Source organism: Halomonas marinisediminis, assembly GCF_004347715.1.
In the GTDB taxonomy this organism is placed as follows: domain Bacteria; phylum Pseudomonadota; class Gammaproteobacteria; order Pseudomonadales; family Halomonadaceae; genus Halomonas; species Halomonas icarae.
In genome coordinates, this window is sequence record NZ_SLTR01000001.1 from 224,575 (window position 1) to 282,245 (window position 57,671).

At 66.2% G+C, this 57,671-nt stretch carries 49 protein-coding genes and 1 tRNA gene (2 of these 50 only partly in view); 22 read left to right on the forward strand and 28 right to left on the reverse strand.

From position 1 onward, the window contains the following. Window positions 1-469 carry the 5' portion of an SURF1 family protein gene (locus E0702_RS01100; protein ID WP_132041119.1) on the reverse strand. 260 nt of this gene lie to the left of the window's left edge, so the window shows 469 of its 729 coding nt (coding positions 1-469); its start codon is at window positions 467-469; the stop codon falls past the left edge of the window. On the opposite strand from E0702_RS01100, the gene E0702_RS01105 reads away from it, so the two are divergent. Next, complete coding sequence (locus tag E0702_RS01105) at window positions 468-659, forward strand: DUF2909 family protein (RefSeq protein ID WP_132041120.1); 192 nt, start codon at window positions 468-470, stop codon at window positions 657-659. The genes E0702_RS01100 and E0702_RS01105 overlap by 2 nt on opposite strands. A 127-nt stretch (window positions 660-786) precedes the next feature. Here the strand turns inward: E0702_RS01105 and E0702_RS01110 are convergent, their stop codons facing one another. From E0702_RS01110 to E0702_RS01130, 5 genes are all read right to left on the reverse strand, one after another. Beyond that, window positions 787-1,644, reverse strand: coding sequence for a cytochrome c oxidase subunit 3 (locus E0702_RS01110; RefSeq protein WP_132041121.1), 858 nt, complete (start codon window positions 1,642-1,644; stop codon window positions 787-789). Further along, entirely contained in the window at window positions 1,641-2,240 is a 600-nt protein-coding gene (locus E0702_RS01115; protein WP_132041122.1) for a cytochrome c oxidase assembly protein, read from the reverse strand. Before E0702_RS01115 ends, E0702_RS01110 begins: the two co-directional genes overlap by 4 nt. Before the next feature lie 35 nt (window positions 2,241-2,275). Beyond that, window positions 2,276-3,907 (reverse strand): cytochrome c oxidase subunit I, encoded by a 1,632-nt coding sequence (gene ctaD, locus E0702_RS01120; protein WP_132041123.1) that lies wholly within the window; start codon window positions 3,905-3,907, stop codon window positions 2,276-2,278. A 59-nt stretch (window positions 3,908-3,966) separates the two neighbouring features. Then, on the reverse strand, window positions 3,967-5,085 hold the full coding sequence (gene coxB / locus E0702_RS01125; RefSeq protein WP_132041124.1) for a cytochrome c oxidase subunit II: 1,119 nt from the start codon (window positions 5,083-5,085) through the stop codon (window positions 3,967-3,969). 156 nt (window positions 5,086-5,241) lie between these two features. Further along, window positions 5,242-5,415, reverse strand: coding sequence for a DUF2970 domain-containing protein (locus tag E0702_RS01130; RefSeq protein ID WP_132041125.1), 174 nt, complete (start codon window positions 5,413-5,415; stop codon window positions 5,242-5,244). A gap of 151 nt (window positions 5,416-5,566) precedes the next feature. On the opposite strand from E0702_RS01130, the gene E0702_RS01135 reads away from it, so the two are divergent. Beyond that, window positions 5,567-5,896, forward strand: a complete 330-nt coding sequence (locus E0702_RS01135) for a hypothetical protein (RefSeq protein WP_132041126.1) — start codon at window positions 5,567-5,569, stop codon at window positions 5,894-5,896. A 54-nt stretch (window positions 5,897-5,950) separates the two neighbouring features. Here the strand turns inward: E0702_RS01135 and E0702_RS01140 are convergent, their stop codons facing one another. Both E0702_RS01140 and E0702_RS01145 read right to left on the reverse strand, forming a co-directional pair. Then, window positions 5,951-6,685, reverse strand: a complete 735-nt coding sequence (locus E0702_RS01140; protein ID WP_132041127.1) for an LrgB family protein — start codon at window positions 6,683-6,685, stop codon at window positions 5,951-5,953. Further along, a complete protein-coding gene (locus tag E0702_RS01145) occupies window positions 6,682-7,041 on the reverse strand; it encodes a CidA/LrgA family protein (protein WP_132041128.1) in 360 nt (119 codons plus the stop codon). Before E0702_RS01145 ends, E0702_RS01140 begins: the two co-directional genes overlap by 4 nt. 210 nt (window positions 7,042-7,251) lie before the next feature. Here E0702_RS01145 and E0702_RS01150 point away from each other — a divergent pair. From E0702_RS01150 to E0702_RS01160, 3 genes are all read left to right on the forward strand, one after another. Next, window positions 7,252-7,328 (forward strand) — tRNA-Pro (locus E0702_RS01150). A gap of 282 nt (window positions 7,329-7,610) precedes the next feature. After that, a complete protein-coding gene (locus tag E0702_RS01155) occupies window positions 7,611-7,805 on the forward strand; it encodes a hypothetical protein (protein ID WP_132041129.1) in 195 nt (64 codons plus the stop codon). 303 nt (window positions 7,806-8,108) lie between these two features. Further along, entirely contained in the window at window positions 8,109-8,396 is a 288-nt protein-coding gene (locus tag E0702_RS01160) for a hypothetical protein (RefSeq protein WP_240721632.1), read from the forward strand. A gap of 60 nt (window positions 8,397-8,456) precedes the next feature. Here E0702_RS01160 and E0702_RS01165 read toward each other — a convergent pair whose 3' ends face one another. After that, on the reverse strand, window positions 8,457-8,783 hold the full coding sequence (locus E0702_RS01165) for a 3'-5' exonuclease (protein ID WP_132041130.1): 327 nt from the start codon (window positions 8,781-8,783) through the stop codon (window positions 8,457-8,459). 29 nt (window positions 8,784-8,812) lie between these two features. Between E0702_RS01165 and E0702_RS01170 the strand changes: the two genes are divergently transcribed. The 3 genes from E0702_RS01170 (at window position 8,813) to E0702_RS01180 (ending at window position 11,353) form a co-directional block, all read left to right on the forward strand. Then, window positions 8,813-9,325 (forward strand): CIA30 family protein, encoded by a 513-nt coding sequence (locus tag E0702_RS01170; RefSeq protein ID WP_132041131.1) that lies wholly within the window; start codon window positions 8,813-8,815, stop codon window positions 9,323-9,325. Window positions 9,326-9,491: 166 nt separating this feature from the next. Next, the gene (locus tag E0702_RS01175) at window positions 9,492-9,749 is read left to right on the forward strand and encodes a hypothetical protein (protein ID WP_132041132.1); all 258 of its coding nucleotides are present in this window, start codon (window positions 9,492-9,494) and stop codon (window positions 9,747-9,749) included. A gap of 203 nt (window positions 9,750-9,952) precedes the next feature. Then, a complete protein-coding gene (locus E0702_RS01180) occupies window positions 9,953-11,353 on the forward strand; it encodes an amidase (RefSeq protein WP_132041133.1) in 1,401 nt (466 codons plus the stop codon). Between the two features lie 31 nt (window positions 11,354-11,384). On the opposite strand, the gene E0702_RS01185 is transcribed toward E0702_RS01180, so the two are convergent. The 7 genes from E0702_RS01185 to E0702_RS01215 form a co-directional block, all read right to left on the reverse strand. Further along, on the reverse strand, window positions 11,385-11,846 hold the full coding sequence (locus E0702_RS01185) for a hypothetical protein (RefSeq protein WP_132041134.1): 462 nt from the start codon (window positions 11,844-11,846) through the stop codon (window positions 11,385-11,387). A gap of 125 nt (window positions 11,847-11,971) precedes the next feature. Continuing rightward, on the reverse strand, window positions 11,972-13,213 hold the full coding sequence (locus E0702_RS01190) for a DUF4236 domain-containing protein (protein ID WP_132041135.1): 1,242 nt from the start codon (window positions 13,211-13,213) through the stop codon (window positions 11,972-11,974). Between the two features lie 72 nt (window positions 13,214-13,285). Beyond that, window positions 13,286-14,719: a DNA recombination protein RmuC gene (rmuC, locus tag E0702_RS01195; RefSeq protein WP_240721633.1), complete on the reverse strand. Its 1,434-nt coding sequence runs from the start codon at window positions 14,717-14,719 to the stop codon at window positions 13,286-13,288. Between the two features lie 86 nt (window positions 14,720-14,805). Then, window positions 14,806-15,705: a DUF7281 domain-containing protein gene (locus E0702_RS01200; protein WP_132041136.1), complete on the reverse strand. Its 900-nt coding sequence runs from the start codon at window positions 15,703-15,705 to the stop codon at window positions 14,806-14,808. Between the two features lie 5 nt (window positions 15,706-15,710). Further along, window positions 15,711-16,949, reverse strand: coding sequence for a hypothetical protein (locus tag E0702_RS01205; RefSeq protein WP_132041137.1), 1,239 nt, complete (start codon window positions 16,947-16,949; stop codon window positions 15,711-15,713). Continuing rightward, window positions 16,946-17,572 (reverse strand): condensin complex protein MksE, encoded by a 627-nt coding sequence (locus E0702_RS01210; protein ID WP_132041258.1) that lies wholly within the window; start codon window positions 17,570-17,572, stop codon window positions 16,946-16,948. The genes E0702_RS01205 and E0702_RS01210 overlap by 4 nt, the downstream gene beginning before the upstream one ends. A 71-nt stretch (window positions 17,573-17,643) precedes the next feature. Next, on the reverse strand, window positions 17,644-21,321 hold the full coding sequence (locus tag E0702_RS01215; RefSeq protein WP_132041138.1) for an ATP-binding protein: 3,678 nt from the start codon (window positions 21,319-21,321) through the stop codon (window positions 17,644-17,646). Between the two features lie 496 nt (window positions 21,322-21,817). On the opposite strand from E0702_RS01215, the gene E0702_RS01220 reads away from it, so the two are divergent. The 5 genes from E0702_RS01220 to E0702_RS01240 all read left to right on the forward strand — a co-directional run bounded on the left by E0702_RS01220 (window position 21,818) and on the right by E0702_RS01240 (window position 26,581). Continuing rightward, window positions 21,818-22,771, forward strand: coding sequence for a zinc metalloprotease HtpX (locus tag E0702_RS01220; RefSeq protein WP_132041139.1), 954 nt, complete (start codon window positions 21,818-21,820; stop codon window positions 22,769-22,771). Window positions 22,772-22,835: 64 nt separating this feature from the next. Continuing rightward, window positions 22,836-23,687 carry a deoxyribonuclease IV gene (gene nfo, locus E0702_RS01225; protein WP_132041140.1) on the forward strand — a complete coding sequence of 284 codons (852 nt, stop codon included), beginning with the start codon at window positions 22,836-22,838 and terminating at the stop codon, window positions 23,685-23,687. A gap of 108 nt (window positions 23,688-23,795) precedes the next feature. Then, a complete protein-coding gene (locus E0702_RS01230; RefSeq protein WP_132041141.1) occupies window positions 23,796-24,791 on the forward strand; it encodes a TRAP transporter substrate-binding protein in 996 nt (331 codons plus the stop codon). Beyond that, window positions 24,792-25,322, forward strand: a complete 531-nt coding sequence (locus E0702_RS01235; RefSeq protein ID WP_132041142.1) for a TRAP transporter small permease — start codon at window positions 24,792-24,794, stop codon at window positions 25,320-25,322. Then, window positions 25,319-26,581 (forward strand): TRAP transporter large permease, encoded by a 1,263-nt coding sequence (locus E0702_RS01240; RefSeq protein ID WP_132041143.1) that lies wholly within the window; start codon window positions 25,319-25,321, stop codon window positions 26,579-26,581. Before E0702_RS01235 ends, E0702_RS01240 begins: the two co-directional genes overlap by 4 nt. A 120-nt stretch (window positions 26,582-26,701) precedes the next feature. Here the strand turns inward: E0702_RS01240 and E0702_RS01245 are convergent, their stop codons facing one another. After that, the gene (locus tag E0702_RS01245) at window positions 26,702-28,081 is read right to left on the reverse strand and encodes an FAD-binding oxidoreductase (protein WP_132041144.1); all 1,380 of its coding nucleotides are present in this window, start codon (window positions 28,079-28,081) and stop codon (window positions 26,702-26,704) included. Between the two features lie 259 nt (window positions 28,082-28,340). Between E0702_RS01245 and E0702_RS01250 the strand changes: the two genes are divergently transcribed. Further along, window positions 28,341-28,541, forward strand: coding sequence for a hypothetical protein (locus E0702_RS01250; protein WP_132041145.1), 201 nt, complete (start codon window positions 28,341-28,343; stop codon window positions 28,539-28,541). Here E0702_RS01250 and E0702_RS01255 read toward each other — a convergent pair. The 3 genes from E0702_RS01255 to E0702_RS01265 form a co-directional block, all read right to left on the reverse strand. Continuing rightward, window positions 28,538-29,143 (reverse strand): DUF938 domain-containing protein, encoded by a 606-nt coding sequence (locus E0702_RS01255; protein WP_132041146.1) that lies wholly within the window; start codon window positions 29,141-29,143, stop codon window positions 28,538-28,540. The genes E0702_RS01250 and E0702_RS01255 overlap by 4 nt on opposite strands. A gap of 29 nt (window positions 29,144-29,172) precedes the next feature. Next, the gene (gene rluF, locus E0702_RS01260; RefSeq protein ID WP_132041147.1) at window positions 29,173-30,288 is read right to left on the reverse strand and encodes a 23S rRNA pseudouridine(2604) synthase RluF; all 1,116 of its coding nucleotides are present in this window, start codon (window positions 30,286-30,288) and stop codon (window positions 29,173-29,175) included. A 91-nt stretch (window positions 30,289-30,379) separates the two neighbouring features. Beyond that, window positions 30,380-31,012, reverse strand: coding sequence for a YchJ family protein (locus E0702_RS01265; RefSeq protein ID WP_439952318.1), 633 nt, complete (start codon window positions 31,010-31,012; stop codon window positions 30,380-30,382). A 49-nt stretch (window positions 31,013-31,061) separates the two neighbouring features. Here E0702_RS01265 and E0702_RS01270 point away from each other — a divergent pair, with 49 nt between their 5' ends. The 3 genes from E0702_RS01270 (at window position 31,062) to E0702_RS01280 (ending at window position 37,848) form a co-directional block, all read left to right on the forward strand. Further along, window positions 31,062-33,779: a cation-translocating P-type ATPase gene (locus tag E0702_RS01270; RefSeq protein ID WP_132041149.1), complete on the forward strand. Its 2,718-nt coding sequence runs from the start codon at window positions 31,062-31,064 to the stop codon at window positions 33,777-33,779. Window positions 33,780-33,844: 65 nt separating this feature from the next. Next, window positions 33,845-36,508, forward strand: a complete 2,664-nt coding sequence (locus E0702_RS01275; protein ID WP_132041150.1) for a DUF2339 domain-containing protein — start codon at window positions 33,845-33,847, stop codon at window positions 36,506-36,508. Next, on the forward strand, window positions 36,505-37,848 hold the full coding sequence (locus E0702_RS01280; protein ID WP_132041151.1) for a DUF3999 family protein: 1,344 nt from the start codon (window positions 36,505-36,507) through the stop codon (window positions 37,846-37,848). Before E0702_RS01275 ends, E0702_RS01280 begins: the two co-directional genes overlap by 4 nt. On the opposite strand, the gene hrpB is transcribed toward E0702_RS01280, so the two are convergent. Both hrpB and E0702_RS01290 read right to left on the reverse strand, forming a co-directional pair. Then, on the reverse strand, window positions 37,845-40,280 hold the full coding sequence (gene hrpB, locus E0702_RS01285; RefSeq protein ID WP_132041152.1) for an ATP-dependent helicase HrpB: 2,436 nt from the start codon (window positions 40,278-40,280) through the stop codon (window positions 37,845-37,847). The two genes, E0702_RS01280 and hrpB, sit on opposite strands and share 4 nt — an antisense overlap. Window positions 40,281-40,286: 6 nt before the next feature. Further along, window positions 40,287-40,958, reverse strand: a complete 672-nt coding sequence (locus E0702_RS01290) for a TetR/AcrR family transcriptional regulator (RefSeq protein ID WP_132041153.1) — start codon at window positions 40,956-40,958, stop codon at window positions 40,287-40,289. Between the two features lie 404 nt (window positions 40,959-41,362). Here E0702_RS01290 and xdhA point away from each other — a divergent pair, with 404 nt between their 5' ends. From xdhA to E0702_RS01315, 5 genes are all read left to right on the forward strand, one after another. Beyond that, window positions 41,363-42,898, forward strand: coding sequence for a xanthine dehydrogenase small subunit (gene xdhA / locus E0702_RS01295; protein ID WP_132041154.1), 1,536 nt, complete (start codon window positions 41,363-41,365; stop codon window positions 42,896-42,898). Beyond that, complete coding sequence (xdhB, locus tag E0702_RS01300; protein ID WP_132041155.1) at window positions 42,882-45,299, forward strand: xanthine dehydrogenase molybdopterin binding subunit; 2,418 nt, start codon at window positions 42,882-42,884, stop codon at window positions 45,297-45,299. Before xdhA ends, xdhB begins: the two co-directional genes overlap by 17 nt. Then, the gene (gene xdhC / locus E0702_RS01305; protein WP_132041156.1) at window positions 45,296-46,171 is read left to right on the forward strand and encodes a xanthine dehydrogenase accessory protein XdhC; all 876 of its coding nucleotides are present in this window, start codon (window positions 45,296-45,298) and stop codon (window positions 46,169-46,171) included. The genes xdhB and xdhC overlap by 4 nt, the downstream gene beginning before the upstream one ends. A gap of 38 nt (window positions 46,172-46,209) precedes the next feature. Continuing rightward, the gene (guaD, locus tag E0702_RS01310; protein WP_132041157.1) at window positions 46,210-47,550 is read left to right on the forward strand and encodes a guanine deaminase; all 1,341 of its coding nucleotides are present in this window, start codon (window positions 46,210-46,212) and stop codon (window positions 47,548-47,550) included. 160 nt (window positions 47,551-47,710) lie between these two features. Continuing rightward, entirely contained in the window at window positions 47,711-49,078 is a 1,368-nt protein-coding gene (locus tag E0702_RS01315) for an NCS2 family permease (protein ID WP_132041158.1), read from the forward strand. A gap of 101 nt (window positions 49,079-49,179) precedes the next feature. Here the strand turns inward: E0702_RS01315 and E0702_RS01320 are convergent, their stop codons facing one another. The 6 genes from E0702_RS01320 to E0702_RS01345 form a co-directional block, all read right to left on the reverse strand. Beyond that, a complete protein-coding gene (locus E0702_RS01320; protein WP_132041159.1) occupies window positions 49,180-50,172 on the reverse strand; it encodes an adenosine deaminase in 993 nt (330 codons plus the stop codon). An 82-nt stretch (window positions 50,173-50,254) separates the two neighbouring features. Further along, on the reverse strand, window positions 50,255-52,234 hold the full coding sequence (locus E0702_RS01325) for a DUF4139 domain-containing protein (protein WP_132041160.1): 1,980 nt from the start codon (window positions 52,232-52,234) through the stop codon (window positions 50,255-50,257). A 31-nt stretch (window positions 52,235-52,265) separates the two neighbouring features. Then, window positions 52,266-53,993 carry a thiol reductant ABC exporter subunit CydC gene (cydC, locus tag E0702_RS01330; protein ID WP_132041161.1) on the reverse strand — a complete coding sequence of 576 codons (1,728 nt, stop codon included), beginning with the start codon at window positions 53,991-53,993 and terminating at the stop codon, window positions 52,266-52,268. Then, on the reverse strand, window positions 53,990-55,669 hold the full coding sequence (cydD, locus tag E0702_RS01335) for a thiol reductant ABC exporter subunit CydD (protein ID WP_132041162.1): 1,680 nt from the start codon (window positions 55,667-55,669) through the stop codon (window positions 53,990-53,992). The genes cydC and cydD overlap by 4 nt, the downstream gene beginning before the upstream one ends. Before the next feature lie 3 nt (window positions 55,670-55,672). Next, window positions 55,673-56,674, reverse strand: a complete 1,002-nt coding sequence (cydB, locus tag E0702_RS01340; RefSeq protein WP_132041163.1) for a cytochrome d ubiquinol oxidase subunit II — start codon at window positions 56,672-56,674, stop codon at window positions 55,673-55,675. Window position 56,675: 1 nt separating this feature from the next. Then, window positions 56,676-57,671: the 3' portion of a cytochrome ubiquinol oxidase subunit I gene (locus E0702_RS01345; RefSeq protein WP_132041164.1), read on the reverse strand. Its footprint extends 417 nt past the window's final position; only the last 996 of its 1,413 coding nucleotides appear in the window; the start codon falls outside the window, past its right edge; the stop codon is at window positions 56,676-56,678.

Here is a 57,671-nt window from a genome sequence, read left to right on the forward strand (position 1 = left end):
TGCGCCCGAACAGCGGAGCGCCAGCCCCAGCCACCTGCCAACGGCCACGCAGGGTGACCCGCCCTTTGGGTGTCGCCACTTCGGGGTCGGCACGGCTGGTGCCGGTCTCCAGGAAGCCACGTTGCACCAGCCAGACGCGACCATCATCGCCACGCAGTGGCGTCAGGGGTGCCACCCCCAGGCGCCCCCCGTGGGTACGGTTATCCAGAAACAGGGTCTTGTCGGCCAGGTATTCGCCGGACAGCGTCAGCCGGCTACCCTCGGGGGGTACCTGCCGGGGGTCGACAAGTGCTGGTGCCGCCTCCAACTGCGCCAGATAGGCACGCTTCTGCTCGCCACGCTCCCACTGCCACGCCCCCAGCGCCACCCCCAGCACGACCAGCAGGGACCAGAGCGTCCACCACAGGCGTTGCCGCCACCGTCCTGGGCGGGCATGCTGGGAAACTTTCATATCCAAGGAGTGCGCCATGCTGCTCAAGATCCTGATTGCCCTGGTATTCCTGGCCATGGTGACCAGCCTCGCCGCCGGCGCCGGCTTTCTGCTGCGCGACGATGCCACCTCGCGACGGCTGCTGGTCTCCCTCAAGCTGCGGGTGGCCCTCGCCGCCATCCTGCTGTCCCTGCTCTTCTATGGTTTCTACGCCGGCAATCTGGGCTGAACCCCGACCATCGCGATCGTCTTGAAGACAAAGCCTCAGAGGCTCGGAAGACGGCTTTCAGAAAGCTGATGTCAGAAAGCTGGCGTCAGAAAGCTGGCGTCAGAAAGCTGGCGTCAGAAAACGAGCTTCAGAAAACATAGACGAACAGAAAGAGACCTACCCACACCACATCCACGAAGTGCCAGTACCAGCAGGCCGCCTCGAAGCCGAAGTGATTCTCCGCGGCGAAGTGACCGCGCAGGATCCGCAACAGCATCACCGCCAGGATGGTGGCGCCAATGATCACGTGGGCCCCATGGAAGCCGGTCAGCAGGAAGAAGGTCGAACCATAGATGCCCGCCTCCAGGGTAATCCCGTAGTGGTAATAGGCCTCGTAGTACTCGACCCCCTGAATGACGATGAAGCTCAGACCCAGCAGCACGGTCACCAGCAGCCAGTTACGCGTGGTCTCGCGCATGCCCTCCTTCAACCCCTCGTGGGCCACGGTCAGCGTGATGCTGGACCCCACCAGGATCAGGGTATTCACCAGCGGCAACTGCCAGGGGCTCAACACCTCCCGCGGCCCCGCCACATCGCCGGGCGGCTCCAGCAGCGGCCAGCTGGCGGTAAACTCCGGCCACAGCAGGGCCGCCACCCCCTTGGCGCCCTCCCCATCCAGCCATGGCAGCGCGAAGGTACGCACATAGAAGAGCGCGCCGAAGAAGGCGGCGAAGAACATCACCTCGGAGAAGATGAACCAGGCCATGCCCTGACGGAAGGAGCGATCCATCTGGGCATCGTAGAGCCCCCCGCGTGACTCCCTGATCACGTCGCGAAACCACAACCCCATCACGGCCAGGAGCGCCACGAAACCGGCCGCCATCATGACGCCGTTCAGCCCATACACCAGGATCATCCCGAAACCGATCAACATCAGACCCAGCGCCAGCGAGCCGAGCACCGGCCACTTGCTGGTTGGGGGTACGTAGTAGCTGCCACCACTCATGCCTCACCTCCTTTGTCGCCGTCGGCGCGTGCCTGAAGCGCCGCCTCGTCACGGTCAACCGGATACAGGGTATAGACCAGGGTTACGGTATTGACGTCGGCAGGCAGGTCCCGGGTCAGCTGGAAGATCAGCGGTAGCTCGATCCGCTCCCCCGCCTGCAGGCGTTGCTCCTCGAAACAGAAGCACGCCAGCTTGCGCAGATGCAGGTTGGCGCGGGCCGGCGTCACGCTGGGCACGGCCCGCCCCCAGACGGCGCTATCTGCCGTGTTGTGGAAGGCGAAGCCGACCTCGGCACTCTGCCCGGGGTGCACGCGAATCTGACGTGTCTCCACCTCGAGGTTCCATGGCAGGCCGGCACTGGTGCGCGTCACGAACTGCACGGTCACAGCGCGGGTCTGATCGACCTCCTCCGCGACCAGTGCCTGGCCCTGGGTGTCCACCTTGCCATTGAGCCCGGTCACTTCGCAGAAGACGTCGTAGAGAGGTACCAGGGCGAAGGCGAAGACGAACATGCCGGCCAGGGCGAAGAGGGTTCGGGCCACGGTTCGCCTGACCCCTCGGGCTCTCTGACTGCCGCACTGCTGACGCTCCTCCATATCCCTCTCCCCGCTAGTCGCTAGAGACGCCGCCGCTACTTCTCGTCATGCCGAAAGGTGGGCGGATGCTCGAAGGTGTGCAGCGGTGCCGGGCTCGGCACGCTCCACTCGAGGTCCTCGGCGCCCTCCCAGGCCTTGGCCGGGGCCTTCTCGCCACCGCGCACGCACTTGATGATGAGCCATACGAAGAGCAGCTGGGAGGCGCCGAACAGGAAGGCGCCCAGGCTGGATGCCAGGTTGAAGTCCGCGAACTGCAAGGCGTAATCGGGAATCCTCCGTGGCATGCCGGCAAGTCCCGAGAAGTGCATGGGGAAGAAGGTCAGGTTGACGCCGATCACCGAGAGCCAGAAGTGCCACTGGGCCAGCTTCAGATTGGGATAGTGGCCAGTCCACTTGGGTAGCCAGTAGTAGGCCGCGGCCAGGATCGCGAACAGCGCTCCCGGCACCAGCACATAGTGGAAGTGCGCCACCACGAAGTAGGTGTCGTGATACTGGAAGTCCGCCGGCGAGATGGCCAGCATCAGCCCCGAGAACCCGCCGATGGTGAACTGCACCACGAAGGCCAGGGCGAACAGCATCGGCGGTTCGAAGCTGATCGAGCCGCGGAACATGGTCGCCACCCAGTTGAACACCTTCACCCCGGTGGGCACCGCGATCAGCATGGTGGTGTACATGAAGAACAGCTCGGCGGTCAGCGGCAGGCCCACGGTAAACATATGGTGCGCCCAGACCATGAACGACAGGATGGCGATGGCCCCGGTGGCATAGACCATGGAGGCGTAACCGAACAGCCGCTTGCGCGAGAAGGTGGGGATGATCGCCGAAACGATCCCGAAGGCGGGCAGGATCATGATGTAGACCTCGGGATGCCCGAAGAACCAGAACAGATGCTGAAAGAGCACCGGATCCCCGCCACCGGCGGCATTGAAGAAGCTGGTGCCGAAGTTGATATCCATCAACATCATGGTCACCGCCCCGGCCAGCACCGGCATCACCGCGATCAACAGGAAGGCGGTGATCAACCAGGTCCAGCAGAACAGCGGCATATCCATCATCCGCATGCCCGGCGCGCGCAGGTTAAGCACCGTGGCGATGATGTTGATGGCGCCGAGGATCGAGCTGATACCGGCGATATGCAGCGAGAGGATAAAGAAGGTGGTGGAAGGTGGCGCATAGGTGGTGGAGAGCGGCGCGTAGAAGGTCCAGCCGAAGTTGGGGCCACCGCCGGGCATCAGCAGGGTGCTGAGCAGCAGCGTGAAAGCCACCGGCAGCAGCCAGAAGCTGAAGTTGTTCAGCCGCGGCAGGGCCATGTCCGGCGCGCCGATCTGCAGGGGGATCATCCAGTTGGCCAGCCCCACGAAGGAGGGCATGATCGCACCGAACACCATGATCAGACCATGCATGGTGGTCATCTGATTGAAGAACTCCGGCTCCACCAGCTGCAGCCCCGGCTGGAACAGCTCGGCGCGCACCACCAGCGCAAAGACTCCGCCGATAAAGAACATCGTCAGCGAGAAGATCAGATAGAGGCTGCCGATCTCCTTGTGATTGGTGGTCAGCAGCCAGCGCATCAGGCCACGGGGCGGGGCCGAGTGTGCCGCCTGGCCACCGGCACTGGCGGTAGAGCTCTGCTCGACGGGGTGATGCAGGGGCAGCTTGGGCGCCATGGTCACTCTCCCTGATTGTCGCTGTTCTTATCTCATCGCTTGGGAAAATCGCATCCGGCTTACTCTTCCAGCCGCTCGGCGATCTCCGACGGCTGAACCACATCGCCGGTCTCGTTGCCCCAGGCGTTGCGTTCGTAGGTGATCACGGCGGCAACCTCCACCGGACTCAGGGTGTTACGGAAGGCTGGCATGGCGGCACCCGAGACCCCGTTGACCACGGTCTCGATATGTCGCTCGCGCTCCTCCATCAGTGCCTGGTTGCCCGCCAGGGCCGGGAAGGCCGGCGGGTTGCCACTGCCATCGGGCTGATGGCAGGAGGCACACACCGCGTTGTAGCTCTGTTCGCCACGCGCCATCAGCTCGTCCAGGCTCCATTCGCGGTCGACACCGGAGGCCTCCTGAGCGGCCGCCTCCTTGCGCTCGGCCAGCCAGGCATTGAACTCCTCCTCCTCCAGCGCCTGCACCACGATCGGCATGAAGCCGTGGTTGATACCGCACAGCTCGGCACACTGGCCGCGATAGACGCCTGGCTCATTGATCCGCACCCAGTTCTCGTTGACGAAGCCGGGAATGGTGTCCTGCTTGACGGCCAGATCCGGCACCCACCAGGAGTGAATGACATCATCGGAGGTCATCAGGAAGCGCACCTTGCGATCCACGGGCAGTACCAGCGGCTCATCGACCTCGAGCAGATAATGCTCGCCGCGCTCCCCCTTGCCACGAATCGTCTCGCGGGGAGTGCCGAGATTGGAGGTAAAGGCGACATCCTCGCCGAGATACTCGTAGTGCCAGCGCCACTGCTGGCCGGTAATCATCACATCCAGATCGGCATCGGAGGGGTCATACATCTTCTTGAGGGTGGCCGTGGCGGGTACCGCCATGCCGATCAGGATCAGCAGTGGAATCGCCGTCCAGATCACCTCGACCAGGGTGTGCTCATGGAAGTGCGCCGCCTTGGCCCCCTTGGAGTGGCGAAAGCGGAACAGGGAGTAGAACATCGCCCCGAACACGATCACGCCGATGACCACGCAGATCCAGAAGATGGTCATATGCAGGGAGTGGACCTCACGACTCACATCGGTCACCCCCACCGGCATGTTCCAGCCATTGGCCATGGCCAGCGTCGTCATCAGGGGGACGACCAGGCAACCTGCTGTCCACACGATGAACGTGCGCATCGGCGCCTCCTCCTTGCTGGTTATCGTGACTTGTTATTGTCGTCTCACGCGCTAGCCGCACGCGGATGGTCGTTCGATTCCGCTGTCTCTGTAAGGAAGTGTAGACACCCACACTGCGGCCAACGGTCGCGCCCTCGCCCACCGCCAACGCCTTTTTCAACGCGCCGCCGACACGGCGATGAATGCAACGACCGCCACGAACACCAATCCCATCAGGATTCCCACGGCGATGAACGCCACGGGATGCCCCTCCTCGAAGTCCTCCCGACGCCGGGCATCCTTCTGTACGCCGAAGAAGGCCGCCAGTACCGACTTGACCACGCTCCACATCGCACTCGCTCCCTGACATGCACCCTGAACTCAACTAACGAGGGCAGCGCTCCAGCGCCGCCCTCCCGCCTACGGTCTCCTATACTCTAGTCAACATCACGAGGCGTATGCCGTATCAACCAGCCGCTGGCGTAGTGACCAGGAGATCGTCATGTCCCAGAACCCCTTCTCCAACCCGATGCTTGAATGGTGGCAGCAGCAGTGGACCAAGGGTGCCAACCCCATGGCACGCACCCAACTGGCCTGGATGGAAGGCCTCGCCGAGGCCCTGCAGTTCGAAGCCGAATTCCTGAAGGCCATCGCCGAGAGCGGTGAGAGAATCGCCGAGTGCTTCGACGGGCCACAGCCCACTACTCCAGAGGAGGTGCAGGCCTGCTATGAAAAGCTGGTGAAGGAGGTGAGCAACGCGCAGATGAAGCGCCTGGAGCACGCCACCAAGCTCAGCCATGATTTTCGCAAGCGGATATGGGAGGAGATCTAGCCATCCAGCAGCGACGACACCACCCTACTCAGGCGCCCCCGATCGGGCGCCTTTTCAGTTCCCCAGCCCGAAGAGCCGCGTGATCAGCGGCAGCAGAAACGCCGTAAGCAGCCCCGTCAGCCCCATGGCCAGGCCCGAGAAGGCCCCGGCCACGGCGCCGATCCGCGCAAACGCCTGGGCCGTGCCGAAGCCATGGGCCGACAGCCCCAGGGCAAACCCCTGCACCACCGGATCCTGGATCCGCAACAGACGAAATATCCAGGGCGACAATGCACAGCCGATGGATCCCGTCAGCAGCACCAGGCCCGCCGCCAGCGAAGGAATGCCTCCGATCTGCTCGGCGATCCCCATGGCGATGGGAGATGTCACCGAACGCGGCGCCAGGGAGAGCACCGTTTCCAGGCGCGCTCCCAGTGCCAGGGCAATGCCCAGGGTGCTGGCCACCGCCGTGACGATGCCCAGCAGACAGGCCAGCAGCAGTGGCACCAGCAGCCGCCTGACCCGCTCACGATGGTCATACAGGGGGATCGCCAGTGCCACGGTGGCCGGCCCCAGCAGGAAGTGGATGAACTGCGCCCCCTCGAAGTAGGTGGTGTAATCCATATCCACCAGCAGCAGCAGGCCGATCAGCATGACGATGGCGAGCGTTACCGGGTGCAGCAGTGGCGTGCCCCCGAGAGCCGTGTTGATGCGCACCGCCAGGCTGAACATCAGCAGCGTCATCAGCAGCGAGAGCAGCGGGTTCCCGGAGAGATAGACCCACAGCTGGTCCAGCGTCGCCAGGCTCATCGCGACTCCCCTCCCCGGCGACGGATTAGCCGATCCAGTCCCCAGGCGGTCGCGGCCAGGGTCAACCCCGTGGACACCACCAGGGTGATCAGGATCGGCCACAGGTCCCGTCCGATCAGCGTGAAGTGCACCATCAGCCCCACCCCCGCCGGAACGAACAGCAGGGTCAGGTAGCGCAGCAGACCCTCGCCTGTCATGCGCAGGCTCCTGGGCACCTTGCCATTTACCATCAGCCCAATCAGCAGGATCACCATGCCAATCACCGGCCCCGGTATCGGCAGCGTCAGCCCACGCGCCACCAGCTCCCCCAGGAACTGGCAAGCCAGCAACACACTCATCCCCATGATCAACGGCACGGCTACTCCCCCTCTGCAACCCCGACAACGCCCGATACGCGGCGTAAACCGCCGACATCATAGAGCATCATCGCGGCACGCCCCAGCGCTCCCAACCCAAGCATCTGAAAAGAAAGTGCAAAAGGGGCTTTTCATTTGCCAGCTAACGCGCTAGTATACGCCTCGTTCTCGGGGCACAGGCCAGACGGTCAGGAAACCGAAAACGCGAGTCGGAGCGTGGCGCAGCTTGGTAGCGCGTTGCAATGGGGTTGCAAAGGTCGCAGGTTCGAATCCTGTCGCTCCGACCAGAAACATCAAGAGAAACCGCCACTTACGGATCATGCCGGGTGGCGGTTTTTCGTTGTTTTCATTTCAGTTGCCAATAGATAGCCAATACAGATACCGGCAACGGAGCGCTGCCCAGAGAGGTAGTGCCTTTTCTCGGTGGCTGTGGCTCACTGCAACAACAACCAGGCCATGCCGAATGCCCAACTGGAGGTTGAATCATCTATAACGCATACTAAAAGGTAGCCTTGCAGTGCATGCGGATTGTTAATCGCACTGCTTGAAGCAAATAAAGGAGTCAGTGTATGAAGGTTCGCATCAGGTCATATCGCAGGATCCGTGCGGTGGGGTCTGTTATGGACTTCTGGCCGACGAGCAACTATGTCGAGCACATGCCAAAAGGCACACCTCAGCAGCGCCTGGGGCAGTACTGGCAAAATGTGGGCAACCAGATTTGCAAGTCCATCAAGGATTATGAGCAGCTGAGTCATGAGCGGTGAAACCCCGAAACAGCCTAACGCTGAAGAAACCGCTAACGTGAACAAGGATAGTCACCGGAACACCGATACTGTCGGTGACTACCTTGAGCCAGAAGCAGACACCAGCGCCCTGCTTCAAGGCCTCAAAAGTGGGCAGTTGAACCCAAGCCAGCAAGAAGCGTTGTCTAGCATGCTCGTCGAAGAGGAACCTCATCAGCATGTCATGGCAGTTCAACAGCATACGACCATGTACACTCTCTACCCCACCCTGACCACTTCAACGCCTACGACGAGCATACGCGCCGCACTATCCTGCAGATGGCCGTGGATGACCAAAAACATACCCACGACATGCAGAAAACCGGGCTAAGCGGTGCCATAGAGAAGGACAAGCGAGGCCAGCGCTACGGCTTGGCTATTGCTCTTGGGGGCTTCGTTACCGCCGCGATCATCGCGCCATTCAGTCCCGCCGTGGCAGGCCTCATCGGAGCGCTAGACCTCTTTGGCATGGTGGCCCTGTTCGTCGCCCCGAGAGTGCTGGAGGAACGAGCAGCCAAGCAGAATAGCCACAACCAGAAGCCTGCTGAGGATCAGCAGACTGACGAAAAATAGCAAGCCCCTCAGTACACCATCGCGGCGGCATGCTCAATGAGGCCAACACCGCCGTCTCAGTCAAAACCACTCACTCATCTGCCCATAGCCGAACACAAACGCCAGCTTTCTGGCACGCGTCAGGCTGACATAGAGCAGCGCGCGCTCTTCGTTCTCACGCTGGCGACGGGTCACGGCATCGGCGGCTGACTGAAGCAGCGGCACCAGGCCGCGATTGGCAGAAGCCACAAACACCGCATTGTACTGGTACTGGGTAGCCGCGGCTTGAAGCACCCGGGAGCAGCCGGCCGAACTCGGTTCGAGCCCGGCCCGCTGGCGCTGCTCTTTTCCAACGGTGCAATGGTGCCCCCGGAAGACACAGAGTGTCCCGACAGGCAAACTGGGCATCAGGCGATACGCGACCCCGAGGTTCCCCCATGACGGCACACCTGATCGACTTTCAACACGCGGCCGAGGCCGAGCGCTGGCGGGCCATCAACGATGATGTGATGGGCGGCGTCTCCCGCGGCAACCTGCAGGTGCAAGACGGTGTGGGGGTGTTCAGTGGCGAGACGTCCCTGGAGAACAACGGCGGTTTCGCTTCGGTTCGCCGCGAGCGCGAGGCCATGGACCTGAGCGGCGCTCCGGGCCTGTTGCTCCATGTGCGCGGCGACGGCCGCTGCTACCAGCTGCGCCTGCGCACCAACCAACTGTTCGAGGGCGCCGCCTATCGGGCGCTGTTCCAGCCCCCCACCGGCGAGTGGCAACGCCTTGCCCTGCCCTGGCACGCGTTCGAGGCGGTGTTCCGCGGTCGGCGACTGGAGGACGCCCCGCCGCTCGATCCCGCGGCGCTCCGGCAGGTGGGGTTGCTTATCGCCGACCGGCGGTCGGGGCCCTTTCGGCTGGAGGTGGCGTGGATCGGGGAGATGAACGGCCAGGAAAGTAAATAACATTTCTTTTACGCCACTTTTTAACACGCCTAAAACTTACAAAATTAGCTACTTTTTATTTAAAACGGTATCATGGAGGGTCAGCTAAAAAGTGTTACTTCAAGGCATGATACTGGATTCTGTGGCCTAGTTGAGGGTCTGGTATGTTTAGGAGGTCAACGCATCAATGATGGACATCTTCAAGGTAGTTCACGATGGAGACACCATCGGATTCTTCCCTGCCACCACCTGGGGCCAGGCTTCCAAGTCGGGGGCAAACTTTCATCGAAAGCAGACCGGTGAGAATGTCCCTTGGGAGCATGTAACGACTACCTGGATCAATCCGAAGCATTATGAACAGGAGGGTGTTCCTGCAGAGCTTTATGCAGCGCCCTCCTCTACCGAGACGACCGATACTGTCGACGCCGAGTATGTCACTGCCTAGGTGTTATGATTGAGCGCTGAAAAGAAAAGCCATGCCAACCTGGCATGGCTTTTCTGTTATCTATTCCAGTGACTTTACTGGCCCTCCGTCTGACGACGACTCACTCATAGTGTGAGAAATCGCCATATCCGTGGCATCACCCGAAGATACTCCGAAGCCAAAACCACAACTCGATTCGTGACTGACAACAAGGAAATACAGCCATGACCGACTCCCCCCTCAGGCTCCCGCTCCGTGAGATACATACCGCACTGCGCAGCAACAAGCTCACGGCCACGTCACTGGCAGAGGCCTCCCTTGAGGCCCATCGTAGCCGCGGTCAGCATGATCACGCCTACATGACCTGGAACGGCGAGGCCGCCCTCGCCCACGCCCAGGCTACAGATCAAGTGATTCGTCAGGGGGGAGACACCGGCGCGCTGATGGGCATCCCCGTATCGCTCAAGGATTTATTTGCGGTGCCGGGGCTGCCGACCTATGCCGGCTCGTCCCAGCGGCTGCCACCACGGTGGGAGCAGGCCGGACCGCTGGTCAGGGCCCTGCTCGCCCAGCTGCCCAGCGTGATGGGCAAGACCCATACGGTGGAGTTTGCCTTCGGCGGCCTCGGGACCAATGCCCACTGGGGAGCGCCTCGTAACCCCTGGGATCTTGAGAATCACCGAATCCCCGGGGGCTCGAGCTCCGGGGCTGGGGTATCGCTGGTCGGTGGCACCGCCAGCCTGGCCTTTGGAACGGATACCGCGGGCTCGGTGCGCATCCCCGCCTCCATGACCGGAGTCGCAGGCCTCAAGACCACCGCGGGACGCTGGCCCGGGAAGCGGATCGTGCCGCTCTCCCCGACCCTGGACACCCCAGGGCTGCTGGCTCATCGCGTCGACGACCTGGCGTTTGCCTTCGATGCCCTGGATGGTGCACTGACGGGCCGCGATGACCGCGTCCCAGCCACGCCGGCCCTCGCCGATCTCACCCTTGGCGTGCCCAGTGCGTTTTTCTGGGATGACTGCAGCCCTGGCATTGCCGAGTGCGTCGAACAGGCCATCCGCCAGCTCGAGGCCGCCGGGGCGCGCCTGGTGACCCTGGATCTGCCCAACACCGATGAGGCGTATCGGCTGTTCATGGAGGGTGGGGTGGCCGCGGCGGAGCTGTCGGCCTTTCTCAAGACCGAGCTTCCCGACGCGATCGCCGCGCTGGACCCCAATGTTGCCGCCAGGGTCGAGGCGGTGGACGACATGCCCGCCTGGGAGTACGTGCGCCGACGCGCCCTTGTCGACAAGCTGTATGGCATGGCCGAGAGGGAGATCGCCGGTGTGGACGCCATGCTCACCCCCACCGTGGCGATCACACCGCCCACCGTGGAAAGTCTGCTTTCGGTGGAGGCCTATGCAAGGGCCAATATGCAGGCGCTGCGCAATACCATGATCGCCAACTTCATGGGGCTGTGCGGCCTGACGCTGCCGGTGGGTAACGATAGCGCCGGCATGCCGGTGGGCTTGCAGGTAATGGCGGGCCCCGGCCAGGAGGCGCGACTGCTGGCGATCGGTCAGAGCATCGAGCAGCGGCTCGGTACTGGGATCAGCATCCTTGGTGAGCCGCCCGCACCATGATGAATCTGTGGCGTCGGCAGCTGAAGCGACGCTACGCCTCCGCCTCGGCCAGTGTCTTCAGCCGCCCGACGCTATCCTCCAGCTCCTCAACGACTCGCTCCATCGCCTCGATGCGGGCATCCAGGTAGTCCTGGGCGGCATCATCGGTGGCATGACGGCTGTCCAGGCGCGCCTGGCTGGTGGCGCTCTTCAGCGCCCCCGCCAGGGCCTGCAGGCTCTCGGCAGTCCGCTGGGCCTGGGCGGCATTCTCCCGCTCGGCGTCGGCGCTGTGGCCAAAGAAGATAGGCACCACGTTGTCGTCGGCGTCGAAGGCGATGGCGTCACGCAGGGCCAGCTCTGCCGCACTGTAGCCGCCGGCACTGCTGTCGTCGGCGGCACTGTCGCGCACCACATGACCGGCATGGTCGAGAATGCGCCACTCGTAGGGCTCGTCGCCGTAGACCTCGATGCGGCCGGACTCATAGGGGCGATCGATGCGGTAAATGACGTTCATCACGACTTCCTCCAGACGGACGGCTGGGCGCTAGCAGGATGATTCGGCGCCGTTCTTTTCAACTGATACCAGCTTATCGCGACGTTAAGGCCAGCATCTTGACCGGGCTCAGGCCCGCCCTTCGCTTATACCAGCTTCAGCGGCTCGATATCGCGAAAGATGCCGGTCTTGGTCATGTCGCGGCGCAGGGTGAAGGCCTCGAGCGCCGCCACCGGATCGACCTGCTCTAGGTTGTCGAACGCGATACGCTCCCACTGCTCCCGGGTCACCTTGACGCTATAGAGATACTGGTCAGATTCACTGCCGGTCGCCGGGTCGGTAGTCTGGCGGTAGCCCGACACACGCGCCTCCTTGACCCCGGGCAGGCGGGCAAACACCGCCCCCAACACGCGAAAGGCGATACCATGTACGTGATCACGATAGAGCTCACGCTGACGTGTGGCGCTCAGTCGGCGGGGCGAAAGCTTGAGCTGCTTGGGTGGCATGGCCCAGTAGTGGTCCGGCATCTCCTCTTCCCGGGGCAGGTCGATATCCACCGCAATGGTCGCGGTATCGCTGCCCAGCTCGAAGTCAACCAGCGTCTCGCGGGGCCAGTCGATCTCCTCGAGACGCTCGCGCAGCGTCGCCTCCATCGCCTGCGGGTCATCCCACACCCCATCGCTCTCCCGCTGATAGCGGGAAAACTCCGTGGCATCATGCTCGGCCTTGCGCCACTCCCAGGCGCGATAACGCTCATCGAACTCGCTCTTGAGGCGGGCATTGCGCGCCTCACGGCGACGCCTCGCCGGCGGGCACAGGGCATGCCACCATACCGGCGACAGCGGTTGAAATGGCGGTGGCGGGGCCTCGTCGAACTCGCTGACCTCATAGCCGTTGGACTCGGGCGATGGGGTCTCCTCGTGCAGCCGCCCCAGTCTCTCGATCTCGGCATTCAGACGGTCACAGTGGGCCTGAAGCTGCTCGCGCAGGCTCGCCTCGGCATGGCGGCGAATGCTGCGTGCCTCGGCATCACTCATGGGCGTGCCATCGCCATGGAAGTAGTGGAGCTGACCGCTCTCGTCGACCTCCAGCCGCAGCGGCACACTATCGCCCTCGGCCAATCGCGCCTCGAGCGCCGCGGCATCGCCACGGCTGGTGCCTTGCCCCGCCTGCTGGCGGCCGCCGCTTGATCCACCGCTATCGCGACCATCCAGGCGCTGGCGATAGGCCAGGCCGGTGCCTGGCAACCCCACATGGCCCTGCACACCAGCGGGGCCCACGCTCAGGCTGGCCCCCCGTGGCCCCACCGAAAGGCCGAGCCCCCCCTTGCCGAGGTTGAGGCGAACACCCGGCGCCAGGCGAATACGGCGCTGAAAACGAAAGGCCATGTCGGTTCTCTACCATCCCTGTCGGTCAGTGGCTCTCACCGCCAGTCTAGCCGTCCCGCGCGGCCGAGGCATTTAACGCTCTTCTCCCGCTGTCGGTTCGACCTGACTGGCTGCTCCCGAGGAGCCGACCTCCAGCCGGGCCCGCTCCAGCACCTCGGCGGGCAGCTCCTTCTTCACCGCCACGCCCAGCTCGCGGAACTCGTTGGCCTGCTTGACCAGGTTGCCACGCCCGTTGACCAGCTGACCCAACGCCTTGTCGTAGCTCTCGCGGGCGCCGTCGAGCTTCCTGCCTACGTCCTGCATGCTCTCCAGGAAGGAGGAGAGCTTGGTATGAAAGCGCTCGGCCTTTCTCGCCAGCTCGGCGCTGTGGCGGCTCTGATTCTCGAAGCGCCATAGCTGGCCGACGATATTCAGGCTGGTCAGCAGCGTGGTGGGGGTAGCCACTAGCACGTTGCGCTCGATGGCCCGCTGATAGAGGGTCGCATCGTGGCGCAGGGCCTCGATATAGGCCGACTCCACCGGGATAAACATGATCACCACCTCCGGGGAGTTGAGTCCCGGCAGATCATAGTAGTGCTTGTCCGCCAGCTCCTCGATGCGGTCGCCCACGGCGCTGGCGTGGTCGGCCAGCGCCCGCCGGCGGGTCAGCTCATCCTCGGCATTGACATACTCCAGATAGGCGGCCAGGGACGTCTTGGCATCGATCACCAGATGGCGCCCCTCGGGTAGATAGACCAGCGCATCCGGGCGGCGCTTGCCCTGCTCGGTGGTGAAACTCTTCTCGCGTTGATAGTCCACCCCTGCGCGCAGGCCCGCACTGTCCAGCACGTTTTCCAGCATCAGCTCGCCCCAGTTGCCCTGCACCTTCTTCTGCCCCTTGAGGGCTTCGGTCAGCTGAGCGGCCTGGTCGGTGATATCACGATTGAGCTGCTGCAGATGCTTGAGCTCGGTGGTGAGGCTGGCACGCTGGGCGGTCTCCTGGGTGTGCAGGGTCTCGACCTTGTCGCGAAAGCCCTTGATCTCCTCCTGAAACGGCTTGAGCAGCCCCTCAAGGCTGCGCTCGGAGAGCGAGGTGAAGGCCCTGCCCTTCTGCTCCAGCAACTCGTTGGCGAGGTTCTCGAACTCCACCTTGAGCTGCTGTTTGCTCTCCTCCATCCAGGCCAGCTGACGGGCGAAGTGAGCCTCCTTCTCCTCCAGCCGGGTGGTCAGTTCGCCATGGGTCTGCTTGAGCGCATAGTAGGCGTCGCGGAAGCGCTCGAGCTCACGCCCCCGGGCCTCGACGGCCTCACGCTGGGTCTCCACCTCGCCTTCGGCCACCTGCAGCGCCACCGTCTGTTCGCGGGCCTCCAGCTGCTGGGCGTGAAGCGCATCGCGGGCCACATCCCGCTGATGGCGCACGGCGCCTAGCCGGCGCTGCTGGAGAAAGAAGGTGATCAGGATACCGACCACCAGCGCTACCAGGCCGGTCAGGGCATGGCGCATATCGAGCTGCTGAAGAAGTTCCACGGGCACGTCATCCTGATAAGGTGAAGTTCGAAGGAGAAGTTCGAAGGAGAAGTTCGAAGGAAAAGTTCGAGGGCATCGGTGCCACATCACGGTGAGGATGGCAATCCATCGTGCAGCGCCACCCGCCGCCACTGCTCGGCATCGCCAAACCACTGCTGGCGCAGGCCGCGCTGGTCGTCCAGCAGAATCGCCAGGGAGTCGGCCAGCGGGTGCCCGTCGGGCAATCCGGCGACATGGGCTCGCAGTCGTTGCTGATCGCCCTGCTGCTCTGGCGGCAAGTGCTGGGGGTTGGCCCGCTCGGCAAGGACCACCAGCGGCGGCAACAGCAGATGCGTGGCACCACTGGAGAGCGCGATGCCGACCCCCTTGGCGTCGAAATCCCCCAGATAGAGATGCGGCTTGCCGCCCGCTTGCCAGGCCTCGGCCAGCCGTGAGAAGCCACCGCCATAGTGGCGGTCGCCACGGTAGAGAACCAGCAGCGATGACCAGCCCTCCAGGGCCGGAATCGCCGGCGAGAAGTCATAGAAGCCATCCAGGTTCTCTATCTGCACCAGCACCTCGAAGGCGTCGAGGTCGATATCTCGCCAGTCGATATCCACCACCTCGCGCTGGCGCTTGATCAGCCCGACTCGCTCACCCATCGCCGGCAGGCTGGCCAGTACTCGCTGCTCCCGGGGCTTTTCGCGCATAGCCTTGTCCTCGCGATTGCCAAGCGCCGCCTGCTGCGTGGTGCTCAGGCCAGCGAGGTCGGCCCCCAGGGCAGGCTCGCCCAGGCCGACCAGGGTCTCATCGATCACGCCAAGCAGCTCGGCGTCGAGTCGCAGCCGGTCATGGGAGAGACGCGCCCCGAGCTCGATATCGTGATCCCGGCACCAATCGACGATATCGTTGATGACGGGCCGGCGCTTCCTGTCCACGACGGGTCGGGTGACCAACTCCTGCAGGGCGTCGCGCAGCAGCTTACGGGCTCGATTGGATAGCAGCATGGCACTTACGCCAGTTGCACGACGACGTCGTGGATCAGTCGCAGATGATTGTAGGGGCTGGCCTGGCTCTCCTGCTGGCTCAGGCGAAAGGCGCGCTGTTCGTTGCGGGGCAGGCCCTGGAACTCGGCGATCACCTGGAACAGCCAGATCTCCTCACCCCACTCAAGCGCGCCTTCCTGCCGATAGGCCAGGGCGCTGACGCCTTCACCACCGCGATCCACCACCGAGAGGTAGAAGCGCTCCACCTCCTCCTTGAGCGCCTGGTGACGAGCGGCGACCAGGGCGTCCTCCTGGGGCGCGGCGGCACCGGCGGCGGTCACCGGCTCCGGACGCTGGGCCGGGCGCGGCAGCCGGTGCAGCAGCTCGGTCAGCGCCCGGCTATCGGGATGGTGGTCCAGGGCCGCGGCGCCGGCGGCGACCAGCGGCGTGGCGCGATTGACCAGCGCCGGCACCTCGCCGCGCCGGGCATAGTTGCCGGGCACGAACCCCGGGTGCTCGCGCAGGAAACCGGCCATGCCGGCCACCAGGCGGCTGCGTGACTGCTGCTGGCGAAAGCGTGCCATCAGCTCGACCATGCGCCGCTGTACCTCGCGCAGGCTGGTGTAGTGCTGGGTCAGCTGCTGCTGCAGGCCGCTGACCAGCAGCTTGCGCAGGGCGCCGTCGCTGCCCACCAGCGCGATCAGCTCGTCGAAGTCGATCAGCGCCAGCCCATCGAGCAGCCGCACGATCTGCTTCTGGGCACGCTCGTTCTCGCGGATCTTGTCGCCCAGCCGGCTGACGAAGCCGAAGTCGCCGTTGAGGCGTCGCCACAGGCTGTCGATGGCATCGGCGAAGCGGCCGTTGAGGTCATCCACCTCCTGGCGAAGGCGCAACAGCTGCTGCTCCTGGCGCCAGTATTCACCGCCATCGCGGGCCTCGCGGTAGCTCTGCACCAGGCTGCGCATAAGCTCCAGGGTCTCGGCGACATCGGCGTTGACGTGGCGGCGACTCTCGTCGGCCAGCATCTCGGCAATCAGCTCCCGCACCTTGGGAGCGAGCTTGACGCCCCCCTGCTCGTCCGGTCGCCACAGGATGCGCGCCGCCAGCAGCCGATTGAGCGCGGTGGTGCTGAGCCCCTCCAGCGGCACCTCGTCCCGGGCGTAGCCCGCCATCAGCGCCTCGGCATGCTTGCCGAGCAGCGCCAGCCGCTCGACCCCGGTGGTGATCAGGCGGCTCTCCAGATCATGGGAAGGGGCATCACTCACAGCAGGCTCTCCTGGCCACTGGGCGCCTGGTCATCCACCGGCAGGTTCTCCTCGTCGCGAATGAAGCGCACCAGATCGATGAGGTAGTCGATCTTGGCGGTGACCAGGTAGTACTGGCGATCGGGATGGGGTTGCAGCAGATAGCCGTGCTCCCTGAGCCGCTTGAACACCTGCTTGAGCTGGGCATCGAGCTGGTCGCTCTGGGAGCCGAAGAAGGGATCGCCCGCCAGGCGCTCGAGGCGCTCGCGCAGCCCCTGATGATCCTCACAGCGGGAGCTGAAGTCGGCGGGCTTGAGCACGTCACCCGGGGCGGCCGGGCCATCGCGCCCCAACGCCTCCTGCACCAGTTGCAGCCACTCCAGCAGCGGGAGCAGGCTGTTGACGGTATCCGCCAGCTGTCGGGAGAGCTGCTCCCGGGCCCCTTCATCGAGGGTCCGCCAGGCCAGGAAGTAGACGCTACCCTCATCATTGGTGGCCAGCCGCCGGTTGAGCGGGCGCAGATAGGCATCGATCCGCTCGCGGGTCCGCTCGTCCTGCAGGTGACGAAAGGCGCTTTCGTCGCTGACCGCACACAGGAACTCGCCGGCCAGCAGCCGCTCGACCAGTGGCCCCAGCGCCACCAGGGAGCGCTCGGGGCTGGCATGTGCCGAGATCATCGCCTCGTCGCTTTCCGCTTGAGGGTTCATGTCCTGGCTCATGATGCCACCTCCTCGGCGCGTGCCTGCAGGCGCTGTGCCAGGCGGCTCAGGCGGGGCTCGATACGCTTGAGCCGCCGCTTGGCGGGCTCGGCCTCGTCACGGTCGATCAGATAACGATTATGGAACAGCAGCAGCACGTCCGACTCCGGGTTGGGGAAGGCGCCGACGATATGAATATGGTTGTTGTCGCAGGCGTCGAACAGCTTCTCGACGTTGTGGTAGGCGAGGGTACCGATCTCGTCGATCGGCCAGTGGATGGCGATCTCTGCCGGCCCGCGCAGCAGCCGGGTAAAGGCGAGCAGGAACTTGCACAGGATCAGATAGGCCATGCCGTGGCTGGAGGACTCCAGCAGCTGACGATCATTGCGGATCACCAGGTCGGTACCGCCCTCGTTGAGATGCAGCTCCAGGCGCAGCAGGCTCTCGAAGCTGTACTGCTGGTCACTGCGCAACAGTTCGACCACATCGGCCAGGCTGTCGAGATAGTCGTCGCCGGGAAGCGGCTGGCCGGAGTCGCGCCACTCGCGGTAGTGCTGGGAGAATCGCTTGAGCGGTTCCCAAAAGCCCAGCTCGTCGATGGTGGACTGGATCTTCACCTCGGCGCGGCCGATGCCCTCGAGCTTGAGATCGTCGGCCACCTCATCCGACAGGCGCCGGCTCTGGGCACTGATACGCCGGTTGAGGTCGCTGAACACGGTAAAGAACTTGTCGAGATCATCGGAGAGGTTGCGCCCCTCCTGCAGCAGCTGCTGCTGTTGGCCCTCGAGAAGCTGCAGCATGCCGGCGATCACCGGCAGCAGGCGGCGCGGACTCTCGCCATCGAGCCGGGCCCGCTCGGCCTCCAGGGTATCCTGGAAGTCGGCGCTGGCCCCCTTGATCAGCTCGGACTCCAGCTTCTCGCAGCCGCGGCGCAGGGCCTCGAGCTCGCGGGCATGATCGGTAAGCCCCTGACGCAGCCGCTCGATGCGCTCCTCGGTATCCCCGGGCACCTCGCCGAGGGGCTCGGGGGCCGCCACCAGGGCCAGGGACTCGAGCTTGTCGAGCAGCGGAGCGAGGGTCTCCACCAGCCTGCTGGCCGCATCACGGCGGGCCGTGAGCTCATTAACCGTCGCGCGGTACTCGTCGCGGGCGGCGTGGAAGTCGGCACGGTGCTGTTGACGTCGACGCTCGAGGGCATCGCGCTCGCGAGAGAGCTCGGCCTCCTTCTCCACCAACCGCGGCTTGCGCTCGCCCCACTCCACGCGCATGAAGCGGGCATAGGCATCGAGCTCCTCGCGGCGTCCCTCGGTATCACGAATGCGACTGGCCAGGGCCTCCATGCGCGCACGAGTCTCGCGCACGCTGACCGGATCGACCCCCTGCTCCGCCAGTTCGCGGTCATAGGCCGCTTCGAGCTCCTCCCGCTGACGGCGGTGCTCCTCCTTATGCTCGGTGAGCTGACGGCGGTGCTGCTGGATCTGCTGGTCGAAGCCGGCCAGCCGCGCCTGAAAATCGGCGGTAAGCTCGAGGCGCTGGGCACGGTGGCCGTCGGCCAGCGATTCCAGGGCCTGGCGCTGCTCCTCACGCAGGGCCTGATGGGCGGCCTCCTGCTCGGCCAGCGATTCACGGCTGGCGGCCTGGCGCGCCTGCTGGGCGGCGGCATGGCGCTGCTGGCACTGGCTGCGCGCCTGCAGGGCGTAATCCACCTCTTCGGCGGCGCGGCGCCGCGTGGTACGGGCGCGCTCCAGGCGGGCATCGACCTCCTGCACCCGTTGATGGCTGGCCCGCAGTGACTTCTCGGCCGCCTTCTCATCCTCCTGGGCTTCGCCCAGCGCCGCCTCGGCGGCGGCGATGGCGGCCTGAAGCTCGGCCTCGTCCTGGGCATAGTCGGGCGGTTCGATGGCGGCCAGATCCAGTGTCAGGCCGAAGAGGTCGTCGCTCGCCCTGTCGTTGAACTGCGGGGCGAGGTCGCGCCGCTCCAGCAGCTCGGGCGCCACCACCTTGCCCAGGGTCTGCTCCCAGCCCGGCCGGTGGTGGCGCAGGAAGTGGCGCAGGCTGCCCTGGGCGGGGTCGCGTTGCAGCTGCAGCGCCGCGAGGTGCGCCTCGGCGCGGGTGCGCCGGGCCCGGGCCCTCTCCAGCGCGTGCTCGGCCGCGTCGCGCTCCTGCTTGCGCCCATCGAGCTCGCCACGCAGCTGCTCCATGGCCGCCGCGGCAGATGCCTGCTCGCTCTGGGCCTGGTCGACCCGGGCCTGGGCCTGCTCCGCCTCGCGGGCCTCCTCGGGGCTCTGGGCGGTGTGCGCAAGGCCCGCCTTGAGCTCGGCAAGACGCTCGGTGATCTGCGCCAGACGGGCGCGGTAGTCGTCGTCCAGCGCCTGGCGGCGGGCCTGATGGTCGGCATCCAGGCGTCCTTCGGCCTCGCTCTGCTGGTCGCGACAGGCCTCCTTCTCCTCCCCCAGGGCATCGATCAGGCCCTGAAGCTCATCGCGTCGCGCCTCGAGGAGGTCGCCCAGCTCCACCAGGCGTGCCTCCAGCTTGGCCTTGCTCTCCTTGACCGCTTGCTGCATCACCTCCAGATGATCGCGTAGCTGTTGCTGCTGCTCACGCCACTGGGGCAGCGCCTTGAGAGCCTGCTCCAGGCTCGGCATATCGGCCGCCTCGAAGGCCTCATACTGGCGCTGCAGGTCATCGAGCACGCCGCGGGTCTGCTCCAGTTCGCTGTGCAGCTCGCTGGCGCGGTCGTTGTCGGCATCGCGCTGCTCGCGGTAGGCCGTCTCGCGGGCCTGGAAATCACGCTGTCGCTGCTGAATCTCGGCCTCACGCTCGGCCTGCTCGCGCTCGGCGCGGTGACGATCGGCCTCCAGCTGGGGCTTGAGCTGCCAGAGCGAGGCCTCCAGATCGGCGATCTCGCGATCCAGGCGCTCCAGCTCACCCAGTGAGCGCTGCAGGGGCTCCAGGCGCATGGACTGGCGCATGCGCGAGATCCACTCACGGGCCTTGGTGTTGCGGATACGGGTCACCGGCAGCTCGACGCCATCCTCCTCGAAGATCGCCGCCAGCATGGTCTTGAGGGTGTCCATCTTGCCCTCCTTGGCGTGCACCGCCGAGACCAGCTTCTCGATATGGCGGATGCGCTGGCCGGGCCTCACCAGGCTGAAGCGAGCGGCGGTCTGACGCAGGCGTAGCCCCTCCTTGCTGTTGCCCCGGGGCTGGCTGCCGGTCTGGGTGAAGTCATTCTGGATCACCGCACGATACTCGGAGGTGGCCCCCAGCTTGGGCGAGACCGATACCCCTCGGCGGCGCAAGCCATTGCTCCACTGGGCATAGTCCAGCGCCACCACGCCGCCGTCGCTCTGCACCAGATAATCCTCGGGCCGGTAGGCATCGCCCACGAAGCGGTACTCGACCCCGCCCTCGGCACGGCGGGTCAACACCGCCTGGCAGAGATCCCCCTCCTCGCGACGGTACTCATACACGAGGTAGCTGTTGCGATGGGGGAGATAGAAGGCGTCGAACTTGAGGCGTGTGCGCGGCACCACCCGATTGGGCAACTCACCGTAGAACACCGGCACCAGCCGCTGAAGGGTGGTCTTGCCCGAGGCATTGGTACCGCAGATATTGGTGTGGCCATCCACACTGAGCTCGACCACTCCCTCGAGGTGGCCGTGGATCATCACGATGCGTAGCAGCTGGCCCATGTCGCGTCCCTGGTCGTTGGCAAACCGATCACCGACCCGTCGCCGGTGAGGCCACATAGTGCCGGAGGCGCAACCTCATCTCAATTGGACGCTGTCGTCAGCACTCCTTGCCGAGCCGGGAGCAGCGGGATACTGAAAGGGAGGCGGGGTAAGAAGGTGGGGAAAGAGTCGCGAATATTGGCCATCCCTGGCCCTGGAGCGCTCAGTCGATGTAGGTGCTGAGTGCCTCTTCAGACGCCTTGATGGCTTCCGCCTGACGCAGCAGATGCTCCAGGACTTCCGGGGTGTGAATGGGCAGTGACATCGTTACTCTCCTAGTTGTTTGTCCGTTTAATAAAACGCATCAACGCACTGTTTTCAATCCTTGGGAAGTATTTCCATAAACTTTTTACACGCTGACATACACTGTTACAGAGAGGGGGTGCCGCACGCGTCAGCGGCCAGGGTTACCACGGGTCCGCCAGGCCTTGCCTATGGCCCCAACAGGAGATTCGCCATGCGCTCTCGCCTCACCGCCCAGCGGCTGCATAACACCTGCCAGCACCTGCTGATCCTGGCCGGCATGTCGATACTGCTCGCCATGCCGGCCTGGCTGCTGGCGGGCCCCGTGGGCGTGCTGTGGGTCTTCGGCCTGGTGATGCTGACCCTCTACCTCGGGGGGCGAATTCCGGCCAGGCTGGTGCTGGCACGCAGTGGCGCCGGGGCGCTGCACCGACATCAGGCGCCGCAGCTCTACCGGGTGATGGAGCTGCTCTACCGGCGCGCGGGGATCTCCCAGCCACCCTGGCTCTTCTATGTTCCCTCCGCGGACCTCAACGCCTTCGCCGTGGGCGATGCCCGGGACGGTGGCATCGCGATCACCGAAGGCCTGCTGCACAGCCTGCCCCTGCGCCAGCTGGCCGGCGTGCTGGCCCATGAGGTCAGCCATCTGCGCCACGGTGATACCCGGGTGATGTCCATGGCCGCCACCATGACGCGACTCACCGTGTGGGGGGCCATGCTGGTGCAGCTGGCGCTGATTGCCCTGCTGCCGATGGTCATGGCCGGCGAGATCCGCATGCCCTGGCTCGAGCTGCTCGCGGTCGGCCTGGCGCCTCTGGCCAGCTCCCTGCTGCAGCTGGCCCTGTCGCGCAACCGCGAGTTCACCGCGGATCTGGAGGCGGCGGCACTGACCCGCGACCCCCAGGCGCTGGCCGAGGCACTCGCGACACTGGAGCGGCGTAACGGCATCTGGCTGACGACCCTGTTCGGTCGCCGGCAGCTGCCGGGCTGGCTGCGCTACCTGCAGACCCATCCACCCACCGGCGAGCGGATCCAACGCCTGATGGCGCTGGCCGAACGTCAGGGTCCCAGGCCACCCTCCGGACGCCCCTACCACCCTCGTGAACCGCTGGTGGAGGTGCGTCCCGAACGTCGTGGCCATCGTTACTGGCTGGGACGGCGCCGTTGAAGGTTGCCGTCCCGCCCTGGACGCCTACAATGCCGCGATATCAAACCGTTACAGGGAGAGAGCAGTGAAATATATCGGAGCCCATGTCAGCGCCGCCGGGGGTGTCGACAAGGCGGTCGAACGCGCCGTGGAGATCGGCGCCAACGCCTTCGCGCTTTTCACCAAGAACCAGCGCCAGTGGCGAGCCAAGCCCCTCACCGACGAGGTGATCGAGGCCTTTCGCAGCGCCTGCCGGCGCCATGGCTTCGGACCCGGCCAGATCCTTCCCCATGACAGCTATCTGATCAATCTGGGTCACCCGGAGGCCGAGGGACTGGCCAAGTCACGGGCGGCGTTTCTCGATGAACTGCAACGCTGCGAGCAGCTTGGCATCGACCGCCTCAACTTCCATCCGGGCAGCCATCTGCGCAAGATCAGCGAAAGCGACTGCCTGGCGCGCATCGCCGAATCGCTCAACGAGACGCTCGCCCAGACCCTTGGCGTCACCGCGGTGCTCGAGAATACCGCCGGACAGGGCAGTAACCTGGGGTGGCGTTTCGAGCATCTCGCCGAGATCATCGAGCAGGTGGAGGACAAGACACGGGTCGGGGTCTGCATCGATACCTGCCACGCCTTCGCCGCCGGGTACGAGCTGCGCACTCGGGCGGCCAGCGTGGCGATGCTCGACGAGTTCGATGCCGTGGTGGGCATCGAGTACCTCAAGGGCATGCATCTCAACGATGCCAAGAGCGAGTTCGGCAGCCGTGTCGACCGTCACCACAGCCTCGGCCAGGGCAATATCGGCAGCGACTGCTTCACCGCCCTGATGCAGGATCCGCGCACCGACACTATCCCGCTGGTGCTGGAGACCATTGAGCCCGCCATCTGGGCCGAGGAGATCGCCTGGCTGCGTGCCCAGGCCGCTCCCCTGTCGTAGCCGATGCCAGGCAACCCCGCCCGAATGAAATTGACCAGCCTCCCAAGGGCAGTGCATGCTCTTGCCGCTGGATTTCGCAACACGCTGACCCCAATAAGGAAACCGATAATGAACGGCTTTATCCGCAGCACGCTGGCACTCTCCGTCTCCCTGGCCATGGCCGCCGGCGCCCAGGCCGACGAGTTCGCCGACATGGACCCGATGACCCTGCGCCTGGCCCATGTGGTCAATGAGCAGGATGGCTTCCACCTCGCCGCCATGAAGTTTGAGGAGCTGGTGGAGGAGCGCACCGGCGGCAAGCTGGATATCGAGCTCTACCCCAACGCCACCCTGGGCGACGAGCGCACCCTGCTCGAGGGCATGCAGATCGGCACCGTCGACATGGGCGTGATCACCAACGGGCCGGTGGCCAACTTCCTGGAGGAGATGGCGGTCTTCGAGCTGCCCTTCCTGTTCCCCAGCCCTGAGGCGGCCTATGAGGTGCTCGACGGCGAGATCGGCCAGGAGCTGCTGGACCGACTCTCCGAGGTCAACCTCAAGGGCCTGGCCTATGCCGAGCGCGGCTTTCGCAACCTGACCAACAGCGAGCGCGCCGTGGAGAGCCCCGAGGATATCGACGGCCTGCGCATCCGCGTGATGGAGAACCCCGTCTACGTCGACACCTTCCGCGAGCTGGGCGCCAACGCCGTGCCCATGGCCTGGACCGAGGCCCTGACCGCCATGCAGCAGGGCACCATCGACGGCCAGGAGAACCCGGTCAACGTGATCCACTCCTTCAAGCTCCATGAGACCCAGGATCATATGACGCTGTCGCGCCATACCTATGCCCCGGCGCTCTTCGTGATGGGCATGCCGGCCTGGAACAAGCTGCCGGAGGCCGCCCAGTCGGTGATCGAGCAGGCCGCTCAGGAAGCCGCCGAGCATGAGCGCCGGGTCAACGCCGAGATGGAGGCCGAACAGCTGGCGGCATTGCGTGAGGCGGGCATGCAGATCGTCGAGGAGCCCGATATCGCCGCCTTCCAGCAGGCCGTGACCCCGGTCTATGAGCAGTATGGCGAGCAGTTCGGTGACTACCTGCCGCGTATCCAGGAGGCCCTGAAGTAAGTGCCTTCCCTCGCCCATTCCCTGCTGCGACCGCTGCAGTGGAGTGAGCGCGCCCTCGACGCCGTCATCGCACCCGTGGTCTTCACGGCGATGGCGGCGTTGATCGGTGTGATCACCCTGCAGATCCTGTCGCGCGTGCTCTTCACCGCGGTGGGCTGGACCGAGGAGGTGGCCCGCTTCCTGCTGGTCTGGATCACCTTCCTGGCGGGCACCCTGGCGTTCCGCCGCGGACGTCATATCGCGGTGACCTTCGTGGTCGATGCCCTCCCCGGCCTGCCCCGACGCCTGGCACGCATCGCCGCCCTGCTCGTGGCACTGGGCTTTCTGCTCGCCCTGGTCGTGATCGGCTGGGAGTACATGCAGGTCCAGAGCTTCCAGAAGTCGGCCTCGCTGCGGGTCTCCATGACCTGGATCTACGCCGTGATTCCTCTCTCGGCGGCGATCATGGCCTGGTATGCCCTGGTGGATATCGCCACCCTGGCCCTGAACGGTGACGCCGCCCCCTCCAGCGACGATGAGGAGGCACCATGACCGCCCTGCTCCTCCTGCTGTTTCTGCTCTTCATGCTGCTGGGGGTGCCCATCGCCCTGGCCATCGGTGCCAGCACCCTGGTGGCGCTCAACGCCCAGGGCGTGCCGCTGATGGTGGTCACCCAGCAGATGTTCCAGGGCATCAACTCCTTCGCCCTGGTCGCGGTACCGATGTTTATCCTGGCAGGCGACCTGATGGCCCAGGGCAAGGTCAGCGAGAAGCTGGTCGACTTCGCCGATTCGCTGTTCGGCTTTCTGAAGGGTGGCCTGTCGATCGTCTCGGTAGGCGCCGGGATGTTCTTCGCCGCCATCTCGGGTTCCGGCGCCGCCACCACCGCCGCGGTGGGCTCGAGTCTGGTGCCGGAGCTGCGCAAGAAGGGCTATGAGCCCGCCTCGGCCGCCAGCCTGATCGCCGCCAGCGGCACCATCGGGGTGGTGATCCCGCCCTCGGTGCCGATGATCATCTATGCGGTGATCGCCCAGCAGTCGGTGTCGGCCCTCTTCCTGAGCGGCATCCTGCCGGGCATCGCCATGGGCCTCGGGCTCTCCGCCATCGCCATCGTGCAGGCCTATCGTCGCAACTACCCGCGTGGCACCGCCCTGTCGGCGGCCACCATCTGGCGTACCTTCAAGAGCGCCAGCTGGGGATTGATGACCCCGGTGATCATCCTCGGCGGGATCTTCTCGGGGGTCTTTACCCCCAGCGAGGCGGCGGTGATCGCGGTCAACTACGCGCTGCTGGTGTCGCTGTTCGTCTATCGCGACCTGGGGCTCAAGGATGTCTACCGCATCCTGATCCGCTCGGCCATCACCACCTCGGTGATCATGCTGGTGATCGCCACCTCGGCGGTACTTAGCTGGACCCTGTCGAGCTGGCAGGTGCCCGGCGCCATCGCCCAGGCGGTGCTCTCGCTCTCCACCAACCCGCTGGTGATCATGCTGCTGGTGGTGGCGGTGATCCTGCTCACCGGTGTCTTTATCGAGACCGCCAGCGCGCTGATCATTCTGACGCCGGTATTGCTGCCGCTGGTCACCCAGCTGGGCATCGATCCCATCCACTTCGGGTTGATCATCGTGGTGGGCCTGGCGATCGGCATGATCACCCCTCCGGTGGCGATCAATCTCTATGTGGCCTCGTCGGTGACCCAGCTGCCGCTGGAGCGCATCACCCGAGCGATCCTCCCCTATCTGCTGGGGCTGATCGCGGTGCTGCTGCTGGTGGTCTACGTGCCGATCCTGGCCGGCTGGTCGGGCAGCTAGGCAGATTCGTGAAGGCCTGAAACCGCGATGCCGCCGGGTCAGGCGGCATCGTTCATCGTTCTAGAGTCGTCTCAGGCCCTTCTCGCTATCTCCGGGCCCGACCACCCCTTCCGGCAGTGATCAGGGCAGCACCTTGCCCGGATTGAGCAGTCCCTTGGGGTCGAGCGCCTTCTTGAGCATCTTCATCACCTCGATCTCATCCTCATTGCGGCTCAGATATAGATAGTCACGCTTCTCCATCCCGATGCCATGTTCGGCCGAGATGGAGCCGCCGATCTCGGCCAGGGGCTGATACACCAGCTTCTCGACCGCATAACGGCTCTCCCTGCCGGCATCGCCCACGGTCACCATGATATGCAGGTTACCGTCCCCCAGATGGCCGAAGGTGACCAGTCGGCCCGCTTCGGGGAACGCCTGTGCCAGCTGCCGCTCCAGGTCGGCCACATAGGACGCCATGGCGGGAATCGGCAGGCTGACATCGAAGGAGAACATCGGATCCAGGGCACGGATCAGCACCTCGATATTCTCCCGTATCGCCCATAGCTCCTGACGCTGGGCCTCGGAACTGGCCAGCACGGCATCGCTGATCAGCCCCTCTTCGAACGCCTGCTCGAGAAGCGCCTGAAAGCGTTCGGCATCGTGCTCCCGATCCACCCCCTGGGTCTCGATGATGGCATAGAAGGGCGAATCGACCGGCAGGGGCGCCCTATGAGCACCGCTCTCCTCGGTCATCAACCGATAGTGACTGTTCCACAGCGCCTCGAAGGCGCTCAGGTCGAGGCGCCTCGACGTCAGGTCGAGTAGTGTGGTCAGGGCGTCGAAGGTGGGGACCGCGACCATGGCGCACTGCTCGCTGGGCAACCGTGGCTGCAGCCTGAGCACGGCACGGGTAACGATGCCCAGGGTGCCCTCACTGCCGATAAACAGCTGCTTCAGGTCATAGCCGGCATTGTTCTTCAGCATCCTGTTCATGGAGCTGACCACCCGGCCGTCCGCCAGCACCGCCTCGAGGCCGAGCACCTGCTGGCGCATCATGCCGTAGCGAATCACCTGCACACCGCCGGCGTTGGTCGCGATATTGCCGCCGATGGTGCAGGAGCCACGGGCCCCGAGATCCAGCGGAAACTGCATGTCGATCTCGGCGGCGGCCTCCTGCACGCTCTGCAAGGGGATGCCGGCCTGTACCGTCATGGTGCCGCCCACCGCATCCACCTCTTCGATGGCCGTCATGCGCTCCAGCGAGATCACCAGCTCGTTGGCACTGGCGACGGCCCCATGGACCACGCCGGTCACGCCACCATGAGTCACTACTGGCTGGCGTGCCTTGTGACAGAGCGCCATGATCTGACTCAACTGCTCGGTGGTGGCCGGGCGTACGATGGCGGCTGCCTCGCAGGGCATCGAGCTGAACCAGTCGGCGGAGCGTTCCAGCACGGCCTCACCTGTCAGCACATTGTCCGGTCCCAGAATTTCCGTCAGGCTTTCGAGCAGTTGGTCCATGTATTGCGATCCTGTGTTGACGTGAGGTCGGTGAAGAGTCCGGCGAGATTACTCGCCGCCACTGCCCGACTCAAGCCCCGCCATTCGACGCCACCCACCCGCCACCGCTGCGCAGGATAAGACGCCATGCCACTGGCGAGAGTGTCAGCGCGCCGAGCGGCGACCGGCCACTTCCCTGATGTCGACAGACGAGGTAGCGTTGAGGCTTCTGTCTGGCGCTCGCCCTTGGCGCTTCTCGATAACACCGGAATCTATCCCCATGCTGACGACACGCTTACTTCTGGCTGCCACCCTGCTGGGCACTCTGCTGCTTGCAGGCTGCACCACCTACACCTTCGACGATGGGCACAGGGAGACGGTATGGGGGGTGCCCGCCGAGGATGAGACCCTCAGCCGGGAGGAGCGCGAGAATGCACCTCCCCGCTACCGTGAGCCCGGGGAAATCCCCGAGGCTCGCTAGTCGCGAACGAGTACCACGCTAAGATTATTGGCGGGCATCTGCAGCGTGCGCTCGAGCCTGAGGCCATGACGCTCGGCCTCGGCGACCACCTCCTCGAGATCCCGCACCCCCCAGCGTGGGTCGCGCCGTCGAAGGTCGGCATCGAAGGCGGCGTTGCTGGGTGCCGTGTGTTCGCCAGCGCGTCGATAGGGGCCATAGAGATAGAGCACGCCGCCGGAGACGAGTCGCTCACCGGCGCGCGCCATCAGCGCCTCGCTCACCGCCCAGGGCGAGATATGGATCAGGTTGATCGCAACGATCGCCTCGAAGGGCCCCATCGGCCAGCTTTGCTTATCGGTGGCGTCGAGACGCATCGGCGCAAGCAGATTGGCCTGGCCCGTCTGCTCACGCCAGGCGGCGATGGAGGCCAGCGCCTCGGGGGTCGGGTCACTCGGTTGCCATACCCACTGGGGCATGGCGGTGGCGCAGTGCACGGCATGCTCACCGCTGCCACTGGCCAGCTCCAGCACCCGTGCACGCTCGGGCAACGCGGCCTGAAGCACCTCGAGAATCGGCTGACGATTGCGCGCCGCGGCGGGGCTGTATCGACGGGAGTCGGTCATGACGGTCTCTCTTTATCTGGAGCGAAGCGCTACTTGTTCCTGCCACGGGGCTTGCCGCCCGGGGCCATTGCCTTGGCACGGGAGCCGGAGGGGCGGCCGCCCTTCGGCTTGGCTCCCGGCTTCTTGGGGCCGGCTGGCTTCCCGGCAAACCCCTTGCCGGCTGCCGCGCCCTTGCCAGCCTCCGCGCTCTTGCCCGTCACCTTGCGTTTGCCGGGCTTGCCGGAACTCGGTTTTCCTGCGTCGGGTTTTCCAGTTCGAGAGCTGGCCCCGTCAGCGCCACGCGGCGTGCGTTTCTGGCGTGCTCCCGCCTTGCCTGCCGGCTTTCCCGCCAACTTGCCCGCTGAGCTGCCGCCACGGGCCTTGCTACCGCTCGCCCCCTTGCGCCGGGTCTTGCGACGCGCGGGCTCGCCGGCTTCCGAGGCGGAGTCTTCGGTCATGGCGAGGATCGTCGACACCTCGTCCGGGGTCAGATCACGCCAGTCACCGATGGCCAGCCCCTTGAGCGACACATTCATGATGCGGATGCGCTCCAGCTTTACCACCTCGTAGCCGAATACCTCGCACATCCGGCGAATCTGGCGGTTGAGCCCCTGCACCAGGGTGATATTGAAGACGAAGCGCGACTCCCTGACCACCCGACACTTCTTGGTGACCTCACCGAGGATCGGCACACCACCGGCCATGCCGGCGAGAAACTCGTCGGTCACCGGCTTGTTGACGGTGACCAGGTACTCCTTTTCGTGATTGTTGCTGGCGCGCAGGATGCGGTTGACCAGGTCGCCGTTGTTGGTCAGGAAGATCAGCCCCTGGGAGTCCTTGTCGAGACGGCCGATGGGAAAGATTCGGGTGCCGTGCTTGACGAAGTCGACGATATTGGCCTTCTCGTCCGGGTCGGTGGTGCTGACGATGCCTACCGGCTTGTTGAGGGCGATGAAGACCAGATCCTCCTCCTCCAGCGCCAGGGGCTCGACGACCTGGCCATTCACCTTGACCACGCTGCCGGGGGCGACACGGTCGCCGGGGGTGGCTCGCCTGCCATCGATGCGCACATTGCCCTGCTCGATGTACCTGTCGGCCTCTCGCCGCGAGCACATGCCGCTTTCGCTGATGTACTTGTTGATTCGTTTCGAGAGGGTCTGGGCCATGGGAGATATCCGATCGCAGGAGTGAAGAGTGTTGAGGCGGCGGCCGGCCAGTCTAAGGGCTCATCCGGAGGACGGCCAGCCATAGGAGGGGCTAGCCCAGGGCACAGCAGCGCTTGAACTTGCGCCTGCTGCCGCAGAGGCAGGCCTCGTTGCGCCCGGGCTTCAGGCGCGACACCGTCGGCTGTCCATCCAGATAGCGCCAGTGGCCCGCCTCCCGGCGGAACCGTGACGCCTCTTCGAGCACCCCGTATTGGTGGCCCTCCCGGAAGGTGGCACGAAACGTCACCCAGCCTTCATCCCCCTGCTCGCCGCTGCTCACCACCTGCAGCCGAAGCCAGTGGGTGGTCTCATCCGCCGTCAACGACACGGGGCGGGTGTCGGGATGCCAGCTCGTGAGCAGATAGTCCGTGAGATTCAACGCAAAGGCGCTGTAGCGCGAACGCATCAGCGCCTCGGGCGTGGGGGCAGGCTCCCCGGCATGGTAGCGGCCACAGCACGCGTCCAGCGGCTTGCCACTATCACAAGGGCAGGCACAAGGACAGGCACTAGGACAGACACGAGGACTAGTAGTTGAGGGGCTCGGCATGGAGGCTCCTGTGAGCTTGGCAGTCCACCATCTTACCAAGGGTCGGCAGACGGCTCGACCGGCAGTGCCGGCACCCTTCTCGTCTCGAGACCAACCACTTGAACCGATAACTTGTCCTGCATTACGGCACTGCAACATCGAGTGTGTTACATCTGGAATAGATTGCGCCGCCGCTGGAGGTTAATGGATGTCCGAGCCCCGCCCCTGGAAGAGAGTCGCCTGGCACGCCCAGTCCGAACAGCAGGCCCTCGAGCACCTCGAGGCCGATCGTCACGGGCTGAGCGAGGCCGAGGCCCGAGCTCGTCTGGCGCGCTTCGGCCCCAACCTGCTTCAGCGGGCCGAGGGCCGTCCCTGGTGGAAGCGACTCCTGGAGCAGCTCAACAATACCCTGATGCTGGTGCTGATCGGCGCCGGCGTGGCGAGCCTGGGGCTTGGCCATACTCTGGATGCCATCGCCATCTTCGGCGTGGTGGTGATCATCGCCCTAATCGGTTTCCTTCAGGAGGGCAAGGCCGAGCAGGCCCTGGAGAGCATTCGCGATATGCTCTCGCCCCAGGCCAGGGTGCTGCGTAACGGCAAGCGCCAGACGATCGATGCCGAGGCGCTGGTGCCGGGCGATGTGGTCATGCTGGAGGGCGGTGATCGCGTGCCGGCGGACCTGCGCCTGCTGGAGGCCAAGCGCCTGCGTACCGACGAGGCCTCCCTGACCGGGGAGTCCACCGCGGTGGAGAAGGCTACCGCACCGGTGGCGGATGACACAGACCTTGGCGACCGCACCGGCATGGCCTATGCCGGCACCCTGGTGGTCCAGGGTACCGCTCGCGGGCTGGTCGTGGAGACCGGCATCCGCACCGAGATCGGCCGCATCTCCGAGATGTTGCGCGGCGTGGAACAGCTCAAGACGCCGCTCCTGCGCCAGATCGACCGGGCCGGTCGCATCCTGGCCCTGGTCATCGTGGCCATCGCCGTGCTCACCGCCGTCTTCGGGGTGCTCGTTCACGACAAGCCCGTCGGCGACATGTTCATGGCGGCGGTGGGGCTCGCCGTGGCGGCCATCCCGGAAGGCATGCCGGCCATCGTCACCATCGGCCTGGCCCTGGGGGTGCAGGCCATGGCTCGACAGAATGCCATTATTCGGCGCCTGCCGGCGGTGGAGACCCTCGGCTCGATCTCCACCATCTTCACCGACAAGACCGGCACCCTGACCCGCAACGAGATGACCGCCCGGGCGATCTGGCTGCCGGAGGGTGAGATCCACATCACCGGCACCGGCTTCGCCCCCGACGGCGACTTCCACGCGCTGGATGCCGCCGACAACTCGCATTCGCCCCCTCTGGTAACCGAGGCGCATCGCGCCCTGCACCACTTCCTCGAGGTCGGTGTGCTCTGCAACGATGCCGAGCTGGCCCATGAGGAAGACCAGTGGGTGATCCACGGCGACCCCACGGAGGGTGCCCTGGTGGTGGCGGCGGCCAAGGCAGGAATCGCGACACGCTCCCTGCGAGGTGAGCAACCCCGCCTGGACAGCATCCCCTTCGACTCCAGGCGCAAGTCCATGGCCACCCTGCATGAACGGGAGGGGCAGCAGGTTCTGCTGGTCAAGGGGGCACCCGACCGCCTGCTGGAGCGATGCACTCGGGTGCGTCGCGAGGATGGCGGAGAGATGGCGATCGAGCGCCAGCAGTGGGAAGCACGTATCCACGCGCTGTCGGCCCAGGGCCTGCGGGTCCTGGCCCTGGCCGAGAAACCACTGCGGGAGGTTCAGGCGCTGGAGGATCACCACGCCGAGAACGACCTGATACTGCTGGGGCTGGTGGGACTGCTCGACCCACCTCGCGACGAGGCCATCACGGCGGTGCGGGAGTGCCTGGCCGCCGGCATCCGCCCGGTGATGATCACCGGCGACCACGCGGTTACCGCCCTGGCCATCGCCCGCCAGCTGGGCTTTGCCCATACCGAACGCGCGATACGCGGCCGCGAGATCGAAGCGATGTCCGATGCCGAGCTTCGCGAGGTGGTCCTCGAGGTGGATGTGTTCGCCCGAGCGGCGCCCGAGCACAAGCTGCGCCTGGTTCAGGCGATGCAGGCGCATGGCGGCATCTGTGCCATGACCGGTGACGGGGTCAATGATGGTCCGGCGCTAAAGCGTGCCGATGTCGGCGTCGCCATGGGCATCCAGGGCACCGAAGCCGCCAAGGAGGCCGCGGAGATGGTGCTGGCCGACGACAACTTCGCCACCATCGTCGGGGCCATCCGCGAGGGCCGCAAGGTCTACGACAATATCCGCAAGACCATCACCTATCTGCTGCCCGCCAATGGCGCCCAGGGGCTGGCCATCCTGCTGGCCGTGGTAGCCGGCACCCAGCTACCGGTCACGCCGGTTCAGGCGCTGTGGGTCAATATGGTGGTGGCCGTGACCCTGGGCCTGGCGCTGGCCTTCGAGAAGGGTGAGCACAACCTGATGAGGCGGCGCCCACGAAAACCGGACGCCGCCCTGCTCGACCTCTTCCTGCTGTGGCGGGTGGGCTTTGTCTCCCTGTTGCTGCTGCTCGGCGTGTTCGGGGTCTTCTCGTGGATTCTCAACGCCCAGGGCGGCAGCATCGAGCTGGCACGGGCGGGAGCCGTCAACATGCTGGTGATGGGCAGCGCCGCCTACCTGATCAATAGCCGCTTCCTGATCGACAGCACCCTCAGCCTCGGTGGTATCTTCGGCAGCCGACCGGTGTGGGGCTCCATCGTGGCCGTGGTAGCGTTGCAGCTGGTTTGGACCTACCTGCCTGTCATGCAGCTGGTGTTCGGTGCCGAGGGACTCGCCCCGTCCCACTGGATGGCGATCCTTGCGGTCAACATCGGCCTCTATCTGGTGATCGAAGCCGAGAAGTGGGTGCTGAGGCGGCGCCGCTGAGCCCAGAGCAACAAACGACAACCGGGCGCGTCTCGCCCATGCTGTGAAGTCTCCGGGGAGAATCCATGCCGCTACTGATGACCCTACTGTTGATCCTGCTGGTGCTGCCGAGCCTGATGGCCATCGTCGCCATGGTGCGCCTCACCCGGTTGACGCGAAGGGTGACCGACCTGGAGACGGCGCTGGCGCGCCTCACCGCCGACGACACCCTCGTCGAGAGCGCCAGGGCAGAGCCTCTCGCCACGCCGTCCCACCCAGGCACGATGGGGCCGGCCGCGAAGACTCCACCCCCGGCGGACGCCTGGCAAGAGAGCAACGCACTCGACCCCGGCCGTGGTGCAAGTCAGCAGGCTAGCTGGCCTGACAGGGTCATACATCGCCTCGCCGAGGTGCGTGGCAAGCTCGGGCGCTGGCTCAACGAGGGCAACCTGCCGGTCAAGATTGGCATCCTGGTGCTGTTTGCAGGGCTTGCAGCGCTGATCCGACACGCCTCGACTCAGGGGTGGCTGACCCTCTCCGTCGAGTTGCGCCTGGCCGGCATCGCCCTCCTGGCGGTAGCCGCCCTGGGTGTCGGCTGGCGGCAACGCCGAGCAAGACGGGTGTTCGCGCTGAGCCTTCAGGGCGGTGCCATCGGCGTGCTATTGATGGTCATCTTCGCCGCCGCCCAGCGCTTTGAGCTACTGCCTCTGCCGCTGGCCTTCGCCCTCAGCGTGGCGCTGGTGGCGGGGCTAGGCGTGCTGGGTGCAGTGCAAAATACCCAGGCGCTGGCGGTGCTCGGCAGCCTGGCGGGTTTCCTGGCCCCGCTATGGCTTACCCGAGGCCCCGGTGACCCACTGGTGCTGTTCGGCTACTACGCCCTGCTCAACCTCGGCATCTTTGCCATCGCCTGGGTGCGCCACTGGCGGCTGCTCGATATGCTGGGCTTCGTTGCCACCTTTGCTATCGCCACTGCCTGGGGAGTGCTGGAGTACACGCCCCGCCACTTTGCCGTGGCTCAGCCTTTTCTGGGGATATTCTTTCTGCTCTACCTGATGATTCCGATCCTCCATGCTCGCCGTGATCTTCATGGCTGCGGTGAGGAGGAAGCGGCATCGCCGGGCCGGGGGGCAAGGAGAGTCGATGGAAGTCTGGTCTTCGGCACCCCACTGCTGGCATTCGGCCTGCAGGCGGCACTTCTCGAGGGGAGCCGGTTCCCACTGGCCCTGTGTGCCCTGGGAGTGGCCCTGCTCTACGCCCTCTTCGCCGCAGGACTCACCCGCCGCACCCCCACTCGGCTGCTCGGCGAGTCCCACGCCGCCCTGGCGCTGGGCTTCGCCACCCTGGCCATCCCGCTGGCGCTCTCGGCCAGGGTCAGCGCCGGGCTCCTCGCCATGGAGGGGGTCGCCCTGATATGGCTAGCACTCCGCCAGGGCCGCCTACTTCCTCGCCTCGCGGGCCTGGCACTGCAGTTGATCGCCGGCATTACGCTGCTCGGCAGCCTACTCCTGGTCGGGACCACGAGCACGCCATTGGCCAATGCTGCCTTCATGGCAGGCGGACTAATTGCCGCCGCGGGCCTGGTCAGCGCCGAGCTGCTGTGGCGCACCGGCCTGCCCCGCTGGGCATTGGGTGCCCTGGCCTGGGGACTGGCCTGGTGGCTCGGCATCGTCAACCGTGAGATCGAGCACTTCGCTCCACCGAACCTGACGGACGACTGGCGCCTGGCGCTGCTGGCGCTCACCGGACTGGCCCTGGCGGAGCGCTATCGCCGTCGACCGGCCGCACCGCTGGCCTGGTGTATCGCCGGCGGACTGTTGCTGTCGGCCCTGTCACTCGCCGGGGCGCTCGAGCGGATCCTGCTGGCTCCTCATGTCACCGGTCCTCTCGCCCCCTGGGGCTGGGCCCTGGTGATGGCATTCGGTTATCGACAGCTTCAAGGACTCGCACGCCATACCACAGCACTCAACGGAGAGCCTCTCCCGCCCGTGGCCTGGGCCCAGGGCGCCTGGCTGTGGTGCGCCCCGCTCTTCCTCAGCACCCTGTTGCTCCAACCGCTGCCCCTCCCCCTCGCACCCGCCTGGCAGCTTGCTGCCGCCATGCTGCCCTGGCTGGTGCTTGCCGCGCTGCTACGCCACCACCCCGGCTGGTTGCTACGCCCTCTGAGCGAACCGGCAATGGCGTGGCGTGGCTCCCTGTCGGCCGGGGTACTGCTGATGCTGGTGCTCGCCTGGGTGGTGTTGCTGCTGCGCCCCGGCACCCCCTCCCCGCTGCCCTGGTTGCCATTCGCCAACCCACTCGCTCTGGTGCAGTGGGCTGCCCTGCTGCTCGCCTGGCAGCTATGGCGTGGTGGATTCTGGCCGGCGGCACCGGCACGCCTGGCACCGGTTCTTCTGGGGACCATGGCCTTCGTCCTGCTCACCGTTGAGCTGCTGCGCGGCGCTCACCTGGCAGGCGGCGCCCCCTGGTCGCCGGCGATGCTGGAGCTTGGTCTGGTGCAGACTGGCCTGACACTGCTCTGGAGCCTGCTGGGAGTGGTCGGCTGGGTGCTGGGCTCGCGGCGCCGGCAGCGCACCCTATGGCGACTCTCCGCGCTGTTGATGGCGGTGGTACTGGTCAAGCTGGTAGCAGTGGATCGCCAACACCTGGGCAACCTGCTGGGTATCGCTTCCTTTATCGGCTATGGGCTTCTCTGTATCGGCGTGGGTTACTTCGCCCCGGCACCGCCGCGACGGCAGGAGAAAACACCATGAGGTGCATCGGCATACGGGCACTGCTGCTATGGCCAGGCCTGGCCGTGGCGGAAGCGCTGGAAGTAAACTGGCAGCACGCCTGGCCCCTCCAGGTCGAGTCGCCCGCGGCAGCCTATCGCCTGACCCTGCCCCCGGAGGTCTACCGTAGTCTGCATACCCCGACGCTGGTTGACCTTCAGGTGGTCGACGCCCGCGGGCAAGCCGTTCCCACCCTGCTGCAGAAGCTCCCCACCCCGATATCAAGTGAGCGCGCCCAAGGGGTTCCCTGGTTTCCGCTACCGGCACCCCCAAGCGATACCGCCTATTGGGAATTGATCGGCGAGACCGACGCCTTGGGGCGGTTGCGCCGGATCGAGAGCCGCGGCACGGCGAACAAGGAAGAAAAGGGAGAAGAGACGAGTCCCCGAAACGCCGCCCTGGTCGACCTGAGCGGCCTGGAGGATAACGTTTCCGCCCTGTCACTGAGCTGGGCCTCTGGCGTCCCTGTGGACAGCCTCTATCGCGTAGAGGCGAGTGATGACCTTGAAACTTGGCGCCCCGTACTGGCCAGGGGGCGGCTACTGGATATCTCGCATGACGGCGATCGCCTGGTACGCCGACGTCTCGACCTGGCCGACACCTCGGCGCCATTCCTGCGCCTGCGTCCGCTGCCGGGCCAACCAGCGATCTCTATCGTCGACATTCAGGCGGTGGTGCCCGCGCCTCGGGAGGCCGTGGCCTTGGAGTGGGTGAACCTCGACGGAGAGCGGGTCGCCGCCGATGAGTTCCATTACCGACTGCCCGGACGGCCGCCGATAAGCCTCGCAGATGTGGAGAACGATACGCCCTATAACGCCCGCTGGCGGCTGGAGAGTCGCGAATCACCCAAGGCGCCCTGGAGGGCGACCACCCCCCACTGGACCGGGTATCACCTCGAGCCGCCAACGGGCGAACTGCGTTCCCCGCCCCGGACACTGCACCTCAAGATCCGCGACCGCCACTGGCGGCTGCTGACCGATGCCCCTCACCCCGGTTCGCCACCACAGCTACGGCTTGGATACACCCCTGAGCAGGTGGTGTTCCTGGCTGAGGGTGAGGCCCCCTGGCGGCTCGTCGCCGGCAGCGCACGAGAATATCGCGTGGAGGGGATGCTGGCACCAGTGCTGGATTCGCTGCGGGCGCGTCATGGAGATGGGTGGCAGCCGGCCACCGTCAGCCTGGGCAAGCGGTACTCCCTTGGCGGCGAGGCCGCCCTGATACCGCCTCGAGACTGGCCCCGTTGGCTGCTGTGGGGCGTACTGGTCGCCGGCACGCTACTGGTTGGAGGCTTCGCGCTGCATCTGTTGCGTCGCAACGACTAGACCCGAGGCCTCTTGGTACGGGCGGTGGCCTCGGCGGCCATGGGATCCTCGGGCCAGGGGTGTTTGGGGTACCGACCGCGCATCTCGCGACGCACCTGCGCATAGCCCCCGGCCCAGAAGCTGGCCAGGTCGGCGGTGACCTGCAGCGGCCGACGCGCCGGCGAGAGCAGATGCAACAGTACCGCCTCGCGCCCCTCGGCAACCCGCGGCGAGGCGCGCCAACCGAAGCACTCCTGCAGCTTTACCGCCAGCACCGGTGGCTTGCCCGTCAGGCAGGGCGCGTAGTCGACCCGGTGGGTAGCACCGCTGGGCACCGTCAGGCGCTCCGGGACGAGCTCATCGAGGCGTCCTCGAAGGGGCCAGTCGAGGCTATCCAGCAGCAGACGCCCCAGCGGCAGGCGCTCCACGGCGTCCAGCCGGCGAATGCCGTCGAGGTGGGGCCCCAGCCAGTCGTCGAGTCCCTCGAGCAGCGCCTCATCGGACACCTCCGGCCACGCGTCGCCCAAGGTGCGGTGCAGCAACGCCAGCCGGCCCCGCAGTTGAGTCAGCGCCTCGTTATCCGGGAGCCCGCGGCGGCGCAGGGCATCGAGCAGAGCCTGGCGCACCGCCCCCGGCGGCAACGCCTGAAGGGCACGTCGCTCGAGCACCACGGCCCCCAGGCCGCGCACCGCCTCCCCCGTCAGCCCACCCTGCTCGTCGGACCACTCGAGACGCGTGCGCCACTCGGCACACTCGGGATAGAGCGCCTCCAGGCGCTCGCGAGACAGCGCCACGGCGCGAAAGATACGCGCGCCGCTGGCCTCACCGGAGAGCTCAGCGGCCACCAGCAGCTCGGTGTGTGCCAGGGGATGGCCCTCGGGCAGGGTGGCGTGCCCACCGCCGGCGAGGCGGAAACGCCCCGGCGACTCGAGACGCTGGGCGATACGCTCCGGGTAGGCGATGGCCAGCAGCTCCCCGAGTGGGCTCGGGTCGGAGACCTCGAGTGCCACCCCGGCGATGCGGGCCAGACGCTCGGCGTCGCGATGCCACTGGCGGTGCGACCGAGGCGCGCCCAGCCGGGCCTGCAGCATGCGCTCCAGGTCACGCTCCTGGTCGACCACGCGCTCCTCGAGCAGTGCCACCAGGGCACAGGCCAGTGCGGAAGCCCGGCGCTCGACGGCACGCTCCAGCATCGCCGCCAGGCGAGGATGCGTGGGCCAGCGCGATGCGCCTCGCCCAAGCTCGGTGAGGTGGTCGGCATCATCCACCAGCCCGAGACGGCGAAGCAGGTCGCGAGCGGCGGCCAGGGGCCCGGCCGGTGGCGGCGTCGCCCAGGCCAGCTGGTGGGCGTCGGTGATACCCCAGCGCGCCAGCTCGTAGGCCAGCGGCGCCAGGTCGGCTTGACGAATCTCCGGCTCACCATGAGGAATCAGCGGCTGCTCCTCGGCCCACAGCCGGACGCAGAGCCCCGGCCCCTGCCTGCCGGCACGCCCGCGTCGCTGGTCGGCGCTGGCACGGTTGACTCGCCGGGTCTCCAGCCGGGTCAGGCCGCTGCGCGGCTGGAACACCGGTACCCGTTCGCGACCGGCATCCATCACCAGGCGCACGCCATCCACGGTGACGCTGGATTCGGCGATGGCGGTGGCCAGCACCACCCGGCGGCGCCCCTCGGGGTCGGGACGCAGGGCGCGGCGCTGGGCGTCGAGAGGCAGGCGTCCGTGGAGCTCCAGGGCAAGCAGCTCGGGGGCACGGCTGGCCAGTTCCGCCGCCAGGCGACGAATCTCCGCCACCCCGGGCAGGATCACCAGGGCGTCCCCCTGTTGCTCGGCCATGGCGTCGAGCAGTGCCCTGGCCTGTTGAGCAGGCAGCTCCTGGCGGGCATTGAGCGTTCGATAGCGGGTCTCGACCGGAAAGGTTCGACCGGGACACTCGATCACCGGCGTCTCCTGACCCAGCACGCCGAGCAGGGCTTCGACATCCAGGGTGGCCGACATCACCAGCAGGCGCAGGTCATCACGCACCGTCTGGGCGTCCAGGGCCAGGGCGAGGCCCAGATCCGCCTCCAGGCTACGTTCATGAAATTCATCGAAGAGGATGCCGGCCACGCCCTCGAGCAGGGGGTCCTCCTGCAGCATCCGGGTGAGCACCCCCTGGGTCACCACCTCCAGACGCGTGGCGGGGCCCACCCGGCTCTCGCCGCGCATCCGGTAGCCCACCGTCTCCCCGAGCCGTTCACCGAGTTGATCGGCCATGAAGCCAGCGGCCAGTCGTGCCGCCACTCGTCGCGGCTCGAGCAGCAGCAGGCGGCCTTCCCGGGCCCAGGGGGCATCGAGCAGGGAGAGCGGCACCCGGGTGGTCTTGCCGGCACCGGGTTCGGCCACCAGCAGCGCACGGGAGTGATCGATGAGCGCCGCCTGAATGGCGTCGAGACGCGTGTCGATGGGCAGGGTCATGACGTGTCAGCGCTCCGCCTCGGCACGTGCCTTGACGCCACAGCCCTTGAGGATCACCCGGGTCAGGAAGGTGGTGATGCTCTCGACATCGCTGTCGCTGAGCGACTCCCGGTCGGTGATGCCGACCACCTGGGCCTCGAAGTCGGCGTAGTGCTGTGTCGCCGACCAGATCAGGAAGATCAGCCAGACCGGGTCGACCGGGTCCATCAGCCCGCGCTCGGCCCATTGGCGAAAGATCGCCGCGCGGGCCTCTACCCAGTCCCGCAGGTCACCACGCAGATACTCCTGGAGGAAGGGGGCGCCGGCCAGAATCTCGGCGGCAAACAGTCGCGACCCCTCGGGGTGTCGCCGGGAGAGCTGCATCTTGCTGCGGATAAAGGCCTCCAGTACCTCGGCCGGGTCGTCATCCACGGAGATCTCGTCGAGCAGCGCATTCCAGCGCGCCATCATCCGCTCCAGCAGACGCACATAGAGGCCACGCTTGCTGCCCATGTAGTAGAGGAGGTTCGACTTGGGCAGCCCCGCCCGGGCCGCGATCTCGGCCAGACTGGCGCCACGGTAGCCATGATCCGCGAACACCCGCTCGGCGGCGGCCAGTATCTCGCGCTCGTTGCGCTCCCGGGTGGCCCCGCTGCCGTTGTCGGTGCGAACGGAAACGACAGCATCACGCTGGTTCATGGGGGCTCTCCTGGCCGGTCGGAATGGCAGAAGTTTGCCGCACGCCCCCAAGGCGTGCAAACCATAGTGGCGATGGTCGGCAGGGATATCGCCGTTATCGGAAACAAGGGGCGCTGGGGACAAGCCGAAGAGGAGGTCCTACGCCAGGGAAGGCGTCGGTAGCGTACAGGGAAGTATTCACAGCGCCTCCTCGTAGGCTTGTCGCCAGATCAGCCCCGAGCCACCAGGCTGCCAAGCTATCTTGCGATTGCCCTGGACTAGTCGGGCCAGAGCTTGCATTCCTCCCTTTCCTGAACCAAGCTAAAAGTCTTCCTGACCGATCGGTCAGACGGGTTCGAGGCTCCCCCTGACAGCAAAGCCTCGGATTCCGCCACCGGCCGAATTCCAACCACAAGAGAACGGTGATGATTGAATTCCTGCTCAACGGCCAACCGCGCCGGTGCGAGGCGACGCCCGACACCAGCGTGCTCGAGCTGCTGCGCGACACCCTGGGCCAGACCGGTACCAAGGAGGGCTGCGCCACCGGTGACTGCGGCGCCTGCACCGTGGCCATCGGCGAGCGCGACGACCAGGGTACCCTTCGCTACCAGGCCGCCAACGCCTGCATCACGCCCGCTCATCAGCTCAACGGTCGCGCCCTGGTAACCGTCGAGGGGCTGGCCCGGGGCGATGCCCTGCACCCGGCACAGGCGGCCATGGTCGCGTGCCACGCCAGCCAGTGTGGCTTCTGTACCCCGGGGATCGTGATGTCGCTGTTTACCCTTCACGAAGAACAACAGCGCGCACCTGCCCCGCTGACGGCGGCGCGTCTGGAGGCAACGCTTGGCGGCAACCTCTGCCGCTGCACTGGCTATCGCCCGATTCGCGATGCCGCCATGACCATGGGTGACTACCCCGACCCCGCCGTCAGGGTCTGGGAGCCGTCGGCCCCGGAAGGCAACAGCGTCAAGGAGGGTGAGAAACCGGAGAGCGCCAGGCCGGCGTTCCCGTCGAAGGAGTCCGGCTTTATTCAGCCCGCCTCGCTGGAGGCACTGATCGCCGAGCGCCGGGCGCATCCCGAGGCGCCACTGGTCGCCGGGGGCACCGATCTCTGGCTCGAGGTGACCCAACGCCTGGCCCGTTTCCCGCGCGTCGTGGACCTGACCCGGGTGCCCGCGCTCCAGCACATCGAGCCGACCACGCTGGATGACGGACGGCAAGGCTGGTGGATCGGCGGGGCGGTGACCTATGCACGGCTCGAGCCGCTGCTGGCCGAGCACTACCCCGCCTTCGAGCATCTGCTCCATCGTCTGGGCTCGGCCCAGGTACGCAACCGCGGCACCCTGGGTGGCAATATCGCCAACGCCTCGCCCATCGGCGACACCCCGCCGGTGCTGCTCGCCCTGGGCAGTCGCCTCTGGCTGGCGGGTCCCGGAGACGGTGAAGGAGGAAGCGGTGAAGAAGTCGTCGAACGCGAGCTCCCCCTCGATGAATTCTTCCTCGATTACAAGCGCACCGAACTGCGCCCGGGCGAGGTGATTCGCGCCATTTTCCTGCCCCACCCCCAGCCCGAACGGGAACTCAGGATCTGGAAGCTCTCGAAGCGTCGTGAGGATGATATCTCTGCGGTACTCGGCGCCTTTACCTGGCGCCTCGACGACGGCGTGATGCGCGACGTGCGTCTGGCCTTCGGCGGCATGGCGGCGACCCCTAAACGCGCCCTCGCGGCCGAGGCGGCCCTGGAGGGACACGCCCCTACACCTGCGGCCTTCGCTGCGGCGCGTCCCGCCCTCGAGACGGACTTCCAGCCCATGAGTGATGTGCGCGGCAGCGCCGACTACCGCCGCCTCAGCGCCGCCAACCTGCTCGAACGGCTGCGTCTGGTTGTGAGTCAAAGAGATCAACTCGACAACAATTCCCACGGCTCCCGGGAGGTCATGCTCCATGCGTACGCTCACTAAGCCCCGCCAGCGCCAGGGAAGCGCCACCGCCAGCAGCACCCACGCTCACGCCCACGAGAGCGCGATCAAACACGTGACCGGGCGAGCCACCTATATCGATGATATTCAGGCGCCGGCGGGATGCCTGCACCTGGCACTGGCGCTCTCTCCGGTGGCCCACGGCCGCCTGGCGCCGATCGACATGGAGCGCGTCCGCGCCCTGCCAGGCGTGGTCGACGCGGTCGGCTTTCACGACGTGCCGGGGCATACCGATATCGGTCCGGTATTTCCTGGCGATCCGATCTTTGTGGAAGAAGAGATCAGCTACGCGGGCCAGGTCCTGTTCGCCATCGCCGCACAGAGCCAGCGCGCCGCCCGAGAGGCGGTCAAGGCCGCCATGGACGCAGGCGTCGTGAAGATCGACGAGCAGCCGGCCAGCCTCGACCCGGTGGCCGCCGCCGAGCGGGGCGAGCTCGTGCGCCCGACCCACGTTCAGGAGAGCGGCGACTGGCAGGCCACCCTCGCCATGGCCTCCTCGGTCGTGGAGGGCGAGCAGTTCGTCGGCGGTCAGGAGCACTTCTATCTCGAGGGCCAAGCCTGCCTGGTGACGCCCACCGAGGACGAGGGCGTCGTGGTTCACACCTCCAACCAGCACCCCAGCGAGACCCAGAAGCTGGTCGCCGAGGTGTTGGGCATTCCCCTGCATGCGGTGACGGTGGAGGTGCGCCGCATGGGGGGCGGCTTCGGAGGCAAGGAGACCCAGGCCTCGCCGTGGGCGTGCATCGCCGCCCTGATCAGCCGTCGCACCGGGCGTGCCGCCAAGCTACGCCTGCCCCGCGCCGAGGACATGCGCGCCACCGGCAAGCGCCACCCCTTCCACAATCGCTACCGGCTAGGCATCGACGAGGCGGGCGTGATCCAGGGCGGCGAACTTACCCTGATCGGTGACTGCGGATACTCGCCGGACCTCTCCGAGGCGATCGTCGACCGCGCCATGTTCCACGCCGATAATGCCTACTCGCTGGGCCAGGCCCGGGTCACCGGCCACCGAGCACGCACCCACTTCGCCTCCAACACCGCCTTCCGCGGCTTCGGGGGGCCCCAGGGCATGATGGTAATCGAAGCGGCCATGGACGATATTGCGCGGCGTGTCGGCGAGGACCCGCTGACCATTCGCAAGCGCAACCTCTACCGCGGTGGCGAGGCGCCCCTGCGTCGTACCACCCACTATGGTCAGACGGTGGAGCAGCTCGGCCTGCTCCACGAACTGATCGAGCGTCTGGAAGCCTCCAGCGAGTACTGGCAGCGCCGCCGTGAGATCACCGAGTTCAATGCCCAAGGCTCCGTGATCAAGCGAGGGCTGGCGCTGACGCCGGTGAAGTTCGGCATCTCCTTCACCGCCCAGCACCTCAACCAGGCCGGTGCCCTGCTCCACGTCTATACCGACGGTAGCGTGCAGATCAATCACGGCGGTACCGAGATGGGCCAGGGCCTGCATACCAAGATCTGTCAGGTGGTGGCACGCGAGCTGGGGCTGGATCTCGAGGCGGTACGCATCACCGCTACCCGCACCGACAAGGTTCCCAACACCTCACCGACGGCCGCCTCCAGCGGCGCCGACCTCAACGGCATGGCCGCCCGGGACGCCTGCCTCAGGCTCAAGGAGCGGCTCTTCGACTTCGCCGCCGCGAACCTGTATGCCGACCAGGGGCTGGAGCGCGACGGCATGCACCTGGAAGCGGGCCACCTGGTGGCCGGCAGCGGCGAGAGCCAGCGGCGCATCCCCTGGGGTGAGCTGGTGCAGGCGGCCTACTTCGGGCGGATATCGCTCTCCGAGAAGGGCTTCTATGCCACCCCGCTGATCCACTATGACCGCGAAACCGGCAAGGGGCGCCCCTTCTACTACTACGCCTTCGGCGCCGCCGTCAGTGAGGTCCAGGTCGACACCCTGACGGGGGAGTATCAGGTGACACGCGTCGACATCCTTCACGACGTCGGCGATTCGCTCAACCCGGCCATCGACCTGGGCCAGGTCGAAGGTGGTTTCATCCAGGGCATGGGCTGGCTGACCAGCGAGGAGCTCAGGTGGAACGACGACGGGCGCCTGCTCAACGAGGGGCCAGCCACCTACAAGATCCCCACCTACGGGGACCTGCCGCCGGTGTTCAATATCGAGCTGATGGAGGGCCACCCCAACTCCATGGCCAGCCTCTACCGCTCCAAGGCGGTGGGCGAACCCCCCTTCATGCTGGCCATCTCGGTATGGTCGGCGCTTCGTGATGCCCTGGCTAGCCTTGCTGGCTACCATGCCTCGCCACGCCTGGATACGCCGGCAACGCCGGAGCGGGTATTGATGGCCGCCGAGGCGTTGCGCCGCCATGGCCATCAGGAGGCAAGGGCCAGCGAGGAGGTAGTGCCATGAGTGCGCGCCCGGAAAGCTGGCACGCCGCCCTTCATCGCTTGCAGCAGGAGGGCGTGCCCCATGCCCTGGCTACTCAGGTCACCAGCGCCGGCTCGACGCCACGCGAGCCCGGGGCACGCATGGTGATCACCACAGACGCCGTCTACGACACCCTGGGAGGTGGCACCTTCGAGTGGCAGACCATCGCCGCCGCTAGGCAGCGCCTGGCCGGTGATGACGGGCAACCGCAGCCCGGCATCAGCCTGGAAGCCTTCAGCCTGGGCGGTCGCAGTGGCCAGTGCTGTGGTGGCTTCGTCAATGTGCTGATCGAGGTCTTCCCCGGCAGCACCACCACCCTTGCGCTATTCGGCGCCGGCCATGTGGGCAGCGAGATCGCCCGCCTGGTCGAGCCGCTCGGCTGGCAGCTGCTATGGCATGACAGCCGCGAGGGCGTCTTTCCCGACTGGGCATCCCACCAGGCGCGACTGGCATGCCGCCCGGCACCGGATCCCGAGGCCGCCGTGGCCGCCCTGCCGCCGGACACCCACTGTCTGGTGATGACCCATGACCATGCCGAAGACCGCGCCCTGATAGACGCCCTGCTGCGTCGCGGTGACTGCGCCTCCATCGGTCTGATCGGTTCCCGGAGCAAGTGGGCCAGCTTCCGCTCGCGTCTGCGCGACGCCGGCCACGATGAGGCCGCCCTGGCTCGGGTGCGCTGTCCCATGGGCATGATGACGACAGGAGCAGAGGGAAATAGGCAGAGAGGCAGCGACAAGCGCCCCTACGCCATCGCCCTGGCCACCGTGGCCGAGCTGCTGCCACTGGTGGCGGATAACGAACGCCCCGACCAACGGGGCCTTGACTCGGCCGAGCTGCGCGCTCTTTTCTAGCCAGCGACCCAAAAGACCCACTGAGCCTCGACAACGTGATGACAAAGTCTGACTCGCGCGTGCTGCGCGCCGAACTGCTGAGCTTCGATGCCGACCCCGGCGACAGCGACACGCCCGCCCCGGGCAGTGTGCGCCATATCGCCGATGGCGCCCTGTGGATCGAGCATGGTCGGATCCGGGCGGTGGAGGAGTACGCCAGCCTGGCACCGACCCTGCCCCCCGACACCGAGGTGATCGATCATCGCGGCAAGCTGATTACACCGGGCTTTATCGATAGCCACGTGCACTATGTGCAGCTCGAGATCATTGCCTCCTACGGTCGCCAGCTGCTCGACTGGCTCAATGACTACACCTTCCCCGAAGAGCAGCGCTTCGCCGACCCCGACCACGCCGCGGCGCTCTCCGATGCCTTCCTCGACGAGCTGTTGCGGGTCGGCACCACCACCGCCCAGGTGTTCTGCTCCAGCCATCCCGCCTCGGTGGATGCCTTCTTCGCCGCCAGTCACCGCCGCGGCCTGTGCATGCTGGCGGGAAAGGTGCTGATGGACCGCCATGCCCCGGCTGGGTTGACCGACGACCTCGAGGGGGGCATCCGTGACAGTGAGCGACTGATCGGCGACTGGCACGGCAAGGGGCGGCTCGGCTACAGCCTGACGCCGCGCTTCGCCCCGACCTCCACTCGCGCGCAGCTCGACGCCGCCGGTGGGGTGCTGCGCAGCGACGACAGCTTGTGGGTGCAGACCCACCTGGCCGAGAACACCGGCGAGCTCGACTGGGTCGCCGAGCTCTTCCCGGGCAGTCGGGACTACCTGGAGGTCTATGAACAGTCGGGGCTGGTCGGCCCGCGCAGTACCTTCGCCCATGGCATCCACCTCGACAACGAGATGCGCACACGGCTGGCCGAACGCGGAGCCAACCTGGCCTTCTGCCCTAGCTCCAATCTCTTCCTGGGCAGCGGATTGTTCGACCGTCAGGCCGCCCGGGAGATGGCGTTGAACGTCACCTTCGCCAGTGACGTAGGCGCCGGAACCGACCTCTCCGGTCTTGCCACGCTCAAGGCCGCCTATCAGGTGGGACAGCTGCGCGGTCAGCCTCTCACCGCCTGGCAGGGACTCTATGGACTGACGCTGGGCAATGCCCGGGCACTCTCTCTCGAGGCCCATATCGGCCGTCTGGCGCCGGGCATGGCCGCCGACTTCGTGGTGCTCGACCCTGCCGCCACACCGCTGATGGCGCGGCGTACGGCGCGAAGCACCTCGCTTTCCGAAACGCTCTTCGCGGTGATGATGATGGGCGACGACCGCTGTGTCGCCGAAACCTGGGCCGATGGTCGTTTACAACATCGACGTGATGACCTGGAAGAAAGGCACAGGTCCTGAACACGAGTGAAGGGCTCCTCGTGTCGGCGTACCAGCGAGGCGCCGACACGTCCCGGCCATGGTGGGCACCAGGGAGCGTTCCGTCATCATGGCCCATCAAGAATCGCCGATCGACAACAACTGATTCAGTACTGCTACTCAACAACAACAAGGGGTATCCATGAGCGCCAACACTTCGCCACTGGCCGATAAATCGACGAGCGTGCCGACGCCGGCCGACGTGCACCCACTCGATCGTTACTTCGGTGTCAGCCGACGAGGCTCCAGCATAAGGACCGAGATCCTTGCCGGCGTCGCCACCTTCCTGGCTTCGATGTATATCATCGTGGTCAACCCGGCGATCCTGGCCGAGGCCGGCATCCCCTTCTCGGCGGCACTCTCCGCCACCGTGCTGATCAGTTTCATGAGCAGCCTGGCCATGGGCCTGTATGCGCGCAACCCCATCCTGGTCGCACCGGGCATGGGCATGAACGCCCTGTTCACCTATACGCTGGTGCTGGGGGCCGGCCTCTCCTGGGAGGTCGCCCTGGGCTGCGTATTCTGGTCGGGTGTGCTGTTTGCCGTGCTCGCGGTGTTCAATGTGCGCAAGGCGATCATCGAGGCGATTCCCGCCTCGCTACGCTATGCCATCACCTGCGGCATCGGCCTCTTTATCACCTTTATCGGGCTGAAGAACGCCGGCTTTATCGTGGGCAGCGAGGCTACCCTGGTGACCCTGGGCAGCTTTGATCCCGGTCTGGTGACCTTCTTCATCGGCCTGATGGCCACCGCCGTGATGGTGATCCTGCGCATGAACGGCGCCCTGATCCTGGGCATCGCGCTGACCACGCTGCTGGCGGCCCCCATGGGTCGGCTGTGGGGCGAGGAGCTGATGGTGGAGTGGAGCGGTCTCGCCGCCTGGCCAGACTTCGGTGCCGTCTTGAGGGTCGATATCCTCGGTGCCCTCAAGGTGGCCTACCTGCCCTTCATCTTCGTGATGCTGTTCACCAACTTCTTCGACGCCCTCTCCTGCTTCATGGCGCTGTCGGAGTCCGCCGACCTCAAGGACGAAGATGGCAACCCGCGCAACCTCAAGCGCTCCATGACCGTGGACGCCTTCGCCTCGATGATCGCAGCACCACTGGGCACCAGTGCCGCCCAGACCTTTATCGAGTCCGGGGCGGGCGTGGCCCAGGGGGGACGCACCGGGCTGGTTGCGGTGACCATCGCCCTGCTGTTCCTGCCCTTCCTGTTCCTGTCGCCGCTGCTGTCCCTGGTGCCAGCCATCGCCACCGCCCCGGCCCTGGTGCTGGTTGGGCTGTTCATGCTGTCGCCGATCGGCCGCATCGACTGGGGTCGTTACGAAGAGGCCTTTCCCGCCTTCCTGGCGATCATCCTGATGCCGCTCACCTACTCCATCACGCTGGGCATCGCCTTCGGCTTCCTGAGTTACGTGCTGATCAAGCTGGCCACCGGCAAGGGTGGCGAGATTCGACTCGCCATGTGGGTCTCCGCCGCCCTCTGCGTGGTGCTGCTCGCCACTACATGAGCCCGATGGCGATGATGCAGGCCTGACCATGCGCCGGGCCTGGATAGCAAGACGGCAGCCTCTGGGCTGCCGTCTTCGGTCATGACGATACGTCTGGCCGGTCAGGCCTCTTCCAGCTGCCGACGCCACTCCTGGCGGCGTGCCTCATCGACGAAGGCGGCCTCGATGGCGTTGCCGGCCAGGCGCCTGAAGGTCTCCTTGCCCCAGCCGAAGGCGCGCTTGCAGGCCAGGAAGTTGGCGAGCATGCCGCCGCCGAAGTAGGCGGGGTCGTCGGAATTGAGGGTCACATTGAGCCCTTCGGCCAGCATCCGTGGCAGCGGGTGCTCCTCGAGCCGTTCAACCACCCTGAGGCGCAGATTGGAGAGCGGACATACCGTCAGCACCACCTGCTCGTCGCGCAGCCGGGCCACCAGGGCCGGGTCCTCCAGGCAACGCACCCCGTGATCGATACGACACACGTCGAGCCGGTCGAGAGCGTTGCGAATGTACTCGGGGGGGCCCTCCTCGCCGGCATGCGCTACCCGTGGAATCCCCAGACGGCGAGCCCGTTCGAAGACCTCACTGAACGCCTCCGGCGGATTGCCCAGTTCGGCGCTATCCAGCCCCACGGCATCGAGCATCTCCCAATAGGGCGACGCCTGCTCCAGCACCCACATCGCCTCATCGGCATCACGGTCGCGCAGAAACGCCATGATCAGTGCCGTGGAGAGACCCAGCTCCCTCTCGGCCTCGCGGCATGCCAGGGAGAGCCCCTCCATGACGACCGCCAGACCGACGCCCCGCACGAGGTGTGCCTGGGGGTCGAAGTGCATCTCCACATGCACCACGCCCTCGGCATGGGCACGGCGAAAGTAGGCCATGGCCAGATCATGAAAGTCCCGGGCGGTCTGCAATACGCTCATCCCCTGATAGTAGAGGTCGAGAAAGGATTGCAGGTCGCTGAAGTCATAGGCGGCATGCACCTCCTCCACCGAGGCGTAGGGCAGCGTGACGCCGTTGCGCTCGGCCAGGGCAAACATCAGCTCGGGCTCCAGGGTGCCTTCGATATGCAGGTGCAGCTCAACCTTGGGCAGTCGGGTCAGGAAGTCTCGCATCGCTTATCTCACTCTCCTGGAACGATATGGAGCCATGCTGAAAGAAAGCGCGCCAACACGAAAGACGCGGCTGTCAACGCAACTACGATAACTCACGCAGCGTCTCGGCCAGGGTCTCGCGACGCGTTTCCCGCTCGGCCTCGAGGGTCTCACGCTGCGCCTCCAGCGAGGCGATCTTCTCCTCTGCGGCCTCGAGATCCCCTAGATAGCGCTGGCCGAGAGCGTTGTCAGAGCCCACCGCAGCCAGATTGTCACGAATTCGCGCCTGGCGTTCGACGGCTCGCGCCAGCCGCTCCTCGACATCTTCCAGCTCCTGTTCCACCGCGTCCAGCGCCCGGCGACGCTCCAGAACCCGCTCGAGTTGCACCGAGGTCTCGCCGTCGGCGGCATCTCGCCACTCGATCAGCTGAGCCACGCCGGCATTCGCCAACGCCATGCTCTGACGCCGCACCCGAGTCTCACGCGCCATGACCTCACCGCTCTCGCCAGGCGCGAGCGCAAGCGCCAGGCGATGATGGCGGGGGGTGCTCTCCATCAGGGCCTCGGAGGCGAACTCCCAGCCGCTGCGGCGGGGGTGCTCGATCAACACTTCTCGCGCCTCACGGGCATCGTTCTCTACCGCATAGCGCGTCACTCGCCGCGACTGATGAGTGATCCGCAAGGCACCATCGACGATGACCATGCGTTCGAGCCGCTCCTCGGGGTGGGAGCTCGCGGCGATACGCACCTTGCGGTCGGCGGCGAAGCTGGCCAGACGCGACTCTCCGGCGGGAATCCCGGGCAGGTTAACATCACCCACGTGCCCCACTCCTGCGTCATAGACGGTCACCAGCCCCGGAGGCAGCCAGGCGTCCGTGGTGTTCTCCAGACGCACCGCCGCCACCGGGTGACGCTCGCCGCGTTCAGGCTGGTAGAGCGAAACACGACGGGCCGGCACGACGGCATCGATATAGGGCAGCGAGAGGGTTCGCCCCGCCGCGAGATCCACCGAAGTGGGCAGGCGCCAGGTGGCCGCCGTGGCGCTCTCGACCACCTCGGGGCGCGATGCCGGGGCAGACGGTGCCGCTGCGCTGCGGCTCACTGCAGCGTCGCCATAGGCCATCATGGATTCGGCCTTGGCACCGTAAAGCGCCTCCATGGCACCCTCGTCGGGCCGCACCGGTGCGATGCTGTCGGCAGTGACCGGCACCTCCGTGCGCGCTGGCCAGTAGCGCTCCAGCAGACGCTGGGTCAGGGTGACGGGGGCACCGCTGGAGAGCGTCAGCGCCACATCACTCCAGTCGCTGCCGCTGGCATTCTCGATCACCGACCAGGCCTGCAGGTGAGCCTCGTTATCGGCCTCGAGCAGCAGTCGATAGGTACTCTTCCAGACCGGTGCCGCCACCACATAGGTCAGCGACACATCGCGTTCGCCCTCGCCATCGAGGTCGATGGCGATGCGACGCATCTCATCGGTGCGGGCGCGGCCACTGACCTCGGCGGCCTCGGCCAGGCGCTCACGCAGGGCAGGATCCAGCACCTCGAGGCGGGCATCGTCGCCCAGGCGCAATGTGGCCACGCCCCCCTCTTCATCGAGCAGCGACAGAGTCTGCACGGCGCGTCCACTTTCCTCGACGCCATGCTCCGCGACACCCAGCAGCAGTCCCTCGAGACGCTGCCCACCGGAGCTCACCCTTACCTTGACCCCCTGCAGGCTATCGGCCAGCCGGGCTATCGAGCCAAGGTCCTCCGGGCCAAAGGGCAGTCGACGGTAGGTCTCCTCCAGCGTCGCCAGGCCATCGAGGCTGAGCCCCTGAAGGCGCCCCGCCGGGTCACGCACCATCAGGCTCTTGAGCACATCGTTGACCTGCTCCAGGGGCACCTCCAGATAGAGGGTGCCATCTCCCTCGAGGCTGGCCCTGCGCTGCACCTCGGCCAGGCCGCCGGAGGAGAGCGTCACCGCCTCGATGGGCAACTCGGCGGCCGTGGCCGAGCCTACTGGCCATGCCCCTGCCAGCAGGATGACGAGGCGAAGGGAGGAGTGGCGACGCCCCCGCTCGGATACTGCATCCCTGACCGTCATATCGTCTCCTTGTGAAGCGTGAAAGAATGGCTCAGGTAGAGCTCACTCGGCCTTGGACCAGTGTCAGGCGGTGATCGATCCCGGGTGGATCGAAATCTCCGCCATCCAGCTGATGCACGAGGTAGAGCGTGGTACGCCCCTCGAGCCAGGCATTCAGTCGAGGGCTCAGCCGCGCCACGGTGGCGGCATCGAGGCTGGCGAAGGGCTCGTCAAGAATCACCAGATCGGGATCCAGCAGGTACAGGCGCGCCAGGGCCAGGCGTCGCGCCTGGCCACCGGAGAGGCGCCGCCCCCCCTCGCCGACTCGAGTGGCGAGGCCTGCGGGCAACGTCATCGCCCAGTCGGCCAGCTCGACCCAGGCTAGCGCCGCCCATAATGCTCCCTCCTCCGCCTCCGGTCGGGCCAGGCACAGGTTGGCGGCCAGGCTGTCATCGAGCAGATCGACATGCTGGGTCAGCGCGGCCACTCGCCGGCGAAGCGATGCCTCTGGCCAGGCGTCCAGGGCCACGCCTCCCAGCAGGATCTCGCCGGCGCTGGGCGTGAGCTGACGCAGCAGCAGCCCCGCAACACTCGACTTGCCCGCCCCCGAGACACCGCACAGCACCAGCCGCTCACCGGCAGCGAGCCGCAACGAAAGCCCCTCCAGAGCCGCCAGCGGCGCCCCAGGGTAGTGCAGCGATACCCTGTCGAGGCATACCGCAAGAGGGCCAGGAGGTGTAGCCCGGCCACTCTTCACCGCCGGCGACTGAGGCGCCGCCCGGCGCAGCCCGTTGAGCCGCGCCGCCGCGCCCCGGGTGGCGCCCAGCCAGGTAAAGGCAGCGGGAAGGCCGGTCAGGGCCTCGTTCATGGCCAGCACGGCAAGGGGCATCATCACCGCCAGCGGTCCGGTAAGCATGTCGGCCTGCCAGGCCGTGGCGGCGAGCCACAGCGCCGTGAGTGCCGCTCCTCCCACCAGCAGCGTGACAAGGGCATTGCCCAGCGCCACCAGGGTCCCGAGCCGGCGCTGATCCCGATAGAGCTCCGCCTCCAGGGCTTCGATCCGCTGACGATGAGGTGCAAGGGCACCATAGGCCTCCAGCTCAGCCATGCCCTGCATCTGTTCCACCAGGCGCCCTCGCAGTAACTCGCGAGTGGTGACCTGGCGCCGACTGGCGGCCATTCCCTGGCGCGCCTGACCGACCACCAACCAGCCCCAGCCGAACAGCAACACGCCTCCGACCACGAGCCCTGCCATGGGCGTCCAGAGGGCCAGGAAGCCTCCAAGCCCCAGGGTGGCGACCAGCGACACCGCGGCCGGCGCCAGTAGCCGCAGGTAGAGGCTGTCCAGGGTATCGATATCGGCGGTCAACCGATTGAGCCAGTCGCTGGCGCGCCGCTCTCTCAGGGCGTGCGCATCGAGGCCGGCGATCACACCGAACAGTCGTCCGCGCAGATCGGCGAGCAGTCGCAGCACCGTGTCGTGATTGTAGAGGCGTTCCAGATAGCGAGCCACGGTTCGCGTCACCGCAAAGGCGCGGATGCCGCCTCCCGGTAGATAGACGTCCAGGCGTGCCGCCGCCCCTGCCGCCAGCAGCATGCCGGTGAGACCGGTGGCGGTGATAAACCAGCCGGACAGTGCCAGCAGGCCGATCGCCGACAGCAGCGTCAGTGCCATCAACCCGACGCCAGCGGCCAGCCGCCCGCGACGGCATGCCAGCAGTTGCAGCCAGGGAGCCAGTTCGCCCCACAGGTCACCACGCTCCTCCACAGGCTCTCTCATCGAATGCGCTCTCCCTGTTGATCGAGCATCAGGCCCCGGTCGGCCAGCGCCATCAACGCCGGATGGTGGGTAGCAATCACCAGACAACGCCCCTCCCGGGCCAGCTCTCTCAGCGCCGCGATGACATCCGCCTCGGTCGCGGCATCCAGACTCGCCGTGGGCTCATCGAGCAGCACCAACGAAGCATCGCACAGGAAGACTCTGGCGAGCGCCAGCCGCTGGGCTTGACCACCGGAGAGTCCCGCACCGCGCTCGCCCAGCGGTGTATCGAGCCCCTCGGGCAGGCGTGCCAGCAACTCGCCCAGGCCGGCACGCTCCAGGGATCGGTACATGGCCGATACGTCCGCCTGCGGTGCCGCCAGGCGCAGGTTATCGGCCAGGCTGCCCTTGACCAGCAGCGGCCGCTGATCCATCCAGGCGTAGCGCAGCCCGGGCGCCATCCGCCGCCTTCCCCCCTCTGGGCCAACAAAGCCCGCCAGCAGGTGAAGCAGCGTCGACTTTCCTCCCCCTGAGGGGGCGCTTACCACCAGCACCTCGCCAGGCACCAGGGTCAGGTCGAGGGGGCCGAGCACGCGGCCGCGTTGAGGATAGCTCACCGTGGCCGCCTCGAGGCGAATCAACCCCTCGGATACGCAAGCGGCGGGCGCTTCTTCACCGCCGCTACCGCGCAGCTCCTCGACGCTCTCGGCGAGCAGCGCCATCAGCCCGTCGGCGGCGCCCAGGGCCGCGGCCCGGTCATGATAGTGCTGGGAGAGCACACGCAGCGGCTGGAAGAACTCCGGAGCGAGCAGCAACACCAATAGGCCGCTGAACAGGGTCAGCTCCGGCGAGGGGCCGAATGTGATATAGCCGAGCAGGCCGAACCCGACATAGATCGCCACCATGGCGATCGCCACCGAGGCGAAGAATTCCAGCACCGCCGAGGAGAGAAAGGCCACGCGCAGGGTGCGCAGGCTGCGCCGGCGATAGTCGTCGGCGGCAGCGTGCACCTCGGCCGTCGCCTCCTGGGTGCGACCGAAGAGCTGCAGGGTAGTGACCGCCCGGACCCGATCGATGAAGTGGCCCGACAGGCGTGAGACCGCCTCGAACTGCTCTCGATTGAGGCGCTCGGCCCCCATGCCTACCAGGGCCATGAACAGGGGTATCAGTGGCGCCGATAGCAGCAGGAAGAGCGCCGCCAGCCAGTCGAGCCAGGCCACCGCCACGAGCACCATCAACGGCTGGAGTATGGCCAGGGCGAGCTGGGGGCGATAACGCGCCATATAGCCATCCAGAGCCTCCACCTGCTCGACCAGCTGCCTGGCCAGTGACGCCGAGTGTCTGTTTGAGAGCCCCGCCGGCCCCAGCCTGGCCAGATGATCGAGTAGCTCGCCGCGTATCCGCCGACGCAGGGCCAGGCTGGCAACGAGCCCCAGCCGCTCCTGAAGGAACAACGCCAGGCTGCGCACCAGCAGCAGCCCCAGCATGCCCAGCGCCAGGGGAGTCAGTCTCACCAGCGGCGCCTGGGCCACCAGCAGCTCGCTGATAAAATGAGCGAGCAGCACCAGCTGGCCCAGGGTGGCCAGGGCGGCCACCACACCGGCGGCGACCGCCAGGTTCAGGCGCCAGCGCTCCTCGGCGGCATAAGCGGCCAGCCACCGGGAGGCTTGCCCGGTGGCACTATTACGACGGCCCACCGACTAGTGGTAGCCGTCGCCGGGACGGACCTTGCCGCGGAACACCCAGTAGGACCAGGCGGTATAGGCCAGCACGATGGGAATCACGAAGAGCACACCGATCAGCAGGAAGAGCTGCGACTCGGGTGCCGAGGCGGCGTCCCAGATCGTGTAGTCGGGAGGCACGATCACCGGCCACTTGCTGGCCACCAGGCCCAGGTAGGTGAAGAGGAAGAGCCCCAGCGTGGCGATGAAGGGCTGCCCCTCCTGGCGCCGATGGACCGCCAGCAACAGCCAGGCGGCACAGGCCAGGGCCAGGGCCGGCAGCACCCAGATCAGATGAATATGATCGAACCAGCGCTGGAACACCGCGGGATCCACCAGCGGGGTCCAGACGCTGATCATGGCGAAGGCGGAGAGCACCGCCAGCAGCAGGACCGGGGTGATGCGATAGGCCCAGCGCTGGATCTCGCCCTCAGACTTGAGGATCAGCCAGGTGGCCCCCAGCAGGGCATAGCCGACCATCAGGCTGATGCCCGTCAAGACCGCGAAGGGCGTCAACCAGTCCATGGCCCCTCCGACGAAGACGAAGTCCTCGACCGGGAAGCCCTCGATATAGGCCCCCACCACGGCGCCCTGGGCGAAGGCGGCGACCGCCGATCCCCAGCAGAAAGCGCGGTTCCACCACGCCCGGTTGCGCCGCGACTTGAAACGAAACTCGAAGGCGATGCCACGGAAGATCAGGCCGGCAAGCATCAGAAAGACCCCGATATAGAGGGCCGGCAGGTAGACCGAGTAGACCAGCGGAAAGGCCCCCAGCAGCCCGGCCCCGCCCAGCACCAGCCAGGTCTCGTTGCCGTCCCATACCGGGGCGACGGAGTTCATCATCACGTCCCGGGCCTCCTCGCTCGGCGCGAAGGGGTAGAGGATGCCGAGCCCCAGGTCGAAACCGTCCATCAGTACGTACATGATCACGCCGAAGCCGATGATCACCGCCCAGATCATGGAGAGGTCGAAGGATTCCATATCACTGCCTCCAGGTTGGGGCCGCATCGTCATCGAAGCGGGCATTGGCTGCCGAGAAGGGCCGCTTGGCGTGGGGCGAAGGATCGGCATCGCCACCCGATGCAGGCAGCATGCCCTGGCGCACCACGCGGGTGAGATAGTAGAGGCCGCAGGCAAACACCACGGCATAGACCGTCATGTAGCCGATCAGGGTAAACAGCGCCATGCCTCCGGTCAGTGACGGAGTGAGCCCTTCGGCGTGGGTCATGAGTCCGTAGACCAGCCAGGGGGCGCGGCCCGTTTCGGTCACGAACCATCCGGCCAGCACCGCGACAAAGGGCGTCACGCTCATCAGCCTCAGCAGCTGCAGGTAGCCTCGCTGCCGATAGAGGCGGCCGCCGCGACGCAGCCACAGCCCCACCAGGGAGACACCGATCATCAGCACGCCCAGACCGACCATGACCCGGAACGACCAGAACACCAGCCATACCGTTGGTTGCTCATCCTGGGGCACCTCGCTGATACCCGGTATCTCGCCATGAATATCGTGAGTCAGAATCAGGCTGGCCAGATTGGGGATGCCGATTTCGAAGCGGTTGTCCTGAGCCGCCTGATCGGGCCAGGCGGCCAGCAGCAGCGGTACATCGGTGCTGGTCTCCCAGTGGCCCTCCATGGCGGCCACCTTGGTCGGCTGATGCTCCAGGGTGTTGAGGCCGTGGAAATCGCCGATCACCGCCTGGGCGGGAGTCAGCACGAGCAGCAGCCACAGGCACATGGAGAGCGCACGGCGGTTCGCCTCGACATCGCGGCCGATCAGCAAGTACCAGGCGCTGACGCCCGCTACCACGAAGCCACCGGTAACGAACGACGCCATCACCTTGTGAGAGAAGCGCCAGGGGAACGACGGGTTGAAGATCGCCGCCGACCAGTCGGTGATATGGAAGCGGCCATCGATCAGCTCCGCACCGGCCGGGGTCTGCATCCAGCTATTGGCGGAAAGAATCCAAAACGAGGAAAT

Bases quoted from the DNA above. Each gene is read 5' to 3' on its own strand.
- E0702_RS01105 (WP_132041120.1), top strand. From the start codon at position 468: ATGCTGCTCAAGATCCTGATTGCCCTGGTATTCCTGGCCATGGTGACC.
- E0702_RS01110 (WP_132041121.1), bottom strand. From the start codon at position 1,644: ATGAGTGGTGGCAGCTACTACGTACCCCCAACCAGCAAGTGGCCGGTG.
- E0702_RS01115 (WP_132041122.1), bottom strand. From the start codon at position 2,240: ATGGAGGAGCGTCAGCAGTGCGGCAGTCAGAGAGCCCGAGGGGTCAGG.
- ctaD (WP_132041123.1), bottom strand. From the start codon at position 3,907: ATGGCGCCCAAGCTGCCCCTGCATCACCCCGTCGAGCAGAGCTCTACC.
- coxB (WP_132041124.1), bottom strand. From the start codon at position 5,085: ATGCGCACGTTCATCGTGTGGACAGCAGGTTGCCTGGTCGTCCCCCTG.
- E0702_RS01130 (WP_132041125.1), bottom strand. From the start codon at position 5,415: ATGTGGAGCGTGGTCAAGTCGGTACTGGCGGCCTTCTTCGGCGTACAG.
- E0702_RS01135 (WP_132041126.1), top strand. From the start codon at position 5,567: ATGTCCCAGAACCCCTTCTCCAACCCGATGCTTGAATGGTGGCAGCAG.
- E0702_RS01140 (WP_132041127.1), bottom strand. From the start codon at position 6,685: ATGAGCCTGGCGACGCTGGACCAGCTGTGGGTCTATCTCTCCGGGAAC.
- E0702_RS01155 (WP_132041129.1), top strand. From the start codon at position 7,611: ATGAAGGTTCGCATCAGGTCATATCGCAGGATCCGTGCGGTGGGGTCT.
- E0702_RS01165 (WP_132041130.1), bottom strand. From the start codon at position 8,783: ATGCCCAGTTTGCCTGTCGGGACACTCTGTGTCTTCCGGGGGCACCAT.
- E0702_RS01170 (WP_132041131.1), top strand. From the start codon at position 8,813: ATGACGGCACACCTGATCGACTTTCAACACGCGGCCGAGGCCGAGCGC.
- E0702_RS01175 (WP_132041132.1), top strand. From the start codon at position 9,492: ATGATGGACATCTTCAAGGTAGTTCACGATGGAGACACCATCGGATTC.
- E0702_RS01180 (WP_132041133.1), top strand. From the start codon at position 9,953: ATGACCGACTCCCCCCTCAGGCTCCCGCTCCGTGAGATACATACCGCA.
- E0702_RS01185 (WP_132041134.1), bottom strand. From the start codon at position 11,846: ATGAACGTCATTTACCGCATCGATCGCCCCTATGAGTCCGGCCGCATC.
- E0702_RS01190 (WP_132041135.1), bottom strand. From the start codon at position 13,213: ATGGCCTTTCGTTTTCAGCGCCGTATTCGCCTGGCGCCGGGTGTTCGC.
- E0702_RS01200 (WP_132041136.1), bottom strand. From the start codon at position 15,705: ATGCTGCTATCCAATCGAGCCCGTAAGCTGCTGCGCGACGCCCTGCAG.
- E0702_RS01215 (WP_132041138.1), bottom strand. From the start codon at position 21,321: ATGGGCCAGCTGCTACGCATCGTGATGATCCACGGCCACCTCGAGGGA.
- E0702_RS01220 (WP_132041139.1), top strand. From the start codon at position 21,818: ATGCGCTCTCGCCTCACCGCCCAGCGGCTGCATAACACCTGCCAGCAC.
- E0702_RS01230 (WP_132041141.1), top strand. From the start codon at position 23,796: ATGAACGGCTTTATCCGCAGCACGCTGGCACTCTCCGTCTCCCTGGCC.
- E0702_RS01240 (WP_132041143.1), top strand. From the start codon at position 25,319: ATGACCGCCCTGCTCCTCCTGCTGTTTCTGCTCTTCATGCTGCTGGGG.
- E0702_RS01245 (WP_132041144.1), bottom strand. From the start codon at position 28,081: ATGGACCAACTGCTCGAAAGCCTGACGGAAATTCTGGGACCGGACAAT.
- E0702_RS01250 (WP_132041145.1), top strand. From the start codon at position 28,341: ATGCTGACGACACGCTTACTTCTGGCTGCCACCCTGCTGGGCACTCTG.
- E0702_RS01255 (WP_132041146.1), bottom strand. From the start codon at position 29,143: ATGACCGACTCCCGTCGATACAGCCCCGCCGCGGCGCGCAATCGTCAG.
- rluF (WP_132041147.1), bottom strand. From the start codon at position 30,288: ATGGCCCAGACCCTCTCGAAACGAATCAACAAGTACATCAGCGAAAGC.
- E0702_RS01265 (WP_439952318.1), bottom strand. From the start codon at position 31,012: ATGTTGCAGTGCCGTAATGCAGGACAAGTTATCGGTTCAAGTGGTTGG.
- E0702_RS01270 (WP_132041149.1), top strand. From the start codon at position 31,062: ATGTCCGAGCCCCGCCCCTGGAAGAGAGTCGCCTGGCACGCCCAGTCC.
- E0702_RS01275 (WP_132041150.1), top strand. From the start codon at position 33,845: ATGCCGCTACTGATGACCCTACTGTTGATCCTGCTGGTGCTGCCGAGC.
- E0702_RS01280 (WP_132041151.1), top strand. From the start codon at position 36,505: ATGAGGTGCATCGGCATACGGGCACTGCTGCTATGGCCAGGCCTGGCC.
- hrpB (WP_132041152.1), bottom strand. From the start codon at position 40,280: ATGACCCTGCCCATCGACACGCGTCTCGACGCCATTCAGGCGGCGCTC.
- E0702_RS01290 (WP_132041153.1), bottom strand. From the start codon at position 40,958: ATGAACCAGCGTGATGCTGTCGTTTCCGTTCGCACCGACAACGGCAGC.
- xdhA (WP_132041154.1), top strand. From the start codon at position 41,363: ATGATTGAATTCCTGCTCAACGGCCAACCGCGCCGGTGCGAGGCGACG.
- xdhB (WP_132041155.1), top strand. From the start codon at position 42,882: ATGCGTACGCTCACTAAGCCCCGCCAGCGCCAGGGAAGCGCCACCGCC.
- xdhC (WP_132041156.1), top strand. From the start codon at position 45,296: ATGAGTGCGCGCCCGGAAAGCTGGCACGCCGCCCTTCATCGCTTGCAG.
- guaD (WP_132041157.1), top strand. From the start codon at position 46,210: ATGACAAAGTCTGACTCGCGCGTGCTGCGCGCCGAACTGCTGAGCTTC.
- E0702_RS01315 (WP_132041158.1), top strand. From the start codon at position 47,711: ATGAGCGCCAACACTTCGCCACTGGCCGATAAATCGACGAGCGTGCCG.
- E0702_RS01320 (WP_132041159.1), bottom strand. From the start codon at position 50,172: ATGCGAGACTTCCTGACCCGACTGCCCAAGGTTGAGCTGCACCTGCAT.
- E0702_RS01325 (WP_132041160.1), bottom strand. From the start codon at position 52,234: ATGACGGTCAGGGATGCAGTATCCGAGCGGGGGCGTCGCCACTCCTCC.
- cydC (WP_132041161.1), bottom strand. From the start codon at position 53,993: ATGAGAGAGCCTGTGGAGGAGCGTGGTGACCTGTGGGGCGAACTGGCT.
- cydB (WP_132041163.1), bottom strand. From the start codon at position 56,674: ATGGAATCCTTCGACCTCTCCATGATCTGGGCGGTGATCATCGGCTTC.